54 protein-coding genes (1 of these 54 cut by a window edge) are annotated in these 53528 nt (G+C 64.3%); 21 read left to right on the top strand and 33 right to left on the bottom strand.

Annotation, left to right across the window (positions count from 1 at the left end; translation table 11 throughout):
• A partial coding sequence (locus tag GY40_RS01090) for an autotransporter outer membrane beta-barrel domain-containing protein (RefSeq protein ID WP_038357951.1) occupies positions 1 to 308 on the top strand: 308 nt, incomplete at its 5' end.
• A 447-nt stretch (positions 309 to 755) separates the two neighbouring features.
• On the opposite strand, the gene GY40_RS01085 is transcribed toward GY40_RS01090, so the two are convergent.
• Positions 756 to 965 carry a hypothetical protein gene (locus GY40_RS01085; RefSeq protein ID WP_248311063.1) on the bottom strand — a complete coding sequence of 70 codons (210 nt, stop codon included), beginning with the start codon at positions 963 to 965 and terminating at the stop codon, positions 756 to 758.
• Between the two features lie 288 nt (positions 966 to 1253).
• Between GY40_RS01085 and GY40_RS01080 the strand changes: the two genes are divergently transcribed.
• On the top strand, positions 1254 to 1553 hold the full coding sequence (locus GY40_RS01080; protein WP_038357947.1) for a hypothetical protein: 300 nt from the start codon (positions 1254 to 1256) through the stop codon (positions 1551 to 1553).
• A 56-nt stretch (positions 1554 to 1609) separates the two neighbouring features.
• Here the strand turns inward: GY40_RS01080 and GY40_RS01075 are convergent, their stop codons facing one another.
• From GY40_RS01075 to GY40_RS00980, 20 genes are all read right to left on the bottom strand, one after another.
• Positions 1610 to 1831 carry a hypothetical protein gene (locus GY40_RS01075; protein ID WP_038357945.1) on the bottom strand — a complete coding sequence of 74 codons (222 nt, stop codon included), beginning with the start codon at positions 1829 to 1831 and terminating at the stop codon, positions 1610 to 1612.
• A gap of 231 nt (positions 1832 to 2062) precedes the next feature.
• Positions 2063 to 2395 (bottom strand): cupin domain-containing protein, encoded by a 333-nt coding sequence (locus tag GY40_RS01070; RefSeq protein WP_051987400.1) that lies wholly within the window; start codon positions 2393 to 2395, stop codon positions 2063 to 2065.
• A gap of 29 nt (positions 2396 to 2424) precedes the next feature.
• Positions 2425 to 3303, bottom strand: a complete 879-nt coding sequence (locus tag GY40_RS01065; protein ID WP_038357941.1) for a branched-chain amino acid ABC transporter permease — start codon at positions 3301 to 3303, stop codon at positions 2425 to 2427.
• Positions 3296 to 4084 (bottom strand): ABC transporter ATP-binding protein, encoded by a 789-nt coding sequence (locus GY40_RS01060; RefSeq protein ID WP_038357939.1) that lies wholly within the window; start codon positions 4082 to 4084, stop codon positions 3296 to 3298. Before GY40_RS01060 ends, GY40_RS01065 begins: the two co-directional genes overlap by 8 nt.
• On the bottom strand, positions 4081 to 5046 hold the full coding sequence (locus GY40_RS01055; RefSeq protein ID WP_051987399.1) for a branched-chain amino acid ABC transporter permease: 966 nt from the start codon (positions 5044 to 5046) through the stop codon (positions 4081 to 4083). Before GY40_RS01055 ends, GY40_RS01060 begins: the two co-directional genes overlap by 4 nt.
• Positions 5015 to 5782, bottom strand: coding sequence for an ABC transporter ATP-binding protein (locus tag GY40_RS01050; RefSeq protein ID WP_248311062.1), 768 nt, complete (start codon positions 5780 to 5782; stop codon positions 5015 to 5017). Before GY40_RS01050 ends, GY40_RS01055 begins: the two co-directional genes overlap by 32 nt.
• Entirely contained in the window at positions 5779 to 6918 is a 1140-nt protein-coding gene (locus GY40_RS01045) for an ABC transporter substrate-binding protein (RefSeq protein ID WP_038357937.1), read from the bottom strand. The genes GY40_RS01050 and GY40_RS01045 overlap by 4 nt, the downstream gene beginning before the upstream one ends.
• 90 nt (positions 6919 to 7008) lie before the next feature.
• Complete coding sequence (locus GY40_RS01040; protein WP_038357935.1) at positions 7009 to 8559, bottom strand: hydantoinase B/oxoprolinase family protein; 1551 nt, start codon at positions 8557 to 8559, stop codon at positions 7009 to 7011.
• Between the two features lie 5 nt (positions 8560 to 8564).
• Entirely contained in the window at positions 8565 to 10628 is a 2064-nt protein-coding gene (locus tag GY40_RS01035) for a hydantoinase/oxoprolinase family protein (RefSeq protein WP_038357933.1), read from the bottom strand.
• Positions 10629 to 10649: 21 nt separating this feature from the next.
• Positions 10650 to 11444 (bottom strand): IclR family transcriptional regulator, encoded by a 795-nt coding sequence (locus GY40_RS01030; protein ID WP_038357932.1) that lies wholly within the window; start codon positions 11442 to 11444, stop codon positions 10650 to 10652.
• A gap of 1060 nt (positions 11445 to 12504) precedes the next feature.
• On the bottom strand, positions 12505 to 16011 hold the full coding sequence (locus GY40_RS01025; RefSeq protein WP_038357930.1) for an ATP-binding protein: 3507 nt from the start codon (positions 16009 to 16011) through the stop codon (positions 12505 to 12507).
• Complete coding sequence (locus GY40_RS01020) at positions 16012 to 17283, bottom strand: metallophosphoesterase family protein (protein WP_038357929.1); 1272 nt, start codon at positions 17281 to 17283, stop codon at positions 16012 to 16014.
• A gap of 522 nt (positions 17284 to 17805) precedes the next feature.
• The gene (locus tag GY40_RS01015) at positions 17806 to 19188 is read right to left on the bottom strand and encodes an amidase (protein WP_038357928.1); all 1383 of its coding nucleotides are present in this window, start codon (positions 19186 to 19188) and stop codon (positions 17806 to 17808) included.
• An 8-nt stretch (positions 19189 to 19196) separates the two neighbouring features.
• On the bottom strand, positions 19197 to 19949 hold the full coding sequence (locus GY40_RS01010) for an SDR family NAD(P)-dependent oxidoreductase (protein WP_051987398.1): 753 nt from the start codon (positions 19947 to 19949) through the stop codon (positions 19197 to 19199).
• Positions 19950 to 19968: 19 nt separating this feature from the next.
• Positions 19969 to 20730, bottom strand: coding sequence for an SDR family NAD(P)-dependent oxidoreductase (locus tag GY40_RS01005; protein WP_038357926.1), 762 nt, complete (start codon positions 20728 to 20730; stop codon positions 19969 to 19971).
• Positions 20727 to 21560, bottom strand: coding sequence for a polysaccharide deacetylase family protein (locus tag GY40_RS01000; RefSeq protein WP_038357924.1), 834 nt, complete (start codon positions 21558 to 21560; stop codon positions 20727 to 20729). Before GY40_RS01000 ends, GY40_RS01005 begins: the two co-directional genes overlap by 4 nt.
• Before the next feature lie 11 nt (positions 21561 to 21571).
• The gene (locus GY40_RS00995; protein ID WP_038357923.1) at positions 21572 to 22369 is read right to left on the bottom strand and encodes an ABC transporter permease; all 798 of its coding nucleotides are present in this window, start codon (positions 22367 to 22369) and stop codon (positions 21572 to 21574) included.
• Complete coding sequence (locus tag GY40_RS00990; RefSeq protein ID WP_038357922.1) at positions 22366 to 23217, bottom strand: ABC transporter permease; 852 nt, start codon at positions 23215 to 23217, stop codon at positions 22366 to 22368. The genes GY40_RS00995 and GY40_RS00990 overlap by 4 nt, the downstream gene beginning before the upstream one ends.
• Positions 23214 to 24293: an ABC transporter ATP-binding protein gene (locus tag GY40_RS00985; RefSeq protein ID WP_038357921.1), complete on the bottom strand. Its 1080-nt coding sequence runs from the start codon at positions 24291 to 24293 to the stop codon at positions 23214 to 23216. Before GY40_RS00985 ends, GY40_RS00990 begins: the two co-directional genes overlap by 4 nt.
• Positions 24294 to 24324: 31 nt before the next feature.
• Complete coding sequence (locus GY40_RS00980) at positions 24325 to 25350, bottom strand: ABC transporter substrate-binding protein (RefSeq protein WP_038357919.1); 1026 nt, start codon at positions 25348 to 25350, stop codon at positions 24325 to 24327.
• A gap of 229 nt (positions 25351 to 25579) precedes the next feature.
• Here GY40_RS00980 and GY40_RS00975 point away from each other — a divergent pair, with 229 nt between their 5' ends.
• Positions 25580 to 26119: a MarR family winged helix-turn-helix transcriptional regulator gene (locus GY40_RS00975; RefSeq protein WP_051987397.1), complete on the top strand. Its 540-nt coding sequence runs from the start codon at positions 25580 to 25582 to the stop codon at positions 26117 to 26119.
• A gap of 506 nt (positions 26120 to 26625) precedes the next feature.
• A complete protein-coding gene (locus GY40_RS00970) occupies positions 26626 to 27444 on the top strand; it encodes a transglutaminase-like domain-containing protein (protein WP_038357917.1) in 819 nt (272 codons plus the stop codon).
• 263 nt (positions 27445 to 27707) lie between these two features.
• Here GY40_RS00970 and GY40_RS00965 read toward each other — a convergent pair whose 3' ends face one another.
• The 4 genes from GY40_RS00965 to GY40_RS00950 form a co-directional block, all read right to left on the bottom strand.
• Positions 27708 to 28775: a sensor histidine kinase gene (locus tag GY40_RS00965; protein WP_038357915.1), complete on the bottom strand. Its 1068-nt coding sequence runs from the start codon at positions 28773 to 28775 to the stop codon at positions 27708 to 27710.
• A gap of 22 nt (positions 28776 to 28797) precedes the next feature.
• Positions 28798 to 29211, bottom strand: coding sequence for a response regulator (locus GY40_RS00960; RefSeq protein WP_038357980.1), 414 nt, complete (start codon positions 29209 to 29211; stop codon positions 28798 to 28800).
• 26 nt (positions 29212 to 29237) lie between these two features.
• Entirely contained in the window at positions 29238 to 30734 is a 1497-nt protein-coding gene (locus tag GY40_RS00955) for a sensor histidine kinase (protein ID WP_038357913.1), read from the bottom strand.
• A 170-nt stretch (positions 30735 to 30904) separates the two neighbouring features.
• On the bottom strand, positions 30905 to 31174 hold the full coding sequence (locus GY40_RS00950) for a DUF6894 family protein (protein WP_051987396.1): 270 nt from the start codon (positions 31172 to 31174) through the stop codon (positions 30905 to 30907).
• A gap of 728 nt (positions 31175 to 31902) precedes the next feature.
• On the opposite strand from GY40_RS00950, the gene GY40_RS00945 reads away from it, so the two are divergent.
• Positions 31903 to 32235: a DUF1236 domain-containing protein gene (locus GY40_RS00945; protein WP_051987395.1), complete on the top strand. Its 333-nt coding sequence runs from the start codon at positions 31903 to 31905 to the stop codon at positions 32233 to 32235.
• 104 nt (positions 32236 to 32339) lie between these two features.
• On the opposite strand, the gene GY40_RS00940 is transcribed toward GY40_RS00945, so the two are convergent.
• On the bottom strand, positions 32340 to 32519 hold the full coding sequence (locus GY40_RS00940) for a hypothetical protein (protein ID WP_038357911.1): 180 nt from the start codon (positions 32517 to 32519) through the stop codon (positions 32340 to 32342).
• 373 nt (positions 32520 to 32892) lie between these two features.
• Here GY40_RS00940 and GY40_RS27395 point away from each other — a divergent pair, with 373 nt between their 5' ends.
• Together GY40_RS27395 and GY40_RS27865 are read left to right on the top strand one after the other, a co-directional pair.
• Positions 32893 to 33135 carry a hypothetical protein gene (locus GY40_RS27395; RefSeq protein ID WP_156115831.1) on the top strand — a complete coding sequence of 81 codons (243 nt, stop codon included), beginning with the start codon at positions 32893 to 32895 and terminating at the stop codon, positions 33133 to 33135.
• Positions 33136 to 33332: 197 nt separating this feature from the next.
• Positions 33333 to 33605, top strand: coding sequence for a hypothetical protein (locus tag GY40_RS27865; RefSeq protein WP_197062682.1), 273 nt, complete (start codon positions 33333 to 33335; stop codon positions 33603 to 33605).
• Positions 33606 to 33808: 203 nt separating this feature from the next.
• Here the strand turns inward: GY40_RS27865 and GY40_RS28540 are convergent, their stop codons facing one another.
• Positions 33809 to 34441, bottom strand: coding sequence for an SDR family NAD(P)-dependent oxidoreductase (locus GY40_RS28540; RefSeq protein ID WP_349236395.1), 633 nt, complete (start codon positions 34439 to 34441; stop codon positions 33809 to 33811).
• A 57-nt stretch (positions 34442 to 34498) separates the two neighbouring features.
• Here GY40_RS28540 and GY40_RS00925 point away from each other — a divergent pair, with 57 nt between their 5' ends.
• Positions 34499 to 34705: a hypothetical protein gene (locus GY40_RS00925; protein ID WP_038357907.1), complete on the top strand. Its 207-nt coding sequence runs from the start codon at positions 34499 to 34501 to the stop codon at positions 34703 to 34705.
• Between the two features lie 155 nt (positions 34706 to 34860).
• Complete coding sequence (locus GY40_RS00920) at positions 34861 to 35451, top strand: acyloxyacyl hydrolase (RefSeq protein WP_038357905.1); 591 nt, start codon at positions 34861 to 34863, stop codon at positions 35449 to 35451.
• A gap of 297 nt (positions 35452 to 35748) precedes the next feature.
• Here the strand turns inward: GY40_RS00920 and GY40_RS00915 are convergent, their stop codons facing one another.
• Genes GY40_RS00915 through GY40_RS00905 form a run of 3 tightly spaced genes read right to left on the bottom strand, consistent with a single transcriptional unit; the run spans position 35749 to position 40605 of the window.
• Positions 35749 to 37305, bottom strand: a complete 1557-nt coding sequence (locus GY40_RS00915) for a SpoVR family protein (RefSeq protein WP_038357903.1) — start codon at positions 37303 to 37305, stop codon at positions 35749 to 35751.
• A gap of 13 nt (positions 37306 to 37318) precedes the next feature.
• Positions 37319 to 38635 carry a YeaH/YhbH family protein gene (locus GY40_RS00910; protein WP_038357901.1) on the bottom strand — a complete coding sequence of 439 codons (1317 nt, stop codon included), beginning with the start codon at positions 38633 to 38635 and terminating at the stop codon, positions 37319 to 37321.
• 20 nt (positions 38636 to 38655) lie between these two features.
• The gene (locus GY40_RS00905; RefSeq protein ID WP_038357899.1) at positions 38656 to 40605 is read right to left on the bottom strand and encodes a PrkA family serine protein kinase; all 1950 of its coding nucleotides are present in this window, start codon (positions 40603 to 40605) and stop codon (positions 38656 to 38658) included.
• 308 nt (positions 40606 to 40913) lie between these two features.
• Here GY40_RS00905 and GY40_RS00900 point away from each other — a divergent pair, with 308 nt between their 5' ends.
• Entirely contained in the window at positions 40914 to 41123 is a 210-nt protein-coding gene (locus tag GY40_RS00900; RefSeq protein ID WP_038357977.1) for a hypothetical protein, read from the top strand.
• 96 nt (positions 41124 to 41219) lie between these two features.
• Here the strand turns inward: GY40_RS00900 and GY40_RS00895 are convergent, their stop codons facing one another.
• Positions 41220 to 41489, bottom strand: coding sequence for an usg protein (locus GY40_RS00895; RefSeq protein ID WP_038357897.1), 270 nt, complete (start codon positions 41487 to 41489; stop codon positions 41220 to 41222).
• A gap of 262 nt (positions 41490 to 41751) precedes the next feature.
• Between GY40_RS00895 and groES the strand changes: the two genes are divergently transcribed.
• From groES to htpG, 5 genes are all read left to right on the top strand, one after another.
• Positions 41752 to 42066, top strand: coding sequence for a co-chaperone GroES (groES, locus tag GY40_RS00890; RefSeq protein ID WP_038357896.1), 315 nt, complete (start codon positions 41752 to 41754; stop codon positions 42064 to 42066).
• A 56-nt stretch (positions 42067 to 42122) separates the two neighbouring features.
• A complete protein-coding gene (groL, locus tag GY40_RS00885; RefSeq protein WP_038357894.1) occupies positions 42123 to 43748 on the top strand; it encodes a chaperonin GroEL in 1626 nt (541 codons plus the stop codon).
• Between the two features lie 69 nt (positions 43749 to 43817).
• Positions 43818 to 44033, top strand: coding sequence for a hypothetical protein (locus GY40_RS27390; protein ID WP_156115830.1), 216 nt, complete (start codon positions 43818 to 43820; stop codon positions 44031 to 44033).
• 55 nt (positions 44034 to 44088) lie between these two features.
• Complete coding sequence (locus GY40_RS27385; RefSeq protein WP_156115829.1) at positions 44089 to 44382, top strand: hypothetical protein; 294 nt, start codon at positions 44089 to 44091, stop codon at positions 44380 to 44382.
• 87 nt (positions 44383 to 44469) lie between these two features.
• The gene (gene htpG, locus GY40_RS00880) at positions 44470 to 46353 is read left to right on the top strand and encodes a molecular chaperone HtpG (protein ID WP_038357892.1); all 1884 of its coding nucleotides are present in this window, start codon (positions 44470 to 44472) and stop codon (positions 46351 to 46353) included.
• Positions 46354 to 46415: 62 nt separating this feature from the next.
• Here htpG and GY40_RS00875 read toward each other — a convergent pair whose 3' ends face one another.
• Positions 46416 to 46826, bottom strand: a complete 411-nt coding sequence (locus GY40_RS00875; protein ID WP_156115828.1) for a hypothetical protein — start codon at positions 46824 to 46826, stop codon at positions 46416 to 46418.
• 884 nt (positions 46827 to 47710) lie between these two features.
• On the opposite strand from GY40_RS00875, the gene GY40_RS26875 reads away from it, so the two are divergent.
• From GY40_RS26875 to GY40_RS00865, 3 genes are all read left to right on the top strand, one after another.
• Positions 47711 to 47944: a type II toxin-antitoxin system Phd/YefM family antitoxin gene (locus GY40_RS26875; RefSeq protein ID WP_081925045.1), complete on the top strand. Its 234-nt coding sequence runs from the start codon at positions 47711 to 47713 to the stop codon at positions 47942 to 47944.
• The gene (locus GY40_RS00870) at positions 47941 to 48327 is read left to right on the top strand and encodes a type II toxin-antitoxin system VapC family toxin (protein WP_038357976.1); all 387 of its coding nucleotides are present in this window, start codon (positions 47941 to 47943) and stop codon (positions 48325 to 48327) included. The genes GY40_RS26875 and GY40_RS00870 overlap by 4 nt, the downstream gene beginning before the upstream one ends.
• A gap of 270 nt (positions 48328 to 48597) precedes the next feature.
• Positions 48598 to 48840, top strand: coding sequence for a helix-turn-helix domain-containing protein (locus GY40_RS00865; protein WP_038357889.1), 243 nt, complete (start codon positions 48598 to 48600; stop codon positions 48838 to 48840).
• A 223-nt stretch (positions 48841 to 49063) separates the two neighbouring features.
• Here the strand turns inward: GY40_RS00865 and GY40_RS00860 are convergent, their stop codons facing one another.
• Entirely contained in the window at positions 49064 to 49672 is a 609-nt protein-coding gene (locus GY40_RS00860; protein WP_038357888.1) for a TetR/AcrR family transcriptional regulator, read from the bottom strand.
• A 197-nt stretch (positions 49673 to 49869) separates the two neighbouring features.
• On the opposite strand from GY40_RS00860, the gene GY40_RS00855 reads away from it, so the two are divergent.
• The 3 genes in view from GY40_RS00855 to GY40_RS00845 are tightly spaced (each overlapping or abutting the next) and all read left to right on the top strand, a layout consistent with a single transcriptional unit that may run on beyond the window.
• Positions 49870 to 50364 carry a (2Fe-2S)-binding protein gene (locus tag GY40_RS00855; protein ID WP_038357887.1) on the top strand — a complete coding sequence of 165 codons (495 nt, stop codon included), beginning with the start codon at positions 49870 to 49872 and terminating at the stop codon, positions 50362 to 50364.
• Positions 50361 to 51419 (top strand): FAD binding domain-containing protein, encoded by a 1059-nt coding sequence (locus tag GY40_RS00850; protein ID WP_038357886.1) that lies wholly within the window; start codon positions 50361 to 50363, stop codon positions 51417 to 51419. Before GY40_RS00855 ends, GY40_RS00850 begins: the two co-directional genes overlap by 4 nt.
• A protein-coding gene (locus GY40_RS00845; RefSeq protein ID WP_038357885.1) for a xanthine dehydrogenase family protein molybdopterin-binding subunit crosses the window boundary here: on the top strand, positions 51412 to 53528 show its 5' portion. The gene runs 142 nt beyond the window's last position; 2117 of the gene's 2259 nt are visible here — the first part of the coding sequence; the start codon lies at positions 51412 to 51414; its stop codon lies off the right edge, out of view. The genes GY40_RS00850 and GY40_RS00845 overlap by 8 nt, the downstream gene beginning before the upstream one ends.

Raw genomic sequence — 53528 nt, 5'->3', positions numbered from 1 at the left:
ATTCCACGCTCGGCTTGCGGGCAGCGACCAGCCTCGATCTCCAGGGCATGGCCGTGACGCTGCGCGGCGGTCTGGCCTGGCGCCATGCCTTCGGTGACGTCGATCCGAAAGCGACGCTCGCCTTCGCCGGATCATCCAGCGCGTTCACCGTTGCGGGTCTGCCGATCGCGCGCGATGCAGCCATGGTCGAAGCCGGGCTCGATCTTGCCATCGGCCGTAACGCGACCCTCGGCGTGAGCTATACCGGCCAGCTCGCCGAGGATACCCAGGATCATTCCTTCAAAGGCGTGCTCGCCGTTAGGTTCTGAAGGCAATTCACACATTGTCTCGCGTCTGCACGGCAATGGAAACACACCGCCAGGCCGTCACAGCGCCTGCAAGGCGTTGCCACGACACCGCCTAAAACGAAAAAGGCCCGGCACCACGCGAGCGGGCCGGGTCCTAATGAATTAGCGGGAGCTACAGGGCAGCCGCCCGGCCCATCGACTGTCTCTCGCTCGCTGGAGGACGGAATTCCGCTCCACTATGAGGACGCGCTAACGAGGTGCGAGGACTAATCCGCGGAACAAGGCTTCGCAGCCGCGATTTCTCACGGATGAAACGCGCCGAGCCTCCTCTCGAATTCTGGATCTGGCTGGCAGTCGCCGGAATCCTGGTCATTTTGGCAATCTATGCCGCTATGACACCGGCAATCGTCCTGACGCCTCGACCTCCTGTCGACGTCGGTTGATCTACCGTTCTGGCAGCCGCGGGATTCAATCCTCAGACAATCCCGCCTTGCCTTGGCCATTCGAGGAGCTGCGGGTCACGCCATATTCGCTCGAAGCTCTTCGCTTGCCATCGAGGTCGTAGCCCGTCGCGGCCAAACCGCGGCGCAGGAGCTCCCTGATCGCCGCGGCACGGCTGGGCATCCGATTGTCAAAACGGAAATCCTCCAGAGCCTGCAGCTCTTCCTGATCGATCATGATCTGAAGGCGCTCACCGCGCGCCAGTTCATTGCCCTTCCCGGTGGTCTCTGTCATGGCAGTTACTCATTCAACCCAACAGTCGTTCTATGGGTAAAATGCGCCACGTGCCATTTTGTTTCAAGAAACTTGTTTGGAGAATCTTTCTCGGTCGAGCCTGAATGAGCGGGTTAACATGCTGATTAATCTGGTTTTTTCTGGATCACGCCCGACGGGCGGGGTAGCCTGCTGGCATTGACTTCCTGCATTTGAGTCACGCGGAGATCGATCCCGGAGTTTGGAGCGGACATGAAACCGACAGTCGAGTCCTACACGGTCGCATTGCCTTGGTATGAGCGAGAGGACTTCGATACTCTTTGGGATCTCGCTCAGGATAAGGACGAGATGCCGCGCGATTATGAGGCCTGGCATGCCAATGCCATGGCCGTGATGAACGCTTGGCTGGCCCGGGGACGAGCGCTTCAGATTGTCACTGTTCGCCCCGAGGAATTCATGGCCTGGCTAGCTGAACGTGGTCTTCCCAACACCGCGGCGACGCGCCGCCAATACGTTGAGGACAGGGCCACCCGAGACCATCAGGCAGCTTGAAACGAAAATTGCCCGGCCCCGGCCGAAGCGAGACCGGGCAGTGCTTGATGGCGCCCTCAGGCCAAGGCATCCTCTCGAATGTGGAGCAAGACATTTTGCTTGAGGTCTTCCTCGTCGAGCGCGATCGGCGCAAATCCCGCGACGAGATAGGCAATCCTCCGCCGCTCCTTATCGTGCTCCTGCTCGGGAATAGTCGACTTCACCTCGCTCCATACAGCTTCCAACGCGGCATAAGCCCGGGCGAGATCCGCCGGGTCCGTCAACGATGAAAAAGGCATGGCTCCTTCCCCAAAATTGGACTTGCGATGAAAAATCTAGGCGCGGCGGCGCCGCTCGCAAGCGGGGTACCAGACAAAAAAATGGCCCCGCCAGCCGAAGCTGACGGGGCAATTTGATGTCCGCTAACGACCCTCTCTGGACATTGGGAGCGTCCGCTTGCGGACGGCTCCGTTGGGGGCCCCATGACAGGATCGAGCTCTGTGCCGCACCGCAATACGTCAGTGTAGCACTCAAGCGTATTCGGACCGACGCGGGGTGAAGACGTCGAGGTTGATCACGGGCTCTTCGCCGATCACCTCGCCCCAATGCTCCACATTGGAGGGAATCACGACGAGCCCGCCGGGACCGATCAGATGCTCGTGCCCGCCGATGAAGAACCGGATCGTGCCGCTGACGATGTAGGCGATCTGCTCATGGGGATGGCTGTGCGGTTTGGGCTCGTGACCCGGCATCAGTCGATGCAGCGCCAGCGTCGCCGCCGAGCCGGAGAACGCCTTGCGGTCGACTCCCGGACGAACCGGCGTCCAGGGGATCTGGTTCCAGTCGATCTTGTGGATGTCCATAATGGTGGCTCCGATCGTTGCGTGGTTCGTCACTTCGCCGCGCCGAGGATCCCGGATGGGCGGATGAACAAGAACAGCAGCAGCACCGACAGCGCGGCGACGTTCTTCAGCCCCGCGCCAAAGCCGACGATGGCGAGGGCCTGCAGCAGGCCGAGCAGCAGGCCGCCGAGAAAGGCGCCGAAGGGCCGCCCGAAACCGCCGACGATCGCGGCGATGAAACCGCTGATCGCGAAGGGCACGCCGACATTGAAGGCGGTGTACTGCGTCGGCGTGATCAGGATGCCGGCGATGGCTCCCAGCGCTGCGCTCAGCGCGAAGGCCAGCGCCAGCATGCGTGAGACCGGAATGCCCTGCAGCGCCGCAGCCTCGCGGTTGATCGAGCAGGCGCGCATCGCCTTGCCGGTCTTGGTCAGGCTGAAGAAGGCGGCCAGTAGTCCGACGATCGCCAGCGATCCGCCAACGATCCAGATGAGCTGGTAGCCAAGCGCGACCGAGCCGATCATCAACGGCGGCCGGTCGGTGAAGACGGGCAGGGTCTTGGGCTGATCGCCGACCGCGATCAGGGTCAGCCGCTCGATCACGATCTGGGCGGCGAGCGTCGCCAGGATCATCACGAACATCGTCGCCTTGCGGTTCCACAAGGGCCTGACGACGATCCGCTCGATTACGACGCCGAGCGTGGCGACGGCCAAGATCGCAATCAGCGCGGCCACGGGGAGCGACACGCCGTTACGCGCAAACAGCACCTGGGTGATCATGCCGCCGAGCATCACGAACGCGCCCTGGGCGAAGTTCACGATGCCGCTGGCATTGTAGATCACGCAGAAGCCGATACCGATCAGCCCGTAGACGCAGCCGATGCCAAGCCCGCTGACCAGGACTTGGGGAACATAGGACCAGTCAGCCATGGGGAGGCTCCTGCATAGCTGGCTTGCCGGTGCCCAGATAGGCCGCGATCACGGCCGGATCGACGCGGACTTCGGCCGGGGTGCCCTGCGCAATTTTGCGGCCGAAATCGACCACGACGACGCGTTCGGCTGTGTTCATCACCAGCGTCATGTCGTGCTCGATCAGGAGCACGCTGGTGCCCTCGTCGGCGATGCGGCGGATGATGCGCGACAACGCCGCCGATTCCTCGGTGTTGAGGCCGGCGGCCGGCTCGTCCAGCAGGATGAGCCGCGGGCCTGCGGCCATGGCCCGCGCGAGCTCCAGCATGCGCTGGCGGCCATAGGGCAGGGCCGCGGCGGGCTCGTCGGCCATCGCAGCCAGCCCGGCGAAGGCGAGGAGGTCGCGGGCTCGGGCATCGAGCGCCTGTTCCTCGCGGCGCGCCGACGCAGGCCGGAACAGTGCCGCGAACAGCCCGGCCCTGCCCTGCAGGTGGCAGCCGACTTTGACGTTGTCGAGCACGCTGAGATCCTCGAACAGCTTGACGAGCTGGAAGGTGCGGACCAGTCCCGCCCTGGCGATCTCGGCCGGCGGGCGGCCGGTGATGTCGTTGCCCTCGAACGTGATGCGGCCCGCGCTCGGCGGCAGGAAGCCGGAGATCAGGTTGAACAACGTGGTCTTGCCGGCGCCGTTGGGGCCGATCACCGCGGTGACGCCGTCAGCCGGCACCTCGAAGGAGACATCATCGACCGCGACGAGCCCGCCGAAGCGCCGGGTTACGCCTTCCAGTCTGAGCCGGTTCATGAGCGGCCCCGCGGGGCGAACAGGCTGGCGAGCCCGCGTGGTGCATAGATCAGGAGCAAGATCAGCGCCGCGCCATAGGCCAGATCCTGATAGTCCTTGAAGGCACGGAAGGTCTCGGGCAGCAGGCTGACGATCAGCGCCCCGACCAGCGGACCGGCAACCGTTCCGATGCCGCCGACATAGAGCATGGTGAAGGTGACGATCACCATGTGCAGCCCGAAGACCTCGGGGCTGACGTAGCCGACGATATGGACAAAGAGCGAGCCTGCGAGCGCCGCGAACCCGGCGGAAAGCAGGAAGGCGACCAGCTTGTAGCGCGCGACCGCGATGCCGAGCGCCGTCGCCGCCTCCTCGCTGCCCGCGACCGCCGAGAGCGCTCGCCCGAAACGCGAGCGGCGGATTCGCCCGGCGGCAAAGGTGCAAGCCGCGACGACCAGCGACAGCAGGACCAACTGCCCTCGGTCGGAGGTGACCTCCCAGGGGCCGATGCCGAAAGGCGGGATGCCGGAAATGCCCATATAGCCCTGCGTCACCGACTGCCATTCGACCGTGATCTCATAGGTGATCAGGCCGATGGCCAGCGTGCCCATGGCGAGATAGTGGCCCTTCAGCCTGAGCGCGGGAAAGCCGACGATCGCGGCGGCCAGTACGGCAGCCGCGATGCCCAGCACCATGGCCGGCAAGGGCCCCCAGCCATGGCTCGCCGTCAGCACGGCCGACATGTAGCCGCCGATCGCGGCGAAGGCGTTCTGGCCGAAGGAGACCTGCGCGGCAAAGCCCATGAACAGGTTCAGGCCGGTCACGAAGACCGCATAGATCAGGGCAAAGGAAACGACGGTCGCCGCATAGCCGCCAACGACCATGGCGTAGCCGACGACCGCCGCGGCAAAGAGCCAGGGCAGCAGGCCGACCAGCCTGATCGGACGCCGTTCAGGCGAAGTAATGCTGGGCGAGATCGTCATGGGAGGTGATGTCACGCGGATCGAGTTCGGCGACGATGCGCCCGAGCGAAAGCAGGTAGACGCGGGATGCGAGTTCGAGCGCCAGCGGCGCCTTCTGTTCGACCAGCACGATCGCCAGGCCTTCGCGGTTCAAGAGGCCGAGCGTCTCCAGGATTTCCCCGGTTACACGCGGCGCAAGGCCAAGCGAGGGCTCGTCCAGCAGCAGCAGTTTCGGCCCGGCCATCAGTGCCCGGCCGAGAGCGAGCATTTGCTGCTCGCCGCCCGACATCGAACCCGCGGCCTGGCCAAGCCGCTCCTTCAGACGCGGGAACAATGTCAGGACGCGCTCGCGACGGCGGTTGAACTCGGCCTTGTCGCGCAGGCGATAGGCGCCGAGTTCGAGATTGTCGGAGACGCTCATCGGGGCGAACAGCCCGCGCCCTTCCGGCACCAGTACGAGGCCGCGCGCGGCGACCGCGACCGCATCGTGCCGCGGCAACACCTCGTCGCGGAAGCGGACCTCGCCGCTATTGGCCGAAAGCCCCATGATCGCGCGCAGCAACGTCGACTTCCCGGCACCGTTGGGGCCGAGCACGGCGACGAGTTCGCCTTCGCCGATGCGCAGGTCGACGCCGTGCAGCGCATGGATATGGCCGTAGCGGGCGGAAAGGCCGGTCGCGGCCAGGATCGGCGGAGTCACGCCCGCCATTGGCGAAGCAACGCGCGCCTGCGTCTTGGCCGCGACCGCGAAGCTCATTGCACCACCTTGACCTTGCCGCCTTCGATCGTGGCGAGCACGAAGGGGTTCTCGGTGATGCCCTGGTGCAGGTCCGGCCGGAAATTGTAGATGCCGGTCGTACCTTGGAAGCCGCTCAGCTCCTCATAGGCCGCGCGGACCTTCTCGCCCTCGAAGGACTTCGCCTTCTCGATCGCGGCGACCGTCAGCATGACGCCGTCCCAGCCGCGCGAGGCCCAATTCGGGTCGCGATCGCGATATTTCTCGCGCCAGGGGTCCAGAAAGGCCTTGATGCCAGTCTTGAGGGCGCCTTCGGGCAGCGCCTCATAGACCTGAGAGGGCGAGGCGACGAAGAAGAACTTGTCGCCCAGGACCTCGGAGACGGGACCGAACACGGCGAGATCCTCGAGGCTGGTCAGCAACAGCATGTCGGCGCCGAGCTGCTTGATGTTCTTGGCGGCGGTCAGCGTCGTGCCACCAAGCCCGATCTTCAGGATCGCGCCCGCACCCGCCGACCGCGCTTTACTGACCTGAACACTCAGATCGGCATCGTCCTGCTTGTACTGGTCGACCGAGACGACCTCGAGACCGTATTTGGCCGCGTTGCGCTCGGCCACGCTCTTCTGGAGATTGGCGTAAGGGGTCGGGTCGTGCAGTACCGCGATCTTGCGGATCTGCGTTTTCTCCTTGAGGTATTCCAGGCGCTTGTCGATCTCGAAACCGGCGGGCGGCAGGGTGGTGAAGGCCCAGGGCAGATGCTCGGCCTGCGTCGGCAGGATCGAGCACAGCATCATCGGCACCTTGGCGCGCAGCAGCAGGCCGGCGGCCGCGAAATTGCCGGCCGAGACGCAGCCGCTGACGAAGACGTCGACCTTGTCCGAGCTCAGCATCTTCCGGTAGACCGTCACCGCTTCCTGAGGTTCCGAGCGGTTGTCCTCGACGACGACCTGGATCTTGCGGCCCATCACGCCGCCCTTGGCGTTGACCGCGGCGGCGGCGAGCTCGACGCCGTCGCGCCAGGCGCGGTCAACGGTCGCGGCATAGCCGGTCAAACCAGCTGAAACGCCAATCTTGTAGGGTTCCTGCGCAGAGGCGGGCATCGCGCCGGCCAGCGCGAGGCTTGCGGCAAGGCCGGTCGCCAAAAGGGTCTGCTTCATTATCTCTCCTCCCGGTTTTGCCTGGTCCCGGCCGGTGGCCCCGATGCGAGGCCCCGCCTTTTTTGGGCTTGAGTCTGGTGGCGGGCACTGTCAGGCGGCCGGCTTGCCGTAGCCGCCGCCGCCCGGTGTCTCGAGCAGCACGACGTCGCCAGCCTGCATGGTCAGCTTCTTCGCTTCGCTGACGGACTTGCCGTTGACGAGGAAGCGACCGGGCGCTCCTGGCATGCCGCCATCGATGCCGTCGGGACCGCGCTCGAGCCGGCTCGGCACGGCGTTGAGCAGCCAGGCGTGGTCGGTGCGCATATGGAACTGGATGATCTGGCCGTCGCCGCCCGGCATCCGGCCGTTGCCGCCCGAGCCCGGCCGCAGCTCCTTGCGGTCGAAGACGATCGGCATCGCGGCTTCCAGGATTTCGATCGGCACGGCCGCGACACCGGTCGGATAGCAGGTGGCGCTGGGTCCCGGCTTGCCGGCGCGGGCGCCCATACCGCCGGAATAGTTGAACATCGAGGAGGTGAAGGCTTCCCCGTTGGGTTTGCGGCCCTGGATCTGGATCGTCCAGACCGCACCCGATCCTTCCGCCAGCACACGCTCCGGCATGACCTGATGCAGCGCCTTGAGGATCGGCATCGGCACATACATGCCGACGACATGGCGCGCATTCACCGGAGCCGGATAAGCGCAGTTGACAATCGAGCCGACCGGGGCTCGCACCTCGATCGGCGCCAGTGAGCCGGTGTTGTTCGGCAGATCCGGATTGAGGCAGGAGCGGATGGCGAAAGTCGAATAGGCGTGGGTGTAGTTCAGCACCACGTTGATGCCGGTCGTCGTCTGCGGCGAGGATCCATCGAAATCGACGATGATCGAACCACTCTCGGCATCGACCGTGACGGCCGTCTTGAGCGTGATGATCTCGCCGCCGGGGACGTCGAAGACGGCCTCGCCGTGATAGGTACCCGGCTTCAGCTTGCGGATGGCGTTGCGGGTCGCCTCCTCGGAGCGGTTGATGATCTCGTCCGACAAGGCCTCGATGTCATCGACATCATAGCGCTCGCACAAGGCGATCAGGTGCTCGGCCGCCGCCTCGCCGGAGGAGACCTGAGCCGAGAGGTCGCCGAAGACGGCGTCGGGCGTGCGTACGTTGCGGCGGATGATGTCATGCAGCATCTCGCTGGGCTTGCCGCGCTCGTAGAGCTTGAGCGGCGGAATCCACAGACCTTCCTCATGCACGTCACGGGCGCCGGCGCCGATGCCATAGCCGCCGATATCGGTGTGGTGGATGGTCGAGCCGATATAGGCGAGCAGCTTCTCTCCGTCGAAGATCGGCGTCAGGATGGTGATGTCGAAGAAATGCCCGGCCGAGAGCCAGGGGTCGTTGGTGATCAGCACGTCGCCGGGCTCGCAGCGGCCCTCGAACAGCCGCACGAGATGGGCGCCGGCGAAGGCGAGCGAGTTGATATGGCCGGGCGTCCCGGTATTGGCCTGCACCACCATGCGCCCGCGTTGGTCGAACAGCGCGCAGGCGAGATCACCGGCCTCGCGGACGATCGGACTGAAGGCGATGCGCTGCAGCGCCTTGGCCCGCTCTGTGACGATGCCAATCAGGTTGGACCAGAGGATCTCGAGTTCGACGCCATCCATGGGATTCAGCCTTTCGTCGCGACGATGCAGCCGAGCGCGTCGATCGTCGCGCTCCAACCGGGCGGCAGCGCGGTCGTGGTTTCGCGCTCCTCGATGATGGCGGGACCGGCGATGGTCTGGCCTGTGGCGAGCGTGGCGCGTTCGTAGACGGGCACGGACTGATCGTCCTCCCAGGCATGGACGGCGCGGTGGCGCTTGGGCGCGCCGCTGGCGATCTCGGGCCTGGCTTGCCCGTCGAAATGTGGCAGGGGGCCGCGCGCGATCACGCGCCAGGTCACGAGCTCGATTGGCACATGTGACGGGTTGACGCCGTAGAGCGTCCGGTAGGCTGCCTCGAACTGAGCGGTCAGTGCGGCGGTGTCGCGGCTCCGGCGCGGATCGGTCTCGAAGATGATCGTGACCTCGTGCTGCTGGCCGACATAGCGCATGTCGGCGCCGACGAGGATCGTGACGTCGGCAGCGCTGCAGCCGGATTCGCCAAGCGCACTGATGCCTTCCCTTTCCAGGTCTCCGATGACCCGATCGACGCGCTTCCAGTCGAGATGGTCGACGCGTGTCAGGTCGCTGCGCACGAGATCCAGCCGGACCGGCGTGACCAGCGTACCGAAGGCCGAGAGCACGCTCGATTGAGGCGGCACGATCACGCTGGTGCTCTGCAGCAGTTCCGCGACCCCGCAGGCATGCAGCGGACCTGCGCCGCCGAAGGCGAAGAGCGGTAGGCCGCGATAGTCGACGCCGCGATCGGTTGCATGGGTACGCGCTGCCGAGGCCATGGCCTCTGTGACGATGCGGTAAATGCCGCGCGCCGCCTGCACGGCGTTGAGGCCGAGCGCCTCGCCGAGCCGCTCCATCGCGGCATCGCAGGCGGATTTGTCGAGCGACATGTCGCCGCCGAGGAAGTTCTTAGCATCAATCAGGCCGAGCACGAGGTCGGCATCGGTGACGGTCGCGTTTTGGCCGCCGCGGCCGTAGCAGGCGGGTCCGGGATTGGAGCCGGCGCTTTCGGGGCCGACCTTGAGCAGGCCGAGGTCGTCGACATGGGCGATGCTGCCACCGCCGGCGCCGATCTCGATCAGGTCGATCGAGGGCACGGTGACGGGCAGGCCGCTGCCTTCCCGGAAACGATAGCGGCGGTCGACCTCGAACAGCCCGGTGATCAGCGGCGTGCGGTTCTCGATCAGACAGGCCTTGGCGGTGGTGCCGCCCATGTCGAAGGACATCAGCCGGTCGATGCCGAGGAGTTCGGCATAGTGGCAAGCGGCGAGCGCTCCGGCCGCGGGGCCGCTCTCGATCATCCGCACCGGGTTGCGGCCCGCCGTCTCGGCCCCGACGACGCCGCCAGAGGAGAGCATGATCAGCGGGGTGTTGGCGAAGCCCTCGATCCGCAAACGGTCGCTCAGGCGCTTGAGATAAGGCTGTGAGATCGGCATCGCATAGGCGTTTACCGTCGCTGTCGAGGCACGCTGGTATTCGCGGATCTGCGGCGCGACCTCCGCCGAGGTGCAGATGAAGACGTCGTTGAGTTCGCGCGACAAGGCGGCTGCAACCAGCGCTTCGTTATTCGGGTTGGCGAAGCTGTTGAGGAAGCAGATTGCGACGGCGCGTGCACCGCTCGCCCGGATTTCCGCCGCGAGTTCGGCAATGTCCTGCGGGCTCGGTGCGAGTGCCACGGTGCCGTCCGCCAGGACGCGTTCCTTGAAGCCGAAGGTCAGTTCACGCGTGACCAATGGTTCGGGAAATTCGATCTGCGGGTCGTACATGTCGTAGCGGTGCTCGTTGCGGATCGAGAGCACATCGCTGAAGCCCTCGGTGACGACGAGCGCCGTCGGCAGGCCCTTGCGTTCGATCAGCGCGTTGGTGACGACCGTGGTGGCATGGACGACGACCCCCTCGACCGCACTCGCACCGATGCCGGCCTTGCCGAGAACGGAGTCGACACCGCGAAAGAAGCCTTCCAGCAGGTCGTGATGGGTGGTCAACGTCTTGTCGACGCTCAAGCCCCCGCGGGAGTCGCGCAGGACGATATCGGTGAAGGTACCGCCGATATCGACGGCCAGCGAATAGGTCATGTTCTCGGTCTTTCCAATCTGTCAGCCTTGCCAGCTCAGACCACGCGAGATGCGTTCGGCGCTGCCGACGACCTCACGGATCTGTTCGGGGTCGGGAACGGGCGGAATGAACTGCGTCGCACCGACGATGGCGATCGAGCCGACGAGAATTTTGCGGTGGTCGAAGACAGGGGCGGCGAGCGTGTTGACGCCGGTGATGACCTCATTCGGAGCGGTGGCCCAGCCGCGTTTACGAACAGCCTCGACCTCGGCGAGCAGCGCCTGCGTTGAAATGATGGTCGCCGGCGTCCAGGCCTCAAGCGGGCCGTTGGCGATCGCGGCGGTGCGCTCCTGGGAGCCGAAGGCGAGCCAGATCTTGCCATGGGCGCTGGCATGGAAGGCGAGCCGCGTGCCGGGCCGCGTGGAGAATTCGATGAGCGTGCGGCCCTGGATCAGTTCGAGGACGATCAGTTCGTCGTCGATCGCGGCGCAGACCGTGACCGCCTGGCCGGTGTGATCGCGCAGGGTCATCAGCTCCTCGCGCGCGGCGCTGACGATATCGAAGCGCTGACGCAGGGCTTCGCCCAGCATCATCAGCTTGATCCCGGCCTCGTAGCGGCCCGTCTCGGCCTCCTGGCGGACGAAGCCATGACGCTGCAGCGTCACCAGATGCCGATAGATCGTCGCCTTCGACGCCGAGAGGGCTTCCGCGATCTGGGCGAGCGAAGCCGGGCGGCTCTGCTGCACCAGGTAGTCGACCGCATGAAGCGCGAGATCGAGCGTGCTGGTGCCGGCAGGCGCAGGTTTCCCCGCCGCTTTTGGCAAATCCGTCGACAAGGGCGTTCCTCTTTGCATTTCATTTCATATAATGAAATGTCATTTTGTTATATGATACGATGGCGAGGATTGAACCGGCTGTCAAGGCGAGGAGAGTCTCACGAAACGAAGGAAGTGATCCGGCAAGCCCCAACGGCAAGGCGGTCTCCAGGTGCGCGCCTTGGCCAAGGCAGCGCCCCTGGAGAAAGCATCCTCACGCCGCTCGGACGGCCCACGATACTTTGGGCGATTTCTGTGTCGCGTGTCCTTTGTCGCAAGTAAGGGGAAAATTACGACAGGATCTGCGACAATAGATCCAGCTTGAGGGCGTCGCCCTGCGGGCCGGGTTTTCGGCTACGCCGGAACCATGCCTTCACGCGTTTCCGTCATTCGGCTTCAATTCCGGCGGAGCGCTCGTCTGATGGCGACCGCGCTCGACAACTCGACGTCCGTGCCAGGGTTTCGATCCCGATCCATCGCGCGCTGACCGAGCACATCATGCTTGGCGGACCAAGACGATGAGCCGCTCCAGCAAGGAGGGCTCTTCGGAGGGCAATGCGAACCGGACGGCTAAAATCTTAGCCCGCCACTTCAGTGGAAGGATACACGTGTTCGGCTATCAGCATGATCATGTCTGACCGTTCAAATCGCGCCACTGAGCGGCAACGCCGAGTGCAGCCTGCCAAGCTCAAGGTGGCTAGCGGGGCAATATTCAGCTGCATGATCCGGGATATTTCGGACGGTGGCGCGATGCTGAGAGTTCCCGTCGGTTTCAACGAAACAGGGGCAGTTCATATCACCTCGCAGGCTATCGGCGTCGACCGAGAAGCTCGGATCGTTTGGCAGGATCGTTCTTCGATCGGAATCGCATTCCGATCCGTCGACCTTCCCAACGCCCCCCTGCAGAAGCAACGTTCATAGAAGGAAAGCGCCGAGGATCCACTATTTCCGGCGCCGGGTGAGCTCGGGATCAGCAAGGTGGTCCATCGTCGGCCCCACTACACCGATGCCAAGTTTTCATTTTCGAGATCGAAGGCAATTCGATGGCAATATCAGCCATCTCAAGTCCACTTCTCCGACGTCATGCAATGCGGCGGCGCTGCATCTCTGGCTCGTCCAGACGATAGAGCCGCGCCGTCGGGCAAACCCGCCGGACGATCTCGCAGAGATGCTGGTGGTGGGTCAGGTAGATGACCTGCCCGCTCCGTGCCATGTCCACGAACAGGCGAAAGGCTTCCTCGGCGCGAAAATCGTCGAAGGTCTCCATGATGTCGTCGGCCACGAAAGGCACGGCGCGGCGCGCCTTGGCGAACTCGTGGTATCCTGCGACGCGGAGCGCGAGATAGAGCTGGAAGCGCGTGCCCTTAGACAGTTCGTCCGCGGCTTTCGAGCCGCCGCCGGCAGCAAGCGCGATCAGCGTCTCACCATCCTTACCAGGCTGTGCCGCGAGGCCGGAATAGGCGCCGCGACTAATCGTCCGGAACGCGGCCGAAGCCCGCTCCATCATCGAGCTGCGATGGCGCTCCCGATAGATCGCGAGAGCCTGCTCCGCCGCAGCAACCCCAGCGCGCAACTGCAGATAACGCAGTGCCCCATCCTCGATCTCCAGCAAAGTGGTGCGGCGGCGCTCTTCGATCTCCGCCACCGTGGCATCGCCGCCGATCGCTTCGACCTGATCGACCGTCGTCGCGCGAGCGGCAAAGAGTTCGTGGCAGCGCCGGTCCTGATCGTCGAAACGCACCTTCAACTCGCTCAGCTCTGCCTCCAGAGCCGGGCGGGACGCATTGTCGAGCGCTGCCTCCGCACTAGCGAGGTCGACACTGCGCATCGCCTCGCGGATGTCGCGCTCAGCTTCCGCCGCTCGCTCCTGCAGCACATGGCGCTGCGCAATCTGCTCCAGCGCCTCGGCAACATCAGCCAGCGAGGCGACCTCGAAGAAGTCGATCATCCTCTGCGTTTGCCCGGCATGGATCCCGTTCTTTTCGGCCAGAGTCCGCTGCCGATCTTCGGCGCTTTTCAATTGGGCAAGCAGTTGCGTGCGACGCTCCTGGTCGGCGCCCGCCTTCCGGATCGTGTCGACGATCTCGCGGACGAGATCGAGAACCGGCATCGCCTCCCGCGGAATGCCCAAGGCGCGCGCGAGAATCGCGACCTCATCGCGGAATGCCGCCTGGTCCTTCTCCATCTTGTCGATGCGATCGATCAGACCCGCGCGCTTCTCCAGAGTCGGCGCGAGGTCGGCCACCGCGGCTAAGGTCTCGCGCACGACGCCAAGCGCCGGCACGGCACCGGCTTCCGCGAGCCAGCAATTGCGGCAGGTCGCGGACCAGGCCTCGGCCCAATCCCGCTGCTGCGCCTCAGCCTGTTCGGCGCTGCGCTCGCGCCTCGCCACATCGCGACGCCGATCCTCAAGCTCGGCGTAGAACCGACACCGTTGCGCCTCGCTCTCAAGACCGGTCTGGGCTTCCGCAAGTAGGACGCCGACATCCGCCTCCGCCGCATAGACGATTCCGGCCCGCTCCAGCGCGGCGCGAAGCTGAGACAAAGCCTCGCCAGCATCGGCTTGCGCCGCATGCAGATCCCGCTCGGCCATCCGCATGATGTCCCGCGCCTCCAGAACCCGGCTGCGACAGGACAGCCAATCCTCGAGTTCCAGCAGCGACGGCGCCGGAAGCCAAGACGGCACCATGGTGAGAACGGCCTGTGCGACCTCGGCGTCAACGCCCGCGAGAGCAGCCGCAGCGCCTTCCCCGAGCTCCGTCGCACGAGCGAGATCGGCCTGCGCCACGGCCAGGGCCTGCCCGCTCCGATGCAGTCTCGCTAGGTCGGACATGTGCGAGATCCGTCCGGCACCGACGAGGTCGTCATGGCGCAGGGCTTCCTCGAAGACATCCGCCGAGGCCGCATCGAGATCGCGCCGATGCGCGGCCCAGGCCAGTTCGCGTCGCGCGCGAATCTCGGCGGCCTCGCGATCGGTCACAATGCCGGTCGTCGCCGCCAAACCCGCCCGCTCCGCCTCGACATGGCGCATCTGGGTGGTGAGACGCCCGATCTCTCCTTGGTGCTGGCTCAGCAGGGCTTCATTCTCGCGCCGAGACGCCTTCCAGCGCTGCAGCATGTCCGGTCTCGGAACTGTCATGCCGACGAGCTGCTCCAGCGTGCCATGCCAGGGCCGCAGTGCCAGGAGACGTTCGTCGAGAACCTCCTGGGCCGCTGCGCGCGACCGTTCGGCGACGCGGAGGCGGACCTGATGATCCGATGACCGCAGCACCTCGACCGTCGCGGCCAATGTCGCAACTGCGCGCTCACGCTCCTGGGGCAACGACGCCGCCTGATCCGTCTTCGGCAGCTTTCTTGCGGTTTCGGCGAGGCGACGACGGGCTTCGGCGCATTCTTCGCTGGCATTACGCAGCGCCGCATCGATGCCCGACCGCGCTTCGATCAGTTCGCGCAAGCGACCGGTTGTCGCGACGGTCAGGACGAGGCGCTGCGGCTGCGCCTCCCCATCCCGGTCAATCCGCTGCAGGATTCCGGAGACCTGCAGATCCAGCTGGCGCAATTGCAACCTGCGCTCGGGAATATCCTTTTCCGCTGTGATGTAACGCGCCCGCAGCTCGGTGAGCCGCTCCAGCTCGTCCGCTTGACGAAGAGCGGCGTCATCGACGACGATTGCCTCGATCTCGCTGCGTAACCGCGCGATCTCATCGCGATTGGTTTGGTTCTGGACGGCGAGCTCGATTTCTTCCTTCTGCAGCGCTGGCAACGCGGCGGCCCAGCCGGGCGGCGCTTCGGGCAAATCGGCAAACGGGCCCAGACGCTCGCGATCGGCGCGCAACGCGACGAGCCGGGGCAGCGCCGCAATATGGCGCTGAATCTCATCCATCCGAGCCTGGATGCGGGCACGCTCTCCGACCGCTTCGTCATATTGGTGTGCCGCGCTGTCGCGTGCCGCGACGAGCCGCGCATAATCCGATGCCAGCGTATCGATCTGCTCGCGTTCAGCCTTCAGCGCGACGAGCTGCGCCTTGAGTTCCGCCAGCATCCCGCTCCGGGCCCGGAACTTATAGAAGCCATCTGCTTCCGTACGGAGGTCGAGCAAGTTCTGGCTGAGATCGGCGAGGCCTGCGCTGGCGGAGAACAGCAACTGGCCGAGATCGCCCTTGCTCGCCAGGATGCTCTCGCCGCCCTTTTCCAAGGTCTCGTCATCGAGCGAGAACATCGTGCGGTAGGCGTCGCGGTCGATCCCGCCGATCTCGGCGCGGATGGCGGCTTCTGGAATAGGGCGGTCGCCGGCGTCGAGCAAACTGTTCTGCGGTCGCTTGATGCGCGCAAAATCACGCGTCTCGCCACCAAGCTCCAGCGCCGCGCCGATCCGCATCGTGGGATAGGGGTGCAGGAAGCCGAAGGAGCTCTGCGTGCCGATGCCGAACAATAAGTCGAGGAAGGCAGCGAAGGTCGTCGACTTGCCGGCCTCGTTCGGCCCGTAGATCACATGCAGATCCGGCTGGCCTTCACACCGCTCGCCGAAATCGATGCTGCAATCGGTGAATTTGCCGTAGCGCGTTAGGTCGAGGCGGCGGAGGCGCATTCAGGTGCCCTCGCCTGCAGCCTGCAGCCGCGCGACGACCGTCTCGGCCCCGTCGCGCGCGAGCCGTTCGATATGCGTCCTGAAGGTCTCCTCGTCTGAGCCCAGGATGTCACGGCATTCCTGCGGAAGTTGGGCCCGGATCTCCTCCGCTATGCCGGCCAGCGTAGCGTTGAAGGCATCGGAACCAAGGATCTGACCCTCGATCAAACGGTGCAGCTCGCTCAGCGGGTCCCCGGTCGGCCCTTCCCGCCTGTCCGGCAACTGGCTGGTGATTTCCAGCTTTTCCACCCAGCATGAGCCAAGGGCCGCAGCCCGATCATCAGCTTCTGTCTTCAGAAGATCCGTGTCCCGGCGGATGCGCCAGGCGAGCGGCGTCGCACCGACGACGTGCAGGCGCGCCACCAGATGGTCCGAACCGACGGCGCTCCGCGCCGTCTCGAGCGCACGCCCGAGCCGCGAGACCAGTTCCCGCCAATCCTCCATCCCGGTCACATCGACCGTGACCCGCTCGAACTGCGCGACGCTGGTCACGCGCTCCTCGATGTCGATCGAGCGGTCGTCGCCGACCGTGACCAGCGAGACGGATTTCGGCCCGGCCTCGTTGATGTCACGCCCCTGCGGCATGCCCGGCATCGCGATCGTACAGGTATCATCGTTGACGATCGCGCGCTTGTGGACGTGGCCCAGCGCCCAGTAGCGGAATCCCGTCGCCCGAAGATCGGCCAGGCTGCATGGCGCATAGAGGTCGTGGCCCGGGGTGCCGGCCAGGCTGGTGTGCAGCATGCCGATATTGACCGCGCCCTCCACCGGCGGCCGGTACTTGCCGAGCAGGCTCTCCGGAGCGTGGGGCTGCGCGAAGCTCAGCCCATGGATCACGATCGGGACCCGCCCGGCCGGGCCCGGAAGCTCCGGCGCCTCGGCGCGGCCGCCGAAGACCTTGACCGAGTCCGGAAGCACCAGCTCCTTCGTGATCCGCGACATCGCGTCATGATTGCCGCGGATGACGAAGGTGCGGATGCCGGCCTGATCGAGCCGCCGCAGCTGCTCGGCTAGAAAGCGCGCCGTCTTCATCGAGCTCTGATCGCCGTCATAGAGATCGCCGGCGATCAGCAATCCGTCGACCTGTTCCGCCAGGCACAGATCGATGATGCGCACGAAGGCCTGCCGGGTCGCGTTGCCGATCAGCTCCGCCAGATCGGGATGGCGCATGGCGAGCGAGCGAAGTGGCGAGTCGAGATGGATATCGGCAGCATGGATAAAACGAAAAGTCACTGGATCTCCATGTTGCAGCGCTCTAGCCAACACTCATTATCTCGGCCGATGCGTGCTCTTCAATGCAGCCAGCCGTACGTCTCCATCGGAATGGCCTTAACCAAGAGGCGCTAGAACCCAACGCCTCTGCCGCTCCGGAAGTGACGGTTTCTCGCCGTCTGCTTCACCTCCACAGCCTACGACGAACATACACTTGCACGCCTCCGTACCACCTTATGCAAACTAGCGTCGATTAAGGCGCTGGGGGAGCACGGTGGCGTACGCAAAGGGCATGCACCTCTCCGCTTGGCTCAGCCACGCCCACCGTGCTCTCGACCAGACTGTCGAGGATGCCTACTGCTGGGGCGAAGAATTCCTTCACGGAGAGCTGACTGACGACGAGATATTGACCTGCCTATTCGCTCCGCGAGGACAGCGCAGTCAATGCGTCTCGATCGGCGAAGGGGAATGGTCATTTCGTTGCGCTGAAAAGCGGCCACCACCTAGTTCACTAAGAGGCGGCGCTTCATCAAAGAGGGCGCGCTAAGGTCTGCTATACGTTGCCTCCAAGCGGCGAGCCACGTCGAGGAGGTAGGCATCTTCATGCCAACGGCCAACCAGCTGAAGGCCGATCGGGAGACCGATATTCGACGTCCCGCAAGGTAGTGACACCGCCGGATGCCCGGTGAGGTTGAACGGGAAGGTGTAGGGGTACCATGCACCACGGATCGTGCCGGCGGCCCGCCCGCCGATCTCGATCGGGCCGAGTGGATCGAGATCGACGGGCAAGGCCGGCGCCGACAGGGTTGGCGAGGCGATGATGTCGTGGTGCGCGAGGATCTCCTGCACCTTGGTGAAGCAATCGGTCCGCGTGAACTGGGCCTGACAGAGATCGGCGGCACTGTAACCGCGGCCGGCATCGATCGTCGCAAGCAGAGTCGGGTCGAGCTTCTCAGGGGCCCTTTCGGCATGGCCACCGAGTCGAGCCAGCAGCAGCGAGCGCAGGAAGACAAGGAAATGCGGCTCCAGCGAGACGAGATCAAGCTCGATCGGCTCGACCCCCCAGCCGAGCGCCTCCGCCTGCCTCATCGCGGCGACGACGGCCGACTCGACATCGGGATCGAGGATGTTGCCGCAGCGCAGGAGGAAGCCAACCTGCGGCTTCTCGCTTTCGCCGAGCCGGCGTTCCGGGAAGGCCGGTATCTGTCCATAGGGATCGCGACGGTCGGGACCGAGAAGCGTCTCGAACATCAGGGCGGTATCGGCGACATCGCGCGCCATCGGCCCGACGAAGGAATTGGCCCCGAATAGGTCCGGGGCCTGCAGATTCGGGATCGCGCCCAGCGTCGCCTTCAAGCCGACGACGCCGCAGCAGGCGGCGGGGATGCGGATGGAACCGCCGCCATCGGTGCCGAGCGCGAGCTGCCCCATGCCGGCCGCGACCGCGACCGCCGCGCCGCCCGATGAGCCGCCGCAGGTATGGGCATGATTATGCGGATTGAGCGTGCGGCCGAAGAACGGGCCTTCGGTGAACGGCTTGTGGCCGAATTCCGGCGTCGTCGTCTTGCCGATCAGGATCGCACCCGCAGCCCGCGCACGCGCGACCCCAACCGCATCGGCCTTCGGGATGTTATCGGCAAAGAGCGCCGAGCCCTGCGTGGTCGCGACGCCTTCGGTGTTGGTGAGGTCCTTGACCGAAAACGGAATGCCATGGAGCGCTCCCAGACTCTCACCGCGCATCACCTTGGCCTCGGCATCCTTCGCCTCGGCGCGGGCACGCTCGGCGCAGACCGCCATGAAGGCGTTGAGCTCTGCCTTCTGCTCGATGCGGGCGAGGGCAGCCTCGACGGCCTCGACCGGCGAGACGGTTTTCGCGCGAATCGCGGCGGCGAGGTCGACGGCGGAGAGATCGGCGATATCGGTCATGGCTGTCCTCAGATCATCCAGCGGCCGCCATCGATCAGCAGCGTCTGGCCGGTCAGGTAACGGGCGTCCTCGCTGGCGAGGAAGGCGACGCAACCGGCGACATCCTCCGGCTCGGCGATGAAGCCGGCCGGCGTCGTCGCCTTGATCCTCTCGATGACGGCAGGTGTCAGCCGGTCATGGGCGCGGGTCCGGATGGCTCCGGGCGCGACCGCATTGACGGTGACGCGATGCGGCGCCAGCTCGCGCGCCAGCGAGCGGGTAAAGCCGATGATGCCCATCTTGGCGGCGGCATAATCGGCGAGGCCGGCATCGCCGACGAGCGCGGCGTCGCTCGACATGTTGACGATCCGGCCGCCGCGCTGGCGCATCGCGGGTACGACGAGATGGCTCATCCGCATGGCCGTGAACAGCGAGACTTCCAGCACGAAGCGCCAGACCTCTTCCTGCGACTCGTGGAACTGCGCCGCACGCTCGCGGCCGCTCTGGCCGACATTGTTGAAGAGGATATCGATCGGGCCGAAGGCCGCGATGGTGCGGCCATGGAAATCGGCGAGTACGGCGGCGTCGGTGCAGTCGCCGGCCATGGTCAGCAGGCGGTCGACCGGCTGGCCGGCGAAGCTTTCCGCGAAACCGTCGGCCTCGCGGTCGATCACGGCGACCCGTGCGCCCTCGTCGAGAAAGCGACGCGCCGTCGCAGCGCCGATGCCATGGGCCGCGCCGGTGATGGCGACGGTCTTAGCCGTGAAGCGTCCGCTGGTCATCGCCGGCTCCCCAAACGCGCTAATGGAAGGTCCGGCCGCCATCGACGGCGATGGCGGTGCCGGTGACATAGGAGGATTCCGCGCTGGTCAGCCACAGGATTGCGGCGGCGATTTCCTCGGGCGCGGCGACGCGCTGGAGCGCATAGCGGGCGCGCACGGCTTGATAGGCGGCTATGGGGTCGGGAGCGGTGTCGATACTCGTGCGGAACAATTCCGTCTCGACCGCGCCGGGGCAGACCGTGTTGACGCGGATGCCGAACTCGGCGGCCTCCATCGCGAGCGCCTTGGCGGCCATCTGCAGGCCGGCCTTGGAGGCGCAATAGGCGGAGCGGTGCTTCAGCGGCGAGAGGCCGGCGCCGGACGAGACATTGACGATGGTGCCGCCGCCCGCCGCCTTGAGATGCGGATAGGATGCCTGCGCCACCAGCATCGGGCCGGTCAGGTTGACGGCGATGATGCGGTTCCAGTCGGCCAATGCCATGCTCTCGATATCGGCGATGAGATCGATGCCGGCCGAGCTTACGACACCGTCGAGCCCCCCGAGCGCGGTGGCGGCATTGGATACGGCGGTCTCGACGGAAGCCGGATCGGAGACATCGGCCCTGAAGGGGACGAACGCATTCCCTCCGAAACGCCCGGCCAATGCCGCCAGCGCATCCACATCGCGATCGAGCGCTGCGACCCGCGCGCCTTCTTTTACGAAGCGCTCGACCGTCGCGAGCCCGATGCCCTTGGCAGCGCCGGTGATCAGGACGCGCCGGTCGGCGAGCGCCCCGCTCACCGCCTCGCCTCCGCGCGGGCGGTCTCGAGGCCGGGGCGCATGTCGTCGACCATCTCGTCGCAGCGGCCGATCCAGACATTGGGGTGCTTCAGCGCGTGCTCGATCAGCCCTTCCAGCGCCTTGATGCGCGAGGGCTGGCCGATCATCTCGGGGTGCATGCCGACCATCATCATCCGGTCCTCGGCATAGAGCACGTCGAACTCGCCCTTCCAGGCTTCGAGCAGGGCGGACGGCGCCTGCATGGTGCGGCCGGGCAGGACGATCGAGTACTGGAAGAAGGGCGCGTCATCGAGCACCCAGCGGAAGGGCAATTCGACGATCTTGGTCTCCTCGCCCGCGACCGTGTGGAGATAGGGCGAGTCGTCGTCGAAGAAGTTCGAGGAATAGTCGAAGCCGTACTCGACCAGCATCGGCATGGTGACCGGGCTGATCTCGGCCGCAGGCGAGCGCCAGCCGCGCGGCGCACGGCCGCTGACGCGCTTGATCGACTGGAAGCCCTTCTCCATCTCCTCGCGCTCCTCCTCGGGCGAGAGGTTGAGGATCCAGGTATGGCTGTAGCTGTGATGGGCGAGCTCGTGGCCGCGCTTCAGGATCTCCTCCATCAGCCCCTCGCGCTGGTCGATGATCAGGCCCGGCACGAAGAAGGTCGCCTTGATGCCGTAGCGATCGAGCAGATCGAGCACGCGGCCGGTACCGACCTTCCAGCCATAGGCGCCCTGCGACATCAGGATCGGCCGCTCGGCATAGGCCGGGTCGCGGCCAGTCCACATCGTTTCGGCGTCGAGGTCGAAGGTGAGGAAGAGCGGGAAACCCTTGGAGGTCAGCGGCATGACGGTTCCGTTCAGACGAAGCGGTGGAAGCCGAAGCGGCGCTCGGCGAGGAGGAGCACGATGCCGGTGGCCAGGATCAGCAGCGTCGAGACGGCGGCGACGCTGGGATCGATGCCCATCTCGACCGAGGAGAAGATCAGCACCGGCAGCGTCGTCTGGCTGGCGCTGATCAGGAAAATCGTGACCGGCACGTTGTCGAGCGAGGTGATGAACGAGAACAGCGCGCCCGCCACCAGCCCCGGCGCGATCAAGGGCAGCGTGACCAGGCGGAAGGCCTCGAAGCCGCTGGCACCGAGCACCCGCGCGGCTTCCTCGACGGCGAGATCAAGCCCCGACAGGCTGGCCAGCGCCGAGCGGACGACATAGGGCACGGTGATGACGACATGGGCGAGCAGCAGGCCAACGAGCGAGCCGCGCAGGCCGGTCATACTGTAGAACTGCAGGAGCGCGACGCCGACGACAACGGCCGGCATCACCAATGGCGCCATCAGAAACGAGGTGACAGCTTCAGAGCCCGGCAGCACCTTGCGGAACAGGGCATAAGCCGCGGCCACGCCGAGCACGAGCGAGATCAGCGTCGAGCCGCAGGCCAGGATCAGGCTCATGCGGATGGCAGAGAGATAGGTTGGGTCGCTCAGCACCTTGCCGAACCAGGCGAGTGTCAGCCCCTGCGGCGGGATGGTGAGGTAAGAGGTCGTCGAGAAGGCTGCCAGCACGACGACGATCACCGGCAATTGCAGGAAGGCGACGACCGTGAAGGCGGTGGCGGTAAGCCCCCAGCCAGGGCGGTTCTCGGCTGCGTCGCTCATGCCATCCCTGCCCAGCGCTTGGTCAATCGGCTCGACAGCCAGATGATCGCGACCGCCATGAAGGTCAGCGCGAAGGAGAGTGCCGACCCGCTCGGCCAGTCGAGAAGCTGCATGTATTCGTCGTAAATTAGCGTCGCCATCACCTGATAGGTCGGCCCGCCGAGCATGCGCGGCGTCACCAGCGCGCTGATCGTCAGCACGAAGACGAGGATCGAGCCGGCGAGGATACCGGACGCCGAGAGCGGCAACGTCACCGCCATGAAGACATGGGCACGGCTGGAGCCGAGCGTTGCGGCGGCCGATTCCACGTCGCGCGGCACGTTTCGGATTGCTGCGACCAGCATCAGCACCATGAAGGGCAGGTAGATATGGGTGAGCCCGATGAAGAGCCCGATGAAATTGAACAGCAGCTTCACCGGCGCCCCGATCACGCCGAGCTGCATCAGCAGGTTGTTGATCAGGCCGCGATTGGCGAGCAGCGCGATCCAGCCGAAGGAACGCACCACGAGATTGAGCAGCATCGGGAAGATGACGAGCAGAATCAGCGGCACCCGCCAGCGCTCCGGCCCGCGCGCGATCAGATAGGCGAGCGGGTAGCCGAGCAGCAGGCAGAGCAGCGTGACGGAAAAGCCGAGGCCCAGCGTGCGCCAGATCACCTCCCGGTAATAGTCATCGGTGACGATCTGGCTGTAGTTCTTCAGCGACCAGGCGCCATTAACAAGGCCGGCGCCCGGCTCATAGACGCCGAAGCTCGTCGGCAACAGCATCAGCACCGGCACGAGGAAGAAGCCCGTCAGGACCAGCAGCAGCGGCGCGATCAGCAGGAGCCCTTGCCGCCGCGACATCATGCCGTGGCGCCTTCGGGCGGCATCGCGAAGACGGAGGCCGGGTCGATGGCGAGCGCGACCGGCGCACCTGCTGTCAGAGACGCCTCCGGTCCGTGCGAGGCTGTCTCCGCGACGATCTCGACGCCTTCCGCCAGCCGCACGACATATTGCACCCGCGCGCCGCTGAAGGAGCGCAACACGATCTCTCCGGCAATTTCGTCGGACTGCGCCGCGCCGCTGCGGATCGCCACCGCCTCCTGCCGGATCACGACATCGACCTGCGCCCCGGCTGGTTGCTCGATGCGCGCGGCCGGGATTGCGACGCCGCCGACGGCGAGTCGCCCGCCCGAGCCTTCCCGCATGGCGACGGAACCGGCGAGGCGGTTCGGCTTGCCGATGAAGCTCGCGACGAAGCCAGTCGCCGGACGGTGATAGATCTCCTCAGGCGCCGCGAATTGCTGCATCACGCCCTTGGCCATCACGCCGACGCGGTCCGACAGCGACAGCGCCTCGCCCTGGTCGTGGGTGACGAAAAGCGTGGTGATGCCGAGATTACGCTGCAGGCGCTTCAGTTCGATCTGCATCTCGTCGCGCAGTTGCGCATCGAGATTGGACAGCGGCTCGTCGAAGAGCAGCACGCGCGGATGCGGCGCGAGTGCCCGGGCGATGGCGACGCGCTGCTGCTGGCCACCGGACAACTGCCTCGGATAGCGCTCGCCGAAGGCCGCGAGCCGGACCATGCCGAGCGCTTCCCTGACGCGCTTGTCGAGCTCGGTGCCGGCGACCTTGCGGCGACGCAGGCCGAAGGCGACGTTCTCGAATACCGTCATATGCGGGAACAGCGCATAGGACTGGAAGACGAGACCGAGACCGCGCTTATTCGGAGGCAGGTTGGTGACGTCATCGCGTCCGATCAGGATGCGCCCGCGGCTTGGCTCCACGAGCCCTGCGACCATGCGCAGGATCGTGGTCTTGCCGCAGCCGGAGGGCCCGAGCAGCGAGACGAATTCGCCCTCGGCGATCGTCAGGGAGATGTCCCTGACGACCTCGACCTCGCCATAGGACTTGCCCAGCCCTTCGAAGGTCAGCGAACCCATTGCCCGTCCTCTCCCGGTGCCGCAGTGCGGCTCAGCGCGCGACTTCGCGCTGCCAGCGGCGTGTCCAGGTCGCGCTGTTCTTCGCGATCACGTCCGGGTCGATGAACCAAGCCTTCTCCAGGCTCTCGCCATTGGGGACGATGCTCTTGAGCTTGTCGGAGAGCTTCACCTTGGTGTTGACCGCGCCGATATAGGCCCGCTCGGAGAAGCAGCCCTGGCCCTCTGCCGACAGCACCTGATCGAGGAATTTGTAGGCGAGTTCGGTCTTGGCCGAGCCCTTGGGTAGGACGACCGCCGGCAGGATGCCGACCGCGCCTTCCTTCGGATAGGCGACGGCGAGCGAGAGGCCTTTGTCCATGGCGACGCCGGCGCGATCCGGATACCAGGGCGCAATCGCGATCTCGCCGCGCTCGAACAGGGAGAGGAGCTGGTCGGCCTGGGTGTAAAGCACGGCCGAGCCCTTCGCGATCGGTTTGATCGCCTCGATGCCGGGATCGATATTGTCGAGCGTGCCGCCCTTGAGCTTGTTCAACGCCAGCAGGAACTGCAGGCCAGACGTGCCGCTGATGTCGCCGATGGCGTATTTGCCGGCATAGGCGGGGTCGGCGAGGTCGAGCCAGGAGGTCGGCGGCGCCTTGACCAGCTTGGGGTTGTAGACCAGCGTGGTCGCGCTCACCATCGCGACGACGTAAGCATCGTCCTTGCCCCAGGCGGTCGGGATCACGTCGGGGGCGTTCTTCAGCTTCGCGCGGTCGATCTTGTCGTTGAGCTTCTCGTTGGCCGTCTGGGCTGCCAGCGAGTTGTCGATATAGACGATGTCCATGTCCGGCTTGCCGGCCATGGCGCGCAGCGCCGCCGCGAACTGGGATGAGTTGCCGAGCTTCAGCGAGACGGTCGCGCCCGTCGCCTTCTCGAAGGCCGCGACGTGGCAGGCCTTGACGTTATCGGCGAAGGAGCCGCCGAAGGCGCCGACAACAAGCTCTTCGGCCTTGGCATCCGAGGCGAGCGCGGCGCCGAGCGCGGCGATAGCGGTCGCATGGCGAAACATCTGACGCATGGTTGCTGGTTCCCCGTCTGTCGGCCTGGAGCGCCGTGCACCGCTGTTGGCGCGGCTTCGATATGGTCGAAGGGGTTCCCCTCCCATCGGCCGAAGAGGAGCATGGCATGGCCGAATTTATCTTTCAAGAAAGATAAGTCAAAGATATCTTGGCATGACAGCAGCGTGGGCCCACGCTTGCGTCGCGCGCTGCGGCGTGGTCGAAAAAGGGCTGTTCTGGAGAATTTGAATGCGCAACGAGGCCGCGCGAAGCCTGACATTCGAAACGCCCGATGCGCTCTGGCAGAATGACCGTGTCGGCGCCGGCATGCAGCGCTGGCGCCGAGAGTTTCCGGATGTCGATTGTTCGGGCAAGGCGATCGTCGGCCGGTTGCTTCATCTCAACGAGGTGTTTCAGACGGCGATCAACCGTACCCTCGCGCGACACAAGCTTAAATATCCGAGCTTCGCGGTGCTTGCGACGCTGCGTGTGCAGGGCGCGCCCTATCGCATGTCGCCCAAGGCCCTGCTCGACACACTGATCCTGAGCTCAGGCGGATTGTCGAACCTGCTGCGGCGCCTGGAAAAGGCGGGCCATGTCCTTAGGATGGCCGATGAGGTTGATGGGCGCGGGGTGATTGTTGAACTCACTGAGAAGGGCCGCCTGCTGGTCGAGCCTGCGATGCGCGACCATGCCGAGACTGAGCGTCGCCTTGTCGCTATGCTCCCGCCGTCCGAACGGGTCCTGGTCGCAGCCGCGCTCGGCAGGATGATGCTGGCGAACCGCTGAATAAGCTGCATGGCTATCGGAGCATCCGATGATTCCTAAATGGGTGGGTTCGACCGCACAGCCCTGCTTATCTGAGGTGGCCGGGCTTGGCTCCTTCGCGCTACGGCAGCATCCCTGCGCATCGCGGCGTCAGCGATCAACCGGTAGGCCAGCAATCCCTAGACCGATCTCGGCGTCAAATTCCTTGGTGGTCCTTTATGCAACGAAATCAGAATTCGGCTCCAAAGGTGGACAATCAATAACCTGGCCCTTCCCAATGTTCAGAAGGAGGCTAGCTCCAGCCTCAGCCCTAAGCCACCACTTAGACAACCCAAGAGCGGGTATTCCGGATATCAGCTAGGCGTTGGAACGGGGCATTGCGCGGCCGCCCGAAAGCGGACATGGCGAGCCCCTGCCGATGAGATCAAACGCAGCCTATATCGCCGTGGCCGGGAAAATGCATGATGGCCTGCCTAGTCAACGGGCCAGCCAATGTTCGCGCACAGTGATCGCGCAGAAGGCATCGCGTGAAACTCAGGATCGGCTACGAACTCGACTACGATTTTCCGCAACCGACACCCGTCATCCTGATGCTGAACGTGCATTTCAGTCGGGTATCGGACCTTGCTCAACCGGACCATATCCGCATCCAGCCTTCGGTGCCCGTCAGCGCCTACCGGGACAGCTTCGGCAACTGGTGCACTCGGCTGCTGGCACCGCAGGGGCCGATGCGGATCACCGCCGACGCGATCATCTCCGATAGCGGCCTGCCCGAAAGCCACGACCTCAATGCCGGCCAAGTCCCAGTTGAACAGTTGCCCGAGGAAAGCCTCGTCTTCCTGCTGGCGAGTCGGTTCTGCGACAGTGACCGCCTGCTCGATCTCGCCTGGCAGCTCTTCGGTCATGCCCGGCCTGGCGCACCACGCGTTCAGGCAATTTGCGATTTCGTCAACCAGCGCATCGCCTTCAACTACAACGATGCCAGCGTAACCCGCATGGCGACCGACGCCTATGGTGAAGGCCGCGGCGTCTGCCGCGACTACGCTCATCTCGCCATTGCCTTCTGCCGGGCGATGAATATCCCGGCACGCTACTGCACCTGTTATCTCGGCGATGTCGGCACGCCGCCGCCCTATCCACCGGGCGATTTCGCGGCGTCCTTCGAAGCCTATCTCGAAGGCGGCTGGCAGATGTTCGATCCGCGCAACAACGTGCCGCGTATTGGTCGCGTACTGATCGCGCGCGGCCGGGATGCGGCCGATGTTGCCATCGCCACCACATTCGGGCCGAACACGCTGACCAGCTTCAAGGTCTGGACCGACGAGGTGGTGGAAGGGACGACGTAGTCAGCCGCAACTAAGAGATGTCCGGGACGCGCCAACAGCGGATGTAGGCCAGCATCCGGATTCAGACGGCCACCAAGCAAAAAGGCCTCCGTCACTCGACGCTCGTGGAGTGACCGAGGCGGTCGAGCCATCGATTACAACGATCTCGCGATCTCGGCGTTGCCGAGGCAGTGACGTTGCGCAAGCCCAACAGTCCGGCCTCGCTTGCGGACAAGATTCGCAAGTTGTTGGGTTGCCAATAGCGTTCAAGCCTCCGACGCGGCTCAGGCCGCCTCGGAGCTGGACGGCGCCAGACCTATCAGCGACAGGTCCATGACGGCGTGGGTGCCGCGTCCGCCCGTATCTTCGTAGCGCAGCTCGCTGGCGAGGCTCCTGGCCATCGCGCGGACGATCTTGCTGCCGAGGCCGGTTCCCTTGACTGTGCCGGTCCCGGTCCAGCCGATACCGTCGTCGACGACCTTGAGAGTGACCTTGTCGCCGTTGCGGGAGAGGCTGACACGCACGTCGCCGGCACCGTTAGGATAGGCGTATTTCAGCGCATTCGTGACCAGTTCCGTCGCGATCAGACCGATCGAGATGGCCTTGTCGGTTTTCGCCAACACAGGCACGGCTTCGAAGTGGATGGTCGGCATTTGGCCGGAGCCAGCAAGTGACTGGGAAAACTCTTCCAACAGGGAACGGAGATAGCCTGCGAGATCCACCACACGCACATCGTCGGAGGTATAGAGGCTACGATGGAGATTGCCGATCGCGGCAATCCGTGCCTGAGTTTCGGCAAGCGCCGCCTTGGCGCCGGGGTCCTCGACCGAGTTCGCCTGCATCCGGACGAGCGAACCGACCAGCGACAGGCTGTTGGCAACGCGGTGATTGACCTCGGCGAGCAATGTCACGGCCCGGTCTCGAGCCGCTCGCACTTCCTGCTCCGCTTGTTCGCGCGCTCGGGTCAACCGCGTCTTCACCACGGCATGCTCCAGCGCCGCCCGCAGCAGCACCTCGAAATCCTCGCCTACTGTCTTGACGACATAGTCCAAGGCGCCGGCCTTCAGCGCCGTTACGGCGATCGACAGTTCCGAGGAAGCGGTCACATAGATGACGGCGGGAGAAGCCGCATCCCTGGCAAGCGCTGCAAGGACATCCAGCCCCGAAGCCGTCCCAAGATCGTGGTCGAGGATGATGACGTCGATCCCGCCCGCGGCCACGCGCGCGAGGCCTGCTTCCGCGCTCTCGACATGCTCGACGATATAGTTGTGGCGCGCGAGCATGCGCTGCACGAGCCGCCCCAGTGTGGCGTCGTCGTCGATGTAGAGGACGTTGATCGGCCGGTTCGGCATCAGCGGCTGCCACGCGAGTTGGTCATGGCGTTTCCGGAACCTGGATGACGGAGAAGAACAGCCCGAGCTGGCGGATCGCATTGGCGAAGCCGTCGTAGTCCACGGGCTTGGTGATGTAGACATTGGCGCCGAGATCATAGCAGCGCTGGATCTCGCGGCTGTCATCTGTCGTGGTCAGCACGACGACCGGCGAACGCTTGGTATGCGTGTTCGCCTTTACCTTCTCGAGGATGTCGACACCGCCCATGTCGGGCAGGTTGAGGTCGAGCAGAATGAGGAGCTGGCGGCCGGCGCTGATGGCGCCGGAGCCGTCGGCACCGAACAGGTAATTCAGCGCATCCGTGCCGTTGGCGAAGGGGATGATCTCGTTGCTGACGCCGGCGCGGCGGATGTTCTTCTCGATCAGGCGGGCATGGCCTTCATCGTCCTCGATCATGATGATCGAGACGGGCTTTCCATTGGTCACGCTTCGGCACTCCGTTTGTAGGCCGTGAGGTCGGGGGGCAGGGTCACGGTAAAGGTCGTGCCCTTTCCAAGTTCTGAGCGCACGGCGATGTCGCCGCCGAGATTGCGCACCATCGTGCGGACATGGGCGAGACCAATGCCTTCGCCAGCCGTATTCTGGGCGCCCGAGCGCCGGAACAGTTCGAAGATGCGCTCGTGATCCGCCGCTGCGATGCCGCGACCATTGTCCTCGATCTCGATCTTCACCCAGCCGCGACGCTCCCTGCGCGTGCGAACGGCGATCCGGATCGGACGATCGGGCGCCCGGTATTTGATGGCATTGTCGAGGAGGTTGCCCATGACCTGGTCGAGCGACAGGCGATCGCTCGTGATGCGGGGAACCTGCGCGTCGATCTCGATCCCGCCGCCTTCCTCCGCGCTGGCTTGATGGTGGACCGCCGCTGCCGCAGTCTCGATGAGCCCGGTGAGATCGATGCTTTCGGCGCGCAATTCACGCCGGCCCTCGCGGGAAATCTTGAGGATCGCGTTGATGAGCCCGTCCATCTTGCGCGTCGACGAACGGATGAAGCCGATCGCCTCCGCGACATCGACCCGCAGAGCCTCTTCGGCGGCCGCCTTCTGCTCCGGGGAGGCTGCATGTCCGGCGACGACAAAGGCGTCGATCGGCTTGAACATCGCTTCGAGCTCGCTGGTGAAGCCCATGATGTTCACCAGCGGCGCCCGCAGATCATGCGTCACGATATAGGCGAAGCGCTGGACCTCCTCGTTGGCCTTGACGAGCGCGTCGGTACGCTCGCGCACACGCTCTTCGAGGCCGAGATTGAGCGTTTCGACCTGGCGCCGGGCCGTGACGAGTTCGCGCGTATAGCTGATGATCGTCCAGCTCGCCGCTCCAGCCATAGCCAGGATCAAAATGGCGCCGATGATGGTCGTCCAGCGCAGTCGCGATGAGGCCGTGACCTGGGCATCGATCGCCGCCCTGAGCTCGGTTTCGGAGATGGCCAATATCGCGCTCAGATCGGAACGCAATTCATCCATTAAGCGCTTGCCGGTTCCACTGCGGACCAGGCTCATTGCCGTCTCGATATCGCCCTTGCGCGTCGCTTCGACCGTTGCGGCGAGCTCCGCCATCTTCTGTTCGAGCTCGCTGTTGATCTGCTGCAGGATAGGACCGATCTCGCGCAACCTCGCCGCGGCCCGTTCAAGCCGGGCGCGCTGTTCCGCAAGCCGGGAGACGGCGGCGTTGTAGGGAGCGAGATAGCTTTCGTCGCGCGTCAGTAGGTAGCCGCGCTGCCCCGTCTCGGCGTCCTGCACCAGTGAAAGCAGGTCGGCGGATGAACTCCGCACCGCGCGAGCCGCGGTCACTTCGCCAAAATAGCGTTCGCTAGCCGTCGTCAGCCACAGGGACGTCGCGACGATGGCGAGCAGCACCGCGATGCCGATGGCCAGGAGTAGGGCGTTCGAGCGTTGGAAAAACGCCTGCGAGATAGGCATGCAGAGGACCAGGTGAAGATACCTCTCTCTTCACCAATCGAAGCTTCTAGAGCAACAGCAAATGACATTGCATCCAGCTCGTTCTTGTGCATCGCCGCTGATTGACCACGTCTTGGATTTCCACAAGAAGGTGCTGGCTTCGAATATGACTGCCGGCAGAGCCCCGTCCTTCAACTTGTTCTCTTGGGCTTGGATACGGACGAATCATCTCCAGGAAGACTGTCCAGGCGCAAATTGGCCACGTAGACTTTTGCACCCTGAGCATTCTGCACGGTAACCGAAAGCAACATGTGGTCGCCATTGGGTAACTTTTCGCGGTTCAGTTCAGCGAGGAGTTCCTTGGCGGCATTTCGCGCGCTCTGGTCATCGGGCAGATCAGTGCCCTCGTCGTCGATGTCTAGCTTGTCTCCGTCGCGGGTATGAAAGAAGTAGCTCGGCATGCCTACCCAATGCAGCCGAGGCCAACCTGTTCCTCAAGCCATCTCGATTTTGGCGACGCAGGGCTGGAAGCCCAGATGGTGTGATGGAGATCCGCCAGGCCGCACAAGCGTCGCGCAGCCAGTGCGAATGGTCTCGACGTCTCGTGCCAGCCTCTCCCTCTCCCGGTCCCGCTCCTGCTCTCGCTACGCCTCTCCGCCCTGATCTCGGCTAGCGTCGGCAAGCGGACTGAGGGTGGCTTCAAGCTGGCGAGATCGCCGTCGCTGATACGAGTGAGGTCATATGAGCCGATGGCACCGGAGTGCTGGTGCGCTTGCGTTGGCTTGCCGTATCCACGGTCGAGGATGGCTTTCGCCGCAGCGACGCGGGCGGAATCGCTGTCGCTCTTCGTCGCGACCGCGACAAGAGCCTTCAGGGCGATTTCTGTATGGACCTTGGCGAGGTCGGAAAGGGTCGCCTTCTGCTCGCGAGTGGCGCGAGACTGCGATCCCTTCTTTCTTCCGGAGTCTTCGCGCTTCCCGCCCCGTTGGCAGCCACGTTTGATTTCCGATTGATTTCAATTGAATTCTGCAGAGGAACAAAAAATTTCCGCTCGACAACGAGCCCGCGACCCTTTCCGATTGTCCGCCATCCCGCGGGCGGCACGGAACATTGCGCCACCCATCTGGTTCTTCCGCCGCAGGGATAGCAGGGTCGACCTTCGGCTTAACCGTCGACGTAGGAAATCCAGATGATCAGGAATGTTCTGTTCGCCGCAGGGATCGTCCTGCTGCCCGCCACCGCTATGGCTCAGGGTCAGGGGCAGCCGAATGGCCTCCCGGAACCGCCCTCGATGCGCAGTGAACTGGCACCGCGCTTCAAGGCGTATGTGATCACTCAGCGCCCGACCTCGTTCACCTATTCGGAGCCGCTTACGGTCGGCACCGTTCTGCCTCAGGAAGGCGTCGTGTATCGCGAGGTTCCAGCCGAGTACGGCGTGAGCGGCTATCGCTACACGGTGATTAATGACCGCCCGGTCTTGGTTGAGCCGAGCACGCGTCGAGTTGTTCAGATCATCGACTAATCGGCAATATGCGTGGGCCGGCGGCGTAGGGGTCGCCGGCCTGCTGTTACGGCGGCGCCTTGGCTTCGGAATATCTCGTTCTTGATGCCCTTGATAAGGCCGACTTAGGCCCCGATCCCGGCGCCAATGACGGCTGAGATGCCCATTCCACCGATGCCGGCTCCTTTGTCGAGATCGGTCTTTAGAGACTCACCGATACGCTTCATGGCATCGGTCAGGGCTGCGCCTGTCACGGCGTCGAGGGCTTCGTCATCCAAAGCGACGTCTTTCTTATCGGCATCCACGAGCTTGCTCCTGCTCCGTACGGGCGGCCCGTCGTTTCGTAGGACAAGATGTATTAGAAGCCGTTTGCGGAAGCCTTACTTGGATAGCCTCAATCCGCACTCCCCGAGATCTCGCCGGGGATCAACAACCCGAGCATACGACTTGATGAAGGCGTGCCGACGCCTCAGCCCTTCCGGGATGCCCCGCCAGGTCTTCGATCACCCTCGCCTCGGCCTTGGACAGCCAGCCATGCTTGACGAGATCGCGACGAGTTCGATTGTGCGACCGGCCGGGCTTTCTGTGTCGGGGAGCTTCATTTCGCACTCACATTGGGAACGGAAGCGTCTGCAACCCGTTCTCACAGGTGCGTACTCAATCGGCTGCGGAGGCACTATGAAGCAGCTCGTAGCAATTGCAGCTCTTGTGGCGGCTGTCTCGGGTTCGGCTGCAGCCGGCCCTTCAAACGATGAGACGTTGACGACGCAGCAATGCGCAGCACAGCCGGTGTCGGCCTATCAGGCCATCGTGCGGCTTGGCATCCAGTTTGACGGCTTCGTCGCCGTGCCTGAGCATCCGTCGATGACTCTGACGCCTGGGCAGGCCCGCTCTCTTCAGGCCAGTGATGGCGTTGATTGAGACCAGGGCGCAAAAGCTGCCTGACGAACAGGAAGCCTGGGCAAAGATGCTCCGGGAAGCGCGGCGCCTTCAGATGATTCATTCACTTGCCGATAGGCATGAGGGAGCCGACAAGATGAAGCGGCTGGTTGAGGAACTCGTCAGCTTAGGCAAGGCGCGGGGCTGGGTCGTCCCGGAATAAGCGGGCGAAGCATAATGTGCCTGACGAACGAACCGGGATTGCGATCGAGGCCGCCGCGAAGGCTTTTCACAAAACCACGCGCGAGAAGCGCAATCGCGTCGGCCGCTCAACGGAAGCTGCCCTGCTCGGCGATAAGCATCGCATATTTGAGATTGCGAAGATCGAGCGAAAGGTCAGGCATGCCGAGATGATCTCCTGGCAGCCCCTAGCGGAAAGCGGACAGGATCAGCTGGTCGAACATGCGATCGGACAAATGGCGTCGCAGAAAGAGCAGCGGGCGCGCCATTAACCCACCTCTGTATCGGGCGGCCGGGCGCTTTGCCTTGAGCGAGCGCATGATCAAATCCGAAACGATACTCGATGGCGGCGCCTTCCGGCCCTGCATCTTGCGAAACTTCGCGACCATGCCCGAATAGGCGCTCCGGCCCGAGTGTCGCTCCGCTTCCTCTCCCGCGATCCCCTCCCATTCGGAAGCAATCCCGCCCGGCTCGATCACGACGACGTCGATGCCGAATTGCCGAACCTCGTTGCGGAGCGCGTCCGAATAGCCTTCCAAGGCGAATTTCGAGGCATGGTACCAGCCCCCAGCGGCAGGGCGAACTTTCCCCCGATCGAAGAGATGTTGACGATCTTTCCGGACGCTCGGGCGCGCATATGCGGAAGGCAAAGCTGCACGAGGCGCGCTGGCCCTATTAGGTTCGTCTCCAGCTGGCGGCGCCCGTCGGCCATCGACACATCCTCGAGCGCGCCATACTGGCCATATCCCGCGGCGTTGATCAGAACATCGATCCGGGAACGCTCGCGTAGGATCCGATCGATCGCCGTCGCCGCCGAACCATCGTCGGTAACGTCGAGCGCGATGGCCGTGCCGCCGGCGGCCTCGATATCCGCCATTCGATCGACTCGCCGGGCGCCGCCGTAGACCAGATATCCTTCTTGGATGAGACGGAGGGCGATGTCCTTGCCCATGCCCGAAGAGGCCCCTGTCACGGGGGCGACGGAGATATTGATCGGAGGTGGGGCCCCGAGCACCGGCCCGAAATAGGCCAGGGTCCCGAGCGGCCGGAGCGATGCGAGCGAGTCGTCGAAGGTCGCCGCCCGCGAACCGTCGAAGACGACGTTCACCCCCGCGCCGCCCCGTGAATTCGCGCACTTGCTCGGCGAACTTTAGGGTTCAGTTCGATGCCTGAGACCAGGACCGACGTTGCCGTCGAGGCGGCCGCGAAGGCGTTCCACGAAACCTGCCGCGAGAAGCGGCAATACACCTGGGAGCAATCCAGCGAGGAATGGTGCCGCGACCTGCGAGCGTTTGTCCGGCCGATCGTCGAGGCCGCCCTTGCTGCCTGTGATGCCCATGTGGCTGCGGCGCTGCTTAAACCGAAGGAGTGATCGCGCGGACTGGCGAGTGCCCGATCTCACATCGGCCGATGAGGTGCGGTAGCCAAGCAACATGCCTGAGATTTTGCGCAGTTGATCATGGACGACGATTTCCAACCGAAGTTCCTCAGATAACCTTAGCTGGGGATTCGCTGGGAACGCTTCCTATGAGCCGTCTGCTGACCTGCCTCGCTCTATGCCTATGTTGCTCTACCGGCATCGCTTTGGAAGCGGACGCCGCCGACCTTGCAAACCCACTAGCCTACGCTCCACCTGCGGTGACGCACTCGCTGATCTCTGAGATCCGCGGCGGTGTGCTTGCCCACGCGCTAGGGACCCGCGAGGACGGTTCGGTCGATATAAATGGCGAGATTCTGTTCTCCAAACCGCTGATGCCAGCCGATCCGCTTTTGGCGTTCCTCATCCCGCGGCTGCATCTGGGCGCCACGGTGAACACCGCAGGCGCTACCAGCGAGTTCTACGCTGGCTTCACCTGGACTTATGACATTACAGCGAAAGTGTTCATCGAGGGCAGCGTCGGTGCCGGCTTCCACAACGGTGAAACCGGGCGCTTCCGCGTGCCAGATCGCTTGAGCCTGGGCTGCTCGCCCTTGATCCGAGGCACCGGCTCGATTGGCTACCGCTTTAACGAGAACTGGTCGATCATGGCGACCGTGGAGCACATTTCGAACGCCAATCTCTGCCATGCCAATCAAGGTCTGACGAACTACGGTGTGCGGGTCGGCTACTCCTTTTGAGAACGGCATCGGAGTGCAATCGCGCGGGCTAGACCACTCGCTTCCCACCCCGGTTTGATTTCGACGGCGGCGGTTGGTTGCGGAGCCCGAAGGTGGCGCTCCCGCCGCTTGGTCTACTCTCTCGCGGCCTTGTCCATGACCTTGCCATCGTGGATATGAGGCGGCGCGTTATGGCGGCCACGTCGCGGCCCAGCGCGGTAGCAATATTCTGTCGGAGACCATGACCATCGCGAGGACGACGATGGACCTCTAAATGATCGCTTCTGGCGACGTGGTTCCGCTGATGGTGGACACGGACTACGACGAGCTGACGAATTCGCGGCCGGATCGTTCATAGACCGTGGCCCCGGTCTGCGCATCGACGCCTTGCAGGCTGACCTCATAGCCCCACAGCGCCTGGACATAGCTCAACACCGCATCGCAGCTGTCGCTTTCTAGCAGGATGCCGCGATTGATCTTGTGCTGGAGGCGCAAGTGCCTCTGGCCGAGGAGGTCAACGTCCACGACCTGAATATCCGGATGCCTTGCGCCGATATCATATCGCTCGGCCAGAGTGGACCGAATCTGTTCATAGCCGCGTTCGTTGTGGATCGAGGCGACGTTGTAGACGCGTTCGCTCGCCACGTCCGACAGCACAAACAGCCGCCATTTCCGGATCAGGGCCGGGCTCAGATACTGGCGGATGAAGGACTCGTCGCGGTGATTGGCCCAAGCCTCGAGCATGATGGCGCGCCAGTCGCCAGTGCCGGCGATCTCGGGAAACCAGTCGCGGTCCTCTGCCGTTGGCGCGGTCGCAATGCGCTGGACGTCCCGCATCATATCGAAGCCGAGCGCATAGGGATTGATGCCCGAGAAACGGGGGTCATCGAAACCGGGCTGCAGGACTACGTTGGCATGATTGCGCAGGATTTCCAGCATGGCGCCCTCGCCGATCCGTCCCTGGTCGAACAACGCGTTCATGAGGGTGTAGTGGACGAAGGTCGCGCAACCTTCGTTCATCACCTGCGTCTGGCGTTGCGGGTAGAAATATTGCGCGACCACCCGGACGATCCGCAGGATCTCACGCTGCCAGGGTTCGAGGATCAGGCTGTTCTTCTCGAGGAAATAGAGCAGGTTCTCCTCGGGCAGGTTCAGCGCCTTCTTCCGCTCGGCAGCCACGTCCTGTGTGTCGCCAGCCTTACCGGCCGCCGCCTGGCGCGGAATCGTGCGCCAGAGGTCGTTATAGGAGCGCTCCTCGTAATCCAGCCGCTCGCGCAGCCCTTCGCGCTGCTTCTCCGAGGACAGCCGCGGCGGGCGGCGATAGCGAAAGACGCCCTGTTCCATCAGCGCATGGGCGGCATCGAGGATGGCTTCGACCGCCGCGACGCCGTGCCGCTCCTCGCAGCGCTGGATGTAGCTCTTAGCGAAATCCAGATAGCCCAAGATCGCGCCGGCATCGGTCCATTGGCGGAACAGGTAGTTGTTCTTGAAGAAATGGTTGTGCCCGAAGGCGGCATGCGCCGTCACCAGGGCCTGCAGGGCCATGGTGTTCTCTTCCATCAGGTAGACGATGCAGGGGTTCGAATTGATCACGAGCTCATAGGCGAGCCCGCGTCCGCCCTTGCGATAGACCAGCTCCTGATAGAGGAAGTGCTTCCCGAACGACCAGTGCCGGTACATCAGCGGCATGCCGATCGACGAATAGGCGTCCAGCATCTGCTCCGAGGATATGACTTCCATCTGGACCGGGTAGGTATCGAGCCCGAGCTCCTCCTTCGCCACGATGTCGATGGCGTCGTAGGCGTGGGACAATGTCTGGAAATTCCAGTCCGACCCGGAGAACAGCAGACCGCGTCTGGGCGCGTGCTTGAGCATCGGCTCTCTCCCCTCAGTCTCGCTGCACAGAAGGCTGCTTGGTGAAGAGCTGCCGAAAGACCGGGTAGATGTCGGACGCCTTGGCGATGCGACTCATGTCGAAATTTCGCCACCGGTCCTTGACGGCATGATAGGCGCGCCAGAGCGATGTGCCATTATTGGTCGAGCCGAAGATCTCACTCTCGCGCTCGTCGATGATCTCGACATAGGCGAAATACTGGCAGAGCCGCATGATCTCGCCGTCCATTAGGCTGAGGCAGCGTTCGGAATCCGTGGCGAGATTGTCGCCGTCCGAGGCCTGTGCGGCGTAGATGTTCCATTCGCGGCTAGGGTAGCGCTTGGCGATGATGCTCTGCATCTCCTCCAGCGCCGTGGAAACGACGGTGCCACCGCTCTGCGTGCTGTAGAAGAACGTCTCCTCGTCCACCTCCTGCGCCGTGTGCGTGTGGCGGATGAAGACGATGTCCGTGCGCTCGTAGCGCCGCTTCAGGAACAGATGCAGCAGGACGAAGAAGCGCTTGGCGAGGTCCTTCTCGCGTTCGCCCATCGAGCCCGAGACGTCCATCAGGCAGAACATCACTGCATTCGCATTCGGTTGGGGCTGCGGGTCGAAGCGGTTGAAGCGGATATCGACCGGATCGACGAAGGCGATGACCCGCCGCCGCCGCTCCAGCCGGACGAGCTCCGCGCGCAGAGCGCTGCTGCGCCGATAGCGTTCGCCGGGATCCACCCCCTCCTCAGCTTCGAGCCTGGCGAGCTCGCGCAGAATCGCCTCGACGTCCTCGCGCTTGGGACGCCGCAGCGCAATGCGTCGGCCATGGCTGTTGCGCATGGTGCGGGCGATGCTGATATTGGTCGGCGCCCCGCTCACCGAATAGCCTGCCCGCCGCGGCTTGTAGGTCAGGATTTCCCTGAGGTTGAGCTTGACCATGTCGGGCAGCTCGAGATCCTCGAAGAACAGGTCGAGCACCTCCTCGCGCGACAGCACGAAGCGGAAATCGTCCTCGGCAACCTGAGATCCCGGGGACGATCCCATGCCGCCTCCGCCCTGCCCCGGCTTCGGCAACTGGTCCCCCGGAGAGAAGCGCTGGTTCCCGGGCAGGACATGCTGACGGCGGCCGCTATCCTTCGCCTCGCGGAAGCGCGGCTCGTCGGTTCCATTAGCTGGCATGGAGATGGCCTGCTCGCGATCGACATCGGCGATCTTGCCGGTCCGAATATTGTCTTGGACGCTGCGCTTCAGCTCCGTGCGCACGCGGCGCAGAAAACGCTGGCGATTGCCCAGGCTCTTGTCCTTCGGGTTCAGGCGACGATCGATGAAGATCGGCATGGCGCGCTCCCGGCCGACAGTCAGCCCGCCTTGTTGACCCGCATATACCAGTCGACGAGCCGCCGGACCTGGCGCTCGGTATAGCCACGCTCGACCATGCGTTGCACGAAGCCCTGGTGCCGCTTCTCCGTCACGCTGTCCTGCTTCGAGCCGAAGCTGATGATCGGCAGGAGGTCCTCGACCTGCCCGAACATCCGCTTCTCGATCACCTCGCGCAGCTTCTCGTAGCTGGTCCAGGACGGGTTGCGACCGTTGTTTCTGGCCCGGGCGCGCAATGTGAACTTCACGACCTCGTTGCGGAAATCCTTGGGATTGGCGATGCCGGCCGGCTTCTCGATCTGGGACAATTCGTTGTCCAGGATCTGCCGGTTCAGGATCTGGCCAGTATCCGGGTCCTTGTAGTCCTGGTCCTCGACCCAGGCATCGGCATAGGCGATGTAGCGGTCGAACAGGTTCTGGCCGTATTCGCCATAGGATTCCAGATAGGCCTTCTGGATCTCGTGGCCGATGAATTCGGCATAGCGCGTTGCCAGCTCCGACTTGATGAAGTCGAGATAGGCCGCTTCCGTCTCCTTGGGGAACTGTTCGCGCTTGATCGCACCTTCCAGGATGTACATCAGGTGAACCGGGTCGGCGGCCAGTTCCTCGGTGTCGTAATTGAAGGTCTGCGACAGGATCTTGAAAGCAAAGCGCGTACTGACGCCGGTCATGCCCTCGTCGATGCCGGCGGCGTCGCGATATTCCTGGATGGCCTTGGACTTGGGATCGAGCTCCTTGAGGTTCTCGCCGTCATAGACGCGCATCTTGGTATAGAGCGGCGAATTCTCGTGCTCGGCGAGCCGCGTCGAGACCGAGAAGCGGCTGAGGATGTCGAGCACCTCGGGTGCGCAGGGACTGTCGGCCAGCTCGCTTTCGCGCAGCAGCTTCTCGTAGATCTGCCGTTCTTCGGTGACGCGCAGGCAATACGGCACCTTGACCACCAGGATGCGGTCGAGGAAGGCCTCGTTGTTGCGGTTGTTCTTGAACTGCAGCCATTCCGACTCGTTGGAATGGGCGAGCACAATGCCTTGATAGGGGAAGCCCCCGAAATTCTCGGTGCCGTTATAGCTGCCCTCCTGGGTCGCGGTCAGAAGCGGGTGCAGCACCTTGATCGGCGCCTTGAACATCTCGACGAATTCAAGCAGCCCCTGCGTCGTCCGGTTCAGGCCGCCGCTATAGGAATAGGCGTCCGGGTCCGACTGGCTGAAATTCTCAAGCTGGCGGATATCGACCTTGCCGACGAGCGTCGAGACGTCCTGGTTGTTCTCGTCGCCCGGCTCCGTCTTGGCGATGCCGACCTGGCGCAGGCGCGAGGGCATCAGCTTGACGACGCTGAACTGGGAGATGTCGCCGGAGACTTCATCGAGTCGCTTCGCAGTCCAGGGAGAGATCAACCCGGTCAGGCGTCGGCGCGCGATCCCGTACTTGTCCTCGAAGAGATCGCCCATGCGGTCCGGCCGGAACAGGCCGAGCGGCGATTCGAAGACGGGGCTGATTTGTCCGCCGACCTTGAGCGTATAGAAGGGACGCTCCTCCATCAGCTTCTTCAGCCGTTCGGCGAGCGATGACTTGCCGCCGCCGACCGGGCCGAGGAGATAGAGAATCTGCTTGCGCTCCTCCAACCCTTGCGAGGCATAGCGGAAGTAGCCGGCGATACGCTCGATCGTATCCTCCATGCCAAAGAAATCGGCGAAGGCAGGATAAATCTTTATCGTCCTGTTGGCGAAGATGCGACCCAGGCGTTCGTCCTGGCTCGTATCGAATAATTTTGGCGTCCCAATCGCGTCGATCATCCGCTCCGCAGCAGAGGCGTACATCGATTTGTCTTCGCGGCAGCCCAGCAGATATTCCTGGATACTCATCTCCTCTTGTGAATAACTACTGTAATCGTCAATAAATAAACGAAAAATCTCGCCGGTTTTGTCAGTCATGGCAGCCATCCAGCATCCATCCGAACTGTCGGCGACAGCACAGCAGATTTAACCGATGATCTCTTCGCGAGTTCCTTTGTGATGGCATTTTCGCGACCAGTAAGCGGAAGTGCTCAGCCGTTTGAAAGATGCGCCCCTGCGGCATCGTTTTTCCTCAGTCGGCCAGGAACATGTAGGCCTCCATGACTGATGCGATCGTCGGCGGGCGGGCCGGCGGCACAGAGTCGCCGCCGCCGGCTCCTAGGAAGTTCCGGAAGGAAACGGGCCCCACGACGTACGATCCGAAACACCCGGCAATGGAGAATCGCATGAGTCCGGACGAAATCGCAGCCATTCTCGGCCCGGTCGATCCGATGCTGATCGCCGAGATGGGGACTGCCCTGGAGGAGCTTGCGGAGACCTGGGCCTGGATCAATGCGGACGACGCTCTGATCAACGCAGGCCGCCCGCTACCTTCAGGCCGTGTCGCCGAGTTCGTCGCCCTGCTGGAGCCGTTCGGAGACGACGCGGCGGGCTGACTCGTCCGTCCGGCCGGCACAGCCTCATTTCGCGCCGAGCAGGCGGGACCATGGGGTGATCACTGCCGCGTTGGGTAACCGGACGTCGATTGCGATTTACTGGAGCCGGAATTCGCCGCTGACCGTACTGAGGTCGGCGGGGCCGATCAGATCCTTGTGAGCCACGGTGATGCGGAACAGCTTGCCGTCGAGCTTGGCCTGCCAGAAGGCGAGGAACTTGTTGAGCTCGGGGAAGCGCGGGGCGAGATCGTAATCCTGCCAGATGTATTCCTGCAGGATCGAAGGGTGGTCGGGCAGGCGGTAGAGGATTCCGGCGGTGGTCAATCCGTAGCCGGCGATCTGGCGGGCGAAGTCGGTCGAAGCCATTCCTTTCAGCTCCCTGGTTTCACTGCGCCGATGGCAGCGAATTTCCAACGCCTTGGCAAGCCGAAAAGTTGCGTTTGTGGCGCCTTTTCAGACTGTTAGCACTCGGTCAAAAAAAGTGCTGCCGGCCTCTTGAAGGCAAAAATTTGGCAACCCAAATCATCGCGCGGGCACGGCGCCTTAGGGCTGCGCGGAACCTCGCCGCGAGACCCGCACAGGGCCGGCCCGCTTTGACATGTGACCGACATGGAAATTGGAGGAACTCATGAAGTTTCGGCCACTGCATGACCGCGTCGTCGTGAAGCGCATCGACGCCGAGGAGAAGACCAAGGGCGGGATCATCATCCCCGACACCGCCAAGGAGAAGCCGCAGGAGGGCGAGGTCGTTGCCGTCGGCGCCGGCGCGCGCGACGAGACCGGCAAGCTCGTGCCGCCCGACGTCAAGGTCGGCGACCGCGTGCTCTTCGGCAAATGGAGCGGTACCGAGGTCAAGATCGATGGCCAGGATCTCCTGATCATGAAGGAGGCCGACATCATGGGCGTCGTCGAGACGGCTGCCGCCCTCAAGAAGGCCGCCTGACGGGGCCTCATCCACATCATCAACCTGAAACCTCAAGTCTGAAGGAGTGAGGAATCATGGCTGCGAAGGACGTGAAGTTTTCGCAGGACGCGCGCGAGCGGATGCTGCGCGGCGTCGACACGCTGGCGAATGCCGTGAAGGTCACGCTGGGCCCCAAGGGCCGCAATGTCGTGATCGAGAAGTCGTTCGGTGCGCCCCGCATCACCAAGGACGGTGTCACCGTCGCCAAGGAGATCGAGCTTTCCGACAAGTTCGAGAACATGGGCGCTCAGATGGTCCGCGAAGTGGCGTCGAAGCAGAACGATGCGGCTGGCGACGGCACCACGACCGCGACCGTGCTGGCCCAGGCGATCGTCCGCGAAGGCGCCAAGGCGGTCGCCGCCGGCATCAACCCGATGGACCTGAAGCGCGGCATCGATCTCGCCGTCGAGGCGGTGACGAAGTCGCTCGGCGAGCATTCCAAGACAATCACCGGCTCGGAGGAGGTCGCGCAGGTCGGCACCATCTCCGCCAATGGCGACCGCACGATCGGCGAGATGATCGCCGAGGCGATGAAGAAGGTCGGCAACGAGGGCGTCATCACCGTCGAGGAAGCCAAGACCGCCGAAACCGAGCTCGACGTCGTCGAGGGCATGCAGTTCGACCGCGGCTATCTCTCGCCCTATTTCGTGACCAACACCGAGAAGATGGTCGCGGAGCTGGAAGACCCCTACATCCTGATCCACGAGAAAAAGCTCTCGGGTCTCCAGGCGATGCTGCCGCTGTTGGAAGCGGTCGTGCAGACCGGAAAGCCGCTGCTGATCGTGGCAGAGGATGTCGAGGGCGAGGCTCTCGCCACGCTCGTCGTCAACAAGCTCCGCGGCGGCCTCAAGATCGCGGCCGTCAAGGCGCCGGGCTTCGGCGATCGCCGCAAAGCCATGCTCGAGGATATCGCCATCCTCACCGGCGGCACCGCGATCAGCGAGGATCTTGGCATCAAGCTGGAAACCGTCACGCTCGACATGCTCGGCCGCGCCAAGAAGGTCCGGATCGAGAAGGAGAACACCACCATCGTCGACGGCGCCGGCAAGAAGGCGGAGATCGACGCCCGAGTCGCCCAGATCAAGGCCCAGATCGAGGATACGACTTCGGATTACGACCGCGAGAAGCTCCAGGAGCGCCTGGCCAAGCTCGCCGGCGGCGTCGCGGTCATCCGCGTCGGCGGCGCGACCGAGGTCGAGGTCAAGGAGAAGAAGGACCGCGTCGACGATGCCCTGAACGCCACCCGCGCCGCGGTCGAGGAAGGCATCCTGCCGGGCGGCGGCGTCGCCCTGCTGCGCGCGGTCAAGGCGCTCGAAGGGCTTGTGCCCGGCAATGACGACCAGAAGACCGGCGTCGAGATCGTCCGCAAGGCGATCACCGCGCCTGCCCGCCAGATCGTCGAGAATGCCGGCGGCGATGGCGCGGTCGTGGTCGGCAAGCTGCTGGAGTCGCAGGACTATGCCTGGGGCTACAACGCCCAGACCGGCGAGTATGGCGATCTGGTCAAGGCCGGCATCATCGACCCGACCAAGGTCGTGCGCACGGCGATCCAGGATGCGGCGTCGGTCGCAGGCCTGCTGATCACCACCGAGGCGATGATCGCCGAGGCGCCGAAGAAGGACCCGGCACCGGCGATGCCCGCCGGTGGCATGGACTACTGATACAGGGAGGGCGCCGCGGCTTTCGCGGCGCCCTCGGGCGCCCTCAACATTAAGCCGACGGAGGAGGCCATGCCGTTTTCATCCTTGACCGATCCCATTGATTTGGCTCGCGCCCAGGCTGCTCTCGAAAAGGCTTGGTCAGATCTAAAACCTTCACTTCCGCCGGAGTCCGGCGAGCGGGAGCGGAAGAATCTCGCCTATATCGTTGCGTCGCTGGTTCCTCTGGCGTTCGACGAGAACGATCTCGCACAGCGTGCGATCGATCGGTTTCACGAAAAGGCCTAGCACCGACATCACAGAAAACGCAGTGCATACGTCTCATCGATACGAGGCAGCCGACATGATCGATGGTCCGCAGGCGCCAAAGGAAATCTCTCCCTCCGACCGTTTCAAAGCCCTCATTACGAACGCAGAGAGCGCAACATACGGGCTGAAAGATAATCTCTTGACCGTGATGACAAGGGATGGATCAGCAACCTGGCAGACGGTTGCCGCTCATGTCGAAGCTCAATTGCCTGGCGCGGGCGAGTTCTCGACCGCGCGCCTGAATGCCATACTCGCCTTGATCAGGACGCTTTCCAACAAACGCACGTCGGAACCGGATGACATCCAACGACCGAGCTCTGCTGCGTGAACCTGCCGTCGGCGGAGATCGCCCCATCTTCGGGCCGGATCCAACGAGCCCATTGATTTCTCCTGCCCTACTCTTCGAGAATTCCGAATGACAACGACCGCCACAGCCGAGCATCGCAGTTTCGAAGCCGACGTCTCCCGCCTGCTGCACATGATGGTGCATTCGGTCTATTCCGACCGTGACGTGTTCCTGCGCGAGCTGATCTCGAACGCAGCCGATGCTTGCGAGAAGCTGCGCTACGAGGCGATCGGCAAGCCCGATCTCCTGGGCGAAGAACCGAAGCTTGCGATCACCATCTCGGCCGACCCGGAAGCCGGCAAGCTGACCATTGCCGATAACGGCATCGGCATGAGCCATGACGAGATGATCGAGGCGCTCGGCACGATCGCCCGCTCCGGCACGCGCAGCTTCATGGAGCGGGTCGCAACCGCCGACGGCAAGGACGGCGCGCAGCTCATCGGCCAGTTCGGCGTCGGTTTCTATTCCGCCTTCATGGTCGCGACGAAGGTCGAAGTCGTCAGCCGTCGCGCCGGTAGCGCGGAAGCCTGGACCTGGTCCTCGGACGGCAAGGGCGAGTTCTCGGTGGCGCCATCGCCCCTGGAAGAGGCTCCCGCACGTGGGACGCGCGTGACGCTTCATCTGCTGGAGGACGCCAAGTCCTATGCCGAGCGCTGGACCCTGGAGCGCATCGTCAAGGAGCAGTCCGGTCATGTGCCGGTGCCGATTTCGCTGATCACGGAGCCGGGAGCTGACGCGGTCGCCCTCTCCGACGGGGCCGCGCTCTGGACCAAACCGAAGAGCGAGATCACCAAGGACGAATACGCCGATTTCTATCGCAGCGTCGCGGGGCAATATGACGAGCCGGCCGCCACGATCCATTTTCGCGCTGAAGGCCTGCACGAATATACCGCGCTCGCCTTCATCCCGGGCGCGCGTCCATTCGACCTCTTCGACGCCGATCGCAAGGGGCGGATCAAGCTCTACGTGAAGCGCGTCTTCATCACGGACGAGGCCGAGCTCCTTCCGCGCTACCTGCGCTTCGTCCGTGGCATCGTCGACACCGCCGACCTGCCGCTCAACGTCTCGCGCGAGATGATCCAGGACAGCCCGCTGCTCGGCGCGATCAAGAAGGGCGTCACCAACCGGGTGCTTTCCGACCTCGCGAAGCTGGCCGAGCAGGATCCGGATACGTTCCGACTGATCTGGGAAAACTTCGGCGTCGTCATCAAGGAAGGGGTCTACGAGGATTTCGCGCGCCGGGAACAACTGCTCGGCCTCGCGAGATTCCGGACGACGGCCTCCGGCGAGGGTTGGCGCAGCCTCAAGGACTATCTCGGCGCGCTGAAGGAAAACCAGACCGCGATCTATTACATCGCCGGCGATGATGCCTCCCGGATCGCCAGCTCCCCGCAGCTTGAAGGCTTCCGGGCGCGCGGCATCGAGGTTTTGCTGCTGTCGGATCCGATCGACAGCTTCTGGGCTTCGGCAGCGCCGGATTTCGAAGGCAAGCCGTTCAAGTCGGTGACGCAAGGGACGGCTGATCTCGGTCTCATCCCGCTGCTCGACGGTGCGGCGCCTCCTGCCGCTGAAACGAGTGAGACAATCAACGCCCTGCTCGCTTCGATGAAGGAGATCTTGGCCGACGAGGTTGCGGATGTCCGCTCCTCCGACCGGCTGACCGAGAGCGCGGTCTGCCTTGTTGCGTCAGACAAGGGGCCGGATCGCCAGTTCGAACGCTTGCTCAGCGCCGCGGGGCGCGTCGACAGCGCGGCCAAGCCGATCCTCGAGGTCAACCCGCGTCATGCGATGATCTCAGCCATCGCGTCTGCCGAAGATCTGGCGCTGCGGAGCGACCTCGCCCATCTTCTCTTGGATACCGCCCGCGTCTTGGATGGCGAACGCCCGACCGACGCAAATGCATTCGCTGAGAGGCTGAATCGGCTCGTAACGAGAAGCTTAGGCGACAGCTGAACGACGAAGCCTAGGAGCACGTCAGCGGTGCGGCGACGGTGCCTCCAAGGGGTCGCTTCGAGTCAATCCCTACCCGTCTGACGCGTCGGCCAAAATGTCTCACGCTGGATCGGAATGGCCATTCGGCCGGCCAAAGCGGGATGTCCGCTTCCAGGCAAGCGACTCATGTCCGGCCGTGGCGCCATCACTACCAAGTCCGAGTTCCGGACGATGTATTCGAACGGCGTGCGGTCTTCGGTCTGGACGAAGACGTCGGCCTGCATGCCGGCGGTGACCCGCTGGGGCGCGAGGCGCGCATATTCCTCTGCCAGGACGGAAACCCGTATTGTGTAGAAGGTCGCGCCGGTCTGCTGGATCGCGACAATGTCGATCCGGCTAAGCCAGCTCTCCAGCAGCGGATTTGCCTGGACGAACAGCGTGAAGCGGCACGGTCCAACCGAGCAATCCCGCCTGGATTCCCGTGTGTTGTCCACGTCGCATTCTGTAGCGACTAACACGCGACAGATCGCCCAATAGGCGAAAGACTCCCGAAAATGGGAGGCGCAGCGCCGCCCGCAGATGCTCCTGCCAACGCAGATTCCGTGCCTCGATCAGTGTTCGCGCGCAAACGGCGGTCGCCAGCAGGGCGATCGTCACCGAAAGCCAGTTCAAGTCCTTGACGACCGGGAGCAAGCCGGCTGTCAGTATGATAGCGGCGCGCCAACGCCGTGCAGGCTGGGCCCGGACCCTGTTGAGGCATGCAGAGGCCCCGGCGAGAACGGCAAGGAAAAGCGCCAACGAGATGCCGAGGCGGTGTCCGTAGAACAGGCCATCCGCAAGCGCGACAAGCAGGGCGGCAGCGCCCAGCTGGGTCGTCAACCGCCCGACCTGTGGACTCGGGTCGGGTTGCGGAGTGTCGTTTTCGAGGGCAGTGGCAGGCATGGCTGTCGATCTCGGCTGGAAACGCCATCGGCGGCAGCGGCTAGCCGGGCCGGGAAGGCGAGGATTTCGGTGCAGGCGTTCGGCACCATGCTCTCCTGCCACCAGCCGTCCCTGGCCAGCCGGTGTGGCAACCGCGACGAGAAGGATTTTGGAGCGAGGATGTGCGCAATTGATGCGCGCGCCGATGGGAGCGATTTCGCCGAGTTCGGCAGAGCTTTAGGATTCTCGCGCAGCTTTTACGCAGATGCGGGCGATCGCAACAGCGATCCGATCGACGACTGCTTGCGGAGATATCCTTCGAAGATGTCGATGCCCTTCTCGATGGCGATTATTCCGCTGGGAGTCGTGCGCAGCGGATTGTGGTTCAGCCCGAAAACAGCACGGTTCTTGCCCGGTGTGGAGTGCTTAGCTATATCCTTAGCTAAGGAGAATGCTCATGGCCCAGTTCTCGGTTCACGATGCGAAGACCAATCTATCCAAACTGATCGCAGACGCCCTGGAGGGCGGGGATGTCGTCATCGCTCGTGGTAACGTGCCAGTAGTACGCTTGGTGCCGGTCGCGCCACGCGGCAAACGGCGCTTTGGGGCACTCAAAGGAAAGATTGCCGTCGATGCGCGCTTTGACGAGCCGTTGCCAGAGGACGAACTCGTGGGATGGAATCTCACTTGAGGCTGCTACTCGATACCCATGCTCTGATTTGGTGGCTCGCGGGTGACGAGGCGCTGAGCCGTCGGGCCCGCGAGGCCATCGAGGACGAGGGCAACAGCGTTGCCGTCAGTGCCGCCTCAGCCATGGAGGTTGCCACCAAATTCCGCATAGGCAAGCTCCCTGACGCCGCCCTGCTCGCGCAGGACTTCGAGACGATCATCGCCGATCAGGGTTTTGCTGAACTGGCGATCACCGTCCACCATGCCCTGCGAGCCGGTGAAATGAACATTGCACACAAGGACCCGTTCGACCGCTTCCTGATTGCCCAGGCTCAATCCGAGGACATGGTGCTGATATCGAACGAAGCGCTATTCGACGGATTCGCAGTCAAACGCCTGTGGTAGCAAGCCCCCACAGGATAATCCGAATGCCGAAATAACGCCATCAGGCGACATTCACTAACCGACCGGAAAGGGACCTTCGGTGCTCGCCCTGGCCTGCCCGTCGACACCGAGGAGCTCGCGTTGGCGGTCCTCAATCTCGGCCGACGTATGCGCCGCGGATCAGACGAAATCGCAGGCGCGAGACGAGTCACCGCCATCGAGGCGCCTGAGGGCGTAGCGTGAAGACTCAATCGGCAAACGCAAGTTCTGCGTTCTCCGGACACCAGATCGGTGAAGCTTTCGATTCGGGAGGTGATCCTGCTCGAGCATCTGGCGACGCGGCCGGACGAAACAGTTTCGCGGGATCTGATCATGGGCCTGTTCGGCCATGCTCGGATCGACCCCGAAAGCCGGCGTTTCGACGCGCTTCTGGCGCGCCTGCGCTCTAAGCTGAAAGCGGTCGGGATGGAATGCCCCTTGCAAGTGGTCCACAGCGCGGGCGTGAGGCTGGTCAAGCGGATAGACATTGTCTGACGTGCCTCAGACGACTCGCGCTTCTCTTTCCTGCGCTTGCCCAATTGCCAGGCTGTGCATGATCGAGCTCAAGCCCATGCCGTACGCGAAAGTGGACTTTCCGGATCGGGCTTTGTTACCGGCCTATAGCGGACTCTAGGCCGGAGCACCAAAGTCGGCGCCACCTATACGCTCCTTGTAAAGAATTCGAGACAATGGCGGTCGAGGTTGAGAACAGCCCTCGTTACGCTTTGCTGCTATCGACAGGGCGAACCCCAGGGACCAAAAGGCCGTCGACGAATACATTGGCGAGGCGCACGACCGTGGCCTGCCATCCCGGCTTATCGTGCAGGTAGCACATGCCGATCAGCGCGCGCAGAATCTCCTCCGCGCTAACATCGGAGCGCAACTCACCCGCTTCCACGGCCCGGTTCAGGAGGGTCCCGATGGCAGCCGTCAGCCGCTCGAAAGAATAGGTGTAGAGGTCGGCGGGTGCGTGCGCCGCCAGCGCCAGGGCCGCGAGCATCCCCTTCTTGGTCGCGACCAGCTGGACCTGTGCCTGCAGCCATTGCCGCAAGGCTTCGACCGGTCCGGCCTCCTTCGCCAGCGTCCCGGCCAGCGCGGCGAGCTGATCGACCTCGTGACGGTAAACCGCTTCGAACAAGGCCTCGCGGGTCGGAAAGTGCCGATAGAGCGTGCCGATTCCAACGCCAGCCTGTCGCGCAACCGCCTCCAGGCTAGCTTCGGCTCGCCCGGTGCCGAAGACCTCGCGAGCGGCTTGGAGCAACCGATCGCGATTGCGAGCGGCGTCCGCGCGGGGCTTGCGTCCGGTGCTGGCGGGCTCGTCCTTCATCGCTGTCGACACGAAACTTTCCTGGAAAACTTGTAAAACGGAGGATGCCTCCGTATTGTCAGGGGCGGCCGCGATCGCCGTTCCCGCCTTCGCGACATGCGATCGCTGGACCCGATGCGCGACGCCGCGGTTGAAGGAGCATGCCCCAAGGCCGCGGCGACAGCCAGACCAGACGCCTCATTTGATTGGAACGGTGTATGATTTTCTCCATCAACCTGACCATCAACGGTGACTTGCGACGGATCGAGCTCGACGATCCCCGGGTCACCCTTCTCGACCTCCTGCGGGAGCGCCTCGACCTCAGCGGCACCAAGAAGGGCTGCGACCGCGGCCAATGCGGCGCGTGCACCGTGCTCGTTGACGGCCGGCGCATCAACTCCTGTCTCGCTCTGGCGGTCAGCCTCGACGGCGCCAGCGTCGAGACGATCGAGAGCGTCGGGCGGGAGGGCGCGCTGCATCCCGTACAGGAAGCCTTCATCGCCCATGACGGCTTCCAGTGCGGCTTCTGCACGCCGGGCCAGATCATGAGCGCGATCGGGCTGATCCGCGAGGGACAGGCCGGAGACGATCCCGAGCGCATCCGCGAGCTGATGAGCGGCAATATCTGCCGCTGCGCCGCCTATGCCGGCATCACCGAGGCCGTGCTGGACGCGCAGAAGGCGATGGCCGGCGACGGGAGGGCCGCGGCGTGAAGATCTTCGACTATATCCGCCCCGCCTCGGTCACCGAGGCCGTCGCCGCAACCGCGCAAACGGGCGCAGTCTATCTCGCGGCCGGCACCAATTTGCTCGACTTGATGAAGGTGGGCGTGGCCCGGCCCGATCGCCTCGTCGATGTGACGCATCTGCCGGGTCTCGACCGGATCGAGCGTTTGCCCGATGGCGGCTTCCGCATCGGTGCGATGGTGCGCAACGCCACGCTCGCCTATGACACCGGCTTCGCAGAGGCCTTCCCGATGGTGAGCGAGGCGCTGCTCTCGGGCGCTTCCGCGCAATTGCGCAACGCTGCCACGGTCGGCGGAAACCTGCTGCAGCGGACGCGCTGCGCTTATTTCTACGACGTCGAGAGCGCCTGTAATAAGCGCGTGCCGGGCAGCGGCTGCGATGCGCTTCAGGGCGAAAACAGCGGCCATGCCGTGCTCGGCTGGAGCCCGTCCTGTATCGCGACGCATCCGTCCGATTTCTGTGTGCCGCTCGCGGCACTCGATGCGATCGTCGAGGTCGAAGGCCGCGACGGCCGCCGCGACATCCTGCTCGACGCGTTGCATCGCCTGCCCGGAGAACATCCGGAACGTGACACCGTGCTCGAACCCAGTGACCTGATCGTGGCCGTCAGGCTTCCGGCCGCCGCGGCGGCTTTCGCGTCCCATAGCCGTTATCTCAAGCTACGCGAGCGCACCTCCTATGCCTTCGCGGTGGTTTCAGCCGCCGCCGCGCTTCACCTCGGAGCCGGCAGGATCGCGCAGGTACGGCTCGCGCTCGGCAGCGTCGCGGCCAAGCCCTGGCGTTGCCGCGAGGCGGAAGCCCTGCTCGTCGGTGCCGAGCCGACGCCCGAGGCGTTCAAGCGCGCGGCCGAGATCGCCCTGGCCGAAGCCAAGCCGTCCGGCCACAACGCTCACAAGATCGAACTGGCGCGCCGCATCCTTGTCCGCGCCCTGAACGAAGCGGCGGCGGGCACGCCCGCGCAGATCGCCGCCCTGCCCGCCTCCCCTTTCTCGACCATGCCCGGAGCGCTCGCACATGCCTGAGATCACGCTCAGCCAATCTGCCCGGCATCAGCGCCACGGCTCCAATATCGGCCAGCCGCTGACCCGCCGCGACGGTGTCCTCAAGGTCACCGGCGCCGCCCCTTACGCCGCCGACCATCACCCCACCGGCATGCTCTACGCGGTGATGGCGGTCGCCGGCATCGCTCGCGGCCGTGTCGCCTCGCTCGATGTCGCTGCCGCAAAAGCCCATCCCGGCGTCGTCGACGTCATGACCCCGGCGCATAAGCCGAAGCTCGCCATGGACCCGGACGAGAAGAGCAACCCCTTCATGTTCCGGCTCGACCTGCTGCAGAACGACAAGGTGCGCTACCCGCGCCAGCCGATCGCGGTCGTGATCGCCGAGACGCTGGAGGCGGCGACCGAAGGCGCAACACTGCTGGCGCCGGTCTATGAGACGCAAACGGCACGCATCGGCCTCGACGGGGAGCGTTTCGTGCCGCCCGGCGTCGGCGTCGGCAACCCGCCCGCCGTCAGCCATGGCGATGTCGAGCAAGGGCTCAAGGACGCCGCCAAGGTGACCGAGGCGGTCTACGAGACGCCCTCGCAATATCACAACGCCATGGAGCCCCACGCCATCGTCGCGGAATGGACCGAGGCCGGCCTGGTGATCGACACGCCGAGCCAGGGCATGGCGATGGCCCAAGCGCGCATCGCCGGCCTGTTCGGCATCGCGCCGGAGACGATCCATATCCGCAGCCCCTTCCTCGGCGGCGGCTTCGGCTCAAAGGGGCTGGTTGCCGGCCCGCAAGTGCTCGGCATCATGGCGGCCAAGCTGGTCGGCCGCCCGGTCAAGCTGGTGCTGCGCCGCGAGCAGATGTACGGCCCGGTCGGCCATCGCGCGCCGACCCGCCAGACGCTGCGGCTGGGCACGGATGCGGGAGGCCGGCTGACCGCGCTCGATCATCACGCCCTGACGGCGTCGAGCAGCTTCGATGACTTCTTCGAGCCGGCCGCGGATGCCTCGCACACGCTCTATGCGGCGAAGGCGATCGCGACCGCGCATGAGGCGGTGCGCACCGATACGGGGACACCGCTTTTCATGCGCGCGCCAGGCGAGGCGACCGGTTCGATCGCGCTGGAAAGCGCCATCGACGAGGCGGCCTTCGCCTGCGGCATGGATCCGCTCGCCTTCCGCCTGAAAAACTATGCCGAGGTCGAGCCGATCTCCGGCAAGCCCTTTTCGTCGAAGGCGCTGCGCGAGTGCTACGCGCAAGGGGCGGAGCGTTTCGGCTGGTCGACACGGCCGCTCGCACCGCGTTCGAAGCGGGACGAAGCCGGCTTCCTCGTCGGCTGGGGCGTTGGCACCGCGACTTTTCCCGCGCTGATGTTCCAGGCGCAGGCCCGCGCCATCATCAGGGCGGATGGTTCCGGGCGCATGGAGATCGGCGCCCACGACATGGGCCAGGGCGCCTGGACGGCGCTGGCGCAGATCGCCGCGGACGGCCTGGGCCTCGACCTCGACAAGGTCGACTTCGCCTCGGGCACCTCGGATCTGCCCGATGCCGGCATCGCCGGCGGCTCGGCCCATACGGCCACGGCCGGCATGGCGATCCACAACGCAGGCGCTGCGGTCATCGCCAAGCTCGCCGATCTCGCGACCGGCGACGAGCGCTCGCCTCTGTTCGGCGCCGGCAACCAGGGCGTGATCGCCCGCGAGGGCCGCCTGCACCGGCGCGACGACGCCAGCCGCAGCGAGGCCTATGCCGACATCCTCGCGCGGGCGGGCCTTCAGCAGATCGAAGCCGGCGGCAAGGCCGCGGCTGATCCGGCGGCGCAGGAAAGCTATGCGATGCACGCCCATGGCGCGGTCTTCGCCGAGGTGAAGGTCGATCCCGATCTCGGCCAGATTCGCGTCAGCAGGCTGATCGGCGCCTTCGCCGCGGGGCGGATCATCAACCCGCATCTCGTGCGCAGCCAGTATTATGGCGGCATGATCTGGGGCATCTCCTTTGCGCTGCACGAGAAGGCGATCATCGACAGGCGCTCGGGCCGGATCATGAACGGCGATCTCGCCGAGTACCATGTCCCGGTCAATGCCGACGTGCCGCATGTCGAGGCAATCCTGGTCGACGAACATGACCCGCACGT

This window comes from Allobosea sp. UNC402CLCol (genome assembly GCF_000745475.1).
Lineage (GTDB): Bacteria > Pseudomonadota > Alphaproteobacteria > Rhizobiales > Beijerinckiaceae > Allobosea > Allobosea spartocytisi.
Note: the sequence above shows the minus strand (reverse complement) of the source record. Positions and strands in the feature narration are given on the sequence as shown.

Coding starts and splice junctions, on each gene's coding strand:
- GY40_RS01040 (WP_038357935.1), bottom strand. CDS start 8,559: ATGGATGGCGTCGAACTCGAGATCCTCTGGTCCAACCTGATTGGCATC.
- GY40_RS01015 (WP_038357928.1), bottom strand. CDS start 19,188: ATGACCGATATCGCCGATCTCTCCGCCGTCGACCTCGCCGCCGCGATT.
- GY40_RS00910 (WP_038357901.1), bottom strand. CDS start 38,635: ATGCCGATCTTCATCGATCGTCGCCTGAACCCGAAGGACAAGAGCCTG.
- GY40_RS00895 (WP_038357897.1), bottom strand. CDS start 41,489: ATGGCTTCGACCGACTTCGCCCGCCAGATCGCCGGCTACGGATTGACC.
- GY40_RS01075 (WP_038357945.1), bottom strand. CDS start 1,831: ATGCCTTTTTCATCGTTGACGGACCCGGCGGATCTCGCCCGGGCTTAT.
- GY40_RS00915 (WP_038357903.1), bottom strand. CDS start 37,305: ATGCTCAAGCACGCGCCCAGACGCGGTCTGCTGTTCTCCGGGTCGGAC.
- GY40_RS00905 (WP_038357899.1), bottom strand. CDS start 40,605: ATGACTGACAAAACCGGCGAGATTTTTCGTTTATTTATTGACGATTAC.
- GY40_RS01025 (WP_038357930.1), bottom strand. CDS start 16,011: ATGCGCCTCCGCCGCCTCGACCTAACGCGCTACGGCAAATTCACCGAT.
- GY40_RS01085 (WP_248311063.1), bottom strand. CDS start 965: ATGATCGATCAGGAAGAGCTGCAGGCTCTGGAGGATTTCCGTTTTGAC.
- GY40_RS27385 (WP_156115829.1), top strand. CDS start 44,089: ATGATCGATGGTCCGCAGGCGCCAAAGGAAATCTCTCCCTCCGACCGT.
- GY40_RS01010 (WP_051987398.1), bottom strand. CDS start 19,949: ATGACCAGCGGACGCTTCACGGCTAAGACCGTCGCCATCACCGGCGCG.
- GY40_RS01080 (WP_038357947.1), top strand. CDS start 1,254: ATGAAACCGACAGTCGAGTCCTACACGGTCGCATTGCCTTGGTATGAG.
- GY40_RS01050 (WP_248311062.1), bottom strand. CDS start 5,782: ATGAGCTTCGCGGTCGCGGCCAAGACGCAGGCGCGCGTTGCTTCGCCA.
- GY40_RS00995 (WP_038357923.1), bottom strand. CDS start 22,369: ATGAGCGACGCAGCCGAGAACCGCCCTGGCTGGGGGCTTACCGCCACC.
- GY40_RS00955 (WP_038357913.1), bottom strand. CDS start 30,734: ATGCCTATCTCGCAGGCGTTTTTCCAACGCTCGAACGCCCTACTCCTG.
- GY40_RS01065 (WP_038357941.1), bottom strand. CDS start 3,303: ATGGCTGACTGGTCCTATGTTCCCCAAGTCCTGGTCAGCGGGCTTGGC.
- GY40_RS01035 (WP_038357933.1), bottom strand. CDS start 10,628: ATGACCTATTCGCTGGCCGTCGATATCGGCGGTACCTTCACCGATATC.
- GY40_RS00860 (WP_038357888.1), bottom strand. CDS start 49,672: ATGAAGGACGAGCCCGCCAGCACCGGACGCAAGCCCCGCGCGGACGCC.
- GY40_RS00950 (WP_051987396.1), bottom strand. CDS start 31,174: ATGCCGAGCTACTTCTTTCATACCCGCGACGGAGACAAGCTAGACATC.
- GY40_RS00855 (WP_038357887.1), top strand. CDS start 49,870: ATGATTTTCTCCATCAACCTGACCATCAACGGTGACTTGCGACGGATC.
- GY40_RS27390 (WP_156115830.1), top strand. CDS start 43,818: ATGCCGTTTTCATCCTTGACCGATCCCATTGATTTGGCTCGCGCCCAG.
- GY40_RS01055 (WP_051987399.1), bottom strand. CDS start 5,046: ATGACGATCTCGCCCAGCATTACTTCGCCTGAACGGCGTCCGATCAGG.
- GY40_RS26875 (WP_081925045.1), top strand. CDS start 47,711: ATGGCCCAGTTCTCGGTTCACGATGCGAAGACCAATCTATCCAAACTG.
- GY40_RS00990 (WP_038357922.1), bottom strand. CDS start 23,217: ATGATGTCGCGGCGGCAAGGGCTCCTGCTGATCGCGCCGCTGCTGCTG.
- GY40_RS00945 (WP_051987395.1), top strand. CDS start 31,903: ATGATCAGGAATGTTCTGTTCGCCGCAGGGATCGTCCTGCTGCCCGCC.
- groES (WP_038357896.1), top strand. CDS start 41,752: ATGAAGTTTCGGCCACTGCATGACCGCGTCGTCGTGAAGCGCATCGAC.
- GY40_RS00975 (WP_051987397.1), top strand. CDS start 25,580: ATGCGCAACGAGGCCGCGCGAAGCCTGACATTCGAAACGCCCGATGCG.
- GY40_RS00925 (WP_038357907.1), top strand. CDS start 34,499: ATGCCTGAGACCAGGACCGACGTTGCCGTCGAGGCGGCCGCGAAGGCG.
- GY40_RS27395 (WP_156115831.1), top strand. CDS start 32,893: ATGAAGCAGCTCGTAGCAATTGCAGCTCTTGTGGCGGCTGTCTCGGGT.
- GY40_RS01000 (WP_038357924.1), bottom strand. CDS start 21,560: ATGCCGCTGACCTCCAAGGGTTTCCCGCTCTTCCTCACCTTCGACCTC.
- htpG (WP_038357892.1), top strand. CDS start 44,470: ATGACAACGACCGCCACAGCCGAGCATCGCAGTTTCGAAGCCGACGTC.
- GY40_RS00960 (WP_038357980.1), bottom strand. CDS start 29,211: ATGATCGAGGACGATGAAGGCCATGCCCGCCTGATCGAGAAGAACATC.
- GY40_RS01070 (WP_051987400.1), bottom strand. CDS start 2,395: ATGGACATCCACAAGATCGACTGGAACCAGATCCCCTGGACGCCGGTT.
- GY40_RS00980 (WP_038357919.1), bottom strand. CDS start 25,350: ATGCGTCAGATGTTTCGCCATGCGACCGCTATCGCCGCGCTCGGCGCC.
- GY40_RS01045 (WP_038357937.1), bottom strand. CDS start 6,918: ATGAAGCAGACCCTTTTGGCGACCGGCCTTGCCGCAAGCCTCGCGCTG.
- GY40_RS01060 (WP_038357939.1), bottom strand. CDS start 4,084: ATGAACCGGCTCAGACTGGAAGGCGTAACCCGGCGCTTCGGCGGGCTC.
- GY40_RS00920 (WP_038357905.1), top strand. CDS start 34,861: ATGAGCCGTCTGCTGACCTGCCTCGCTCTATGCCTATGTTGCTCTACC.
- groL (WP_038357894.1), top strand. CDS start 42,123: ATGGCTGCGAAGGACGTGAAGTTTTCGCAGGACGCGCGCGAGCGGATG.
- GY40_RS00965 (WP_038357915.1), bottom strand. CDS start 28,775: ATGCCGAACCGGCCGATCAACGTCCTCTACATCGACGACGACGCCACA.
- GY40_RS00985 (WP_038357921.1), bottom strand. CDS start 24,293: ATGGGTTCGCTGACCTTCGAAGGGCTGGGCAAGTCCTATGGCGAGGTC.
- GY40_RS00900 (WP_038357977.1), top strand. CDS start 40,914: ATGAGTCCGGACGAAATCGCAGCCATTCTCGGCCCGGTCGATCCGATG.